Origin of the sequence: Moorena sp. SIO3B2 (genome assembly GCF_010692525.1) — a bacterium.
Taxonomy (GTDB): Bacteria; Cyanobacteriota; Cyanobacteriia; order Cyanobacteriales; family Coleofasciculaceae; genus Moorena; species Moorena producens.
Window position 1 is genome coordinate 22,883 of sequence record NZ_JAAHHE010000008.1, and the last position, 56,886, is coordinate 79,768.

General features: G+C 43.6%; 60 protein-coding genes and 2 pseudogenes (1 of these 62 running past the window's edge). 23 read left to right on the forward strand and 39 right to left on the reverse strand.

From position 1 onward, the window contains the following. On the forward strand, positions 1-327 hold a 327-nt coding region (locus F6K38_RS03465; RefSeq protein WP_502709563.1), incomplete at its 5' end, for a ClpB D2-like domain containing protein. A 103-nt stretch (positions 328-430) separates the two neighbouring features. Here the strand turns inward: F6K38_RS03465 and F6K38_RS03470 are convergent. The 3 genes from F6K38_RS03470 to F6K38_RS03480 all read right to left on the reverse strand — a co-directional run bounded on the left by F6K38_RS03470 (position 431) and on the right by F6K38_RS03480 (position 3,735). After that, positions 431-1,021, reverse strand: coding sequence for a hypothetical protein (locus F6K38_RS03470; RefSeq protein ID WP_008182065.1), 591 nt, complete (start codon positions 1,019-1,021; stop codon positions 431-433). A gap of 300 nt (positions 1,022-1,321) precedes the next feature. Then, positions 1,322-3,478, reverse strand: a complete 2,157-nt coding sequence (locus F6K38_RS03475) for an AAA family ATPase (protein ID WP_008182068.1) — start codon at positions 3,476-3,478, stop codon at positions 1,322-1,324. A 29-nt stretch (positions 3,479-3,507) separates the two neighbouring features. After that, on the reverse strand, positions 3,508-3,735 hold the full coding sequence (locus F6K38_RS03480) for a hypothetical protein (RefSeq protein WP_131826849.1): 228 nt from the start codon (positions 3,733-3,735) through the stop codon (positions 3,508-3,510). A gap of 19 nt (positions 3,736-3,754) precedes the next feature. Here F6K38_RS03480 and F6K38_RS03485 point away from each other — a divergent pair, with 19 nt between their 5' ends. After that, positions 3,755-3,877 carry a hypothetical protein gene (locus F6K38_RS03485; protein WP_267872010.1) on the forward strand — a complete coding sequence of 41 codons (123 nt, stop codon included), beginning with the start codon at positions 3,755-3,757 and terminating at the stop codon, positions 3,875-3,877. Between the two features lie 460 nt (positions 3,878-4,337). Here the strand turns inward: F6K38_RS03485 and F6K38_RS03490 are convergent, their stop codons facing one another. The 10 genes and pseudogenes from F6K38_RS03490 to F6K38_RS03540 form a co-directional block, all read right to left on the reverse strand. Next, a complete protein-coding gene (locus F6K38_RS03490; protein WP_008182073.1) occupies positions 4,338-4,535 on the reverse strand; it encodes a hypothetical protein in 198 nt (65 codons plus the stop codon). A gap of 173 nt (positions 4,536-4,708) precedes the next feature. After that, complete coding sequence (locus F6K38_RS03495) at positions 4,709-4,861, reverse strand: hypothetical protein (protein ID WP_008182075.1); 153 nt, start codon at positions 4,859-4,861, stop codon at positions 4,709-4,711. Positions 4,862-4,876: 15 nt separating this feature from the next. Then, on the reverse strand, positions 4,877-6,004 hold the full coding sequence (locus tag F6K38_RS03500; protein ID WP_008182078.1) for an RNA-guided endonuclease InsQ/TnpB family protein: 1,128 nt from the start codon (positions 6,002-6,004) through the stop codon (positions 4,877-4,879). Between the two features lie 88 nt (positions 6,005-6,092). After that, positions 6,093-6,269, reverse strand: a complete 177-nt coding sequence (locus F6K38_RS03505; protein WP_008182081.1) for a hypothetical protein — start codon at positions 6,267-6,269, stop codon at positions 6,093-6,095. 62 nt (positions 6,270-6,331) lie between these two features. Beyond that, complete coding sequence (locus F6K38_RS03510; protein ID WP_008182083.1) at positions 6,332-6,598, reverse strand: MerR family transcriptional regulator; 267 nt, start codon at positions 6,596-6,598, stop codon at positions 6,332-6,334. 103 nt (positions 6,599-6,701) lie between these two features. Beyond that, positions 6,702-7,499 (reverse strand): PD-(D/E)XK nuclease family protein, encoded by a 798-nt coding sequence (locus F6K38_RS03515; protein WP_008182085.1) that lies wholly within the window; start codon positions 7,497-7,499, stop codon positions 6,702-6,704. Positions 7,500-7,846: 347 nt separating this feature from the next. Further along, positions 7,847-8,542, reverse strand: a pseudogene (locus tag F6K38_RS44020) (peptidylprolyl isomerase). Positions 8,543-8,707: 165 nt separating this feature from the next. Further along, positions 8,708-9,118, reverse strand: a pseudogene (locus tag F6K38_RS44025) (beta-barrel domain-containing protein); the annotation flags it as partial. A gap of 11 nt (positions 9,119-9,129) precedes the next feature. Next, a complete protein-coding gene (locus F6K38_RS03535; protein ID WP_287356086.1) occupies positions 9,130-9,270 on the reverse strand; it encodes a hypothetical protein in 141 nt (46 codons plus the stop codon). 165 nt (positions 9,271-9,435) lie between these two features. Next, positions 9,436-9,783: a hypothetical protein gene (locus F6K38_RS03540; RefSeq protein WP_287356088.1), complete on the reverse strand. Its 348-nt coding sequence runs from the start codon at positions 9,781-9,783 to the stop codon at positions 9,436-9,438. Between the two features lie 182 nt (positions 9,784-9,965). Here F6K38_RS03540 and F6K38_RS03545 point away from each other — a divergent pair, with 182 nt between their 5' ends. After that, positions 9,966-10,178 (forward strand): hypothetical protein, encoded by a 213-nt coding sequence (locus F6K38_RS03545; RefSeq protein ID WP_287248059.1) that lies wholly within the window; start codon positions 9,966-9,968, stop codon positions 10,176-10,178. A 151-nt stretch (positions 10,179-10,329) separates the two neighbouring features. Here F6K38_RS03545 and F6K38_RS03550 read toward each other — a convergent pair whose 3' ends face one another. From F6K38_RS03550 to F6K38_RS03560, 3 genes are all read right to left on the reverse strand, one after another. Further along, positions 10,330-16,368: a translocation/assembly module TamB domain-containing protein gene (locus F6K38_RS03550; RefSeq protein ID WP_287356090.1), complete on the reverse strand. Its 6,039-nt coding sequence runs from the start codon at positions 16,366-16,368 to the stop codon at positions 10,330-10,332. 269 nt (positions 16,369-16,637) lie between these two features. Then, on the reverse strand, positions 16,638-18,572 hold the full coding sequence (locus tag F6K38_RS03555) for a glycosyltransferase family 39 protein (protein ID WP_287356091.1): 1,935 nt from the start codon (positions 18,570-18,572) through the stop codon (positions 16,638-16,640). Between the two features lie 241 nt (positions 18,573-18,813). Then, entirely contained in the window at positions 18,814-19,749 is a 936-nt protein-coding gene (locus F6K38_RS03560; RefSeq protein ID WP_008186820.1) for an ATP adenylyltransferase family protein, read from the reverse strand. A 360-nt stretch (positions 19,750-20,109) separates the two neighbouring features. Between F6K38_RS03560 and F6K38_RS03565 the strand changes: the two genes are divergently transcribed. The 3 genes from F6K38_RS03565 to F6K38_RS03575 all read left to right on the forward strand — a co-directional run bounded on the left by F6K38_RS03565 (position 20,110) and on the right by F6K38_RS03575 (position 22,133). Continuing rightward, positions 20,110-20,259 carry a hypothetical protein gene (locus F6K38_RS03565; protein WP_287267840.1) on the forward strand — a complete coding sequence of 50 codons (150 nt, stop codon included), beginning with the start codon at positions 20,110-20,112 and terminating at the stop codon, positions 20,257-20,259. 29 nt (positions 20,260-20,288) lie between these two features. Beyond that, complete coding sequence (locus F6K38_RS03570) at positions 20,289-20,942, forward strand: Uma2 family endonuclease (protein WP_287255167.1); 654 nt, start codon at positions 20,289-20,291, stop codon at positions 20,940-20,942. Between the two features lie 264 nt (positions 20,943-21,206). Further along, a complete protein-coding gene (locus F6K38_RS03575; protein ID WP_287356092.1) occupies positions 21,207-22,133 on the forward strand; it encodes a Uma2 family endonuclease in 927 nt (308 codons plus the stop codon). Positions 22,134-22,183: 50 nt separating this feature from the next. Here the strand turns inward: F6K38_RS03575 and F6K38_RS03580 are convergent, their stop codons facing one another. From F6K38_RS03580 to F6K38_RS03590, 3 genes are all read right to left on the reverse strand, one after another. Next, the gene (locus F6K38_RS03580; protein WP_008186829.1) at positions 22,184-22,915 is read right to left on the reverse strand and encodes an S-adenosylmethionine:tRNA ribosyltransferase-isomerase; all 732 of its coding nucleotides are present in this window, start codon (positions 22,913-22,915) and stop codon (positions 22,184-22,186) included. Between the two features lie 324 nt (positions 22,916-23,239). Then, positions 23,240-23,563 (reverse strand): divalent-cation tolerance protein CutA, encoded by a 324-nt coding sequence (gene cutA / locus F6K38_RS03585; RefSeq protein ID WP_008186832.1) that lies wholly within the window; start codon positions 23,561-23,563, stop codon positions 23,240-23,242. A gap of 251 nt (positions 23,564-23,814) precedes the next feature. Next, positions 23,815-23,937 carry a hypothetical protein gene (locus tag F6K38_RS03590; protein WP_267872061.1) on the reverse strand — a complete coding sequence of 41 codons (123 nt, stop codon included), beginning with the start codon at positions 23,935-23,937 and terminating at the stop codon, positions 23,815-23,817. 41 nt (positions 23,938-23,978) lie between these two features. Here F6K38_RS03590 and F6K38_RS03595 point away from each other — a divergent pair, with 41 nt between their 5' ends. Then, positions 23,979-24,938, forward strand: coding sequence for an aldo/keto reductase (locus F6K38_RS03595; protein ID WP_287267836.1), 960 nt, complete (start codon positions 23,979-23,981; stop codon positions 24,936-24,938). Between the two features lie 329 nt (positions 24,939-25,267). On the opposite strand, the gene F6K38_RS03600 is transcribed toward F6K38_RS03595, so the two are convergent. From F6K38_RS03600 to F6K38_RS03625, 6 genes are all read right to left on the reverse strand, one after another. Beyond that, positions 25,268-25,507 (reverse strand): hypothetical protein, encoded by a 240-nt coding sequence (locus F6K38_RS03600; protein WP_287294355.1) that lies wholly within the window; start codon positions 25,505-25,507, stop codon positions 25,268-25,270. Between the two features lie 219 nt (positions 25,508-25,726). Continuing rightward, positions 25,727-25,981, reverse strand: coding sequence for a hypothetical protein (locus F6K38_RS03605; RefSeq protein ID WP_499881595.1), 255 nt, complete (start codon positions 25,979-25,981; stop codon positions 25,727-25,729). 139 nt (positions 25,982-26,120) lie between these two features. Further along, on the reverse strand, positions 26,121-26,468 hold the full coding sequence (locus tag F6K38_RS03610) for a DUF433 domain-containing protein (RefSeq protein ID WP_008186846.1): 348 nt from the start codon (positions 26,466-26,468) through the stop codon (positions 26,121-26,123). A 47-nt stretch (positions 26,469-26,515) separates the two neighbouring features. Continuing rightward, positions 26,516-26,668: a hypothetical protein gene (locus F6K38_RS03615; protein ID WP_154659855.1), complete on the reverse strand. Its 153-nt coding sequence runs from the start codon at positions 26,666-26,668 to the stop codon at positions 26,516-26,518. Continuing rightward, positions 26,649-27,056, reverse strand: coding sequence for a hypothetical protein (locus F6K38_RS03620; protein WP_008186848.1), 408 nt, complete (start codon positions 27,054-27,056; stop codon positions 26,649-26,651). Before F6K38_RS03620 ends, F6K38_RS03615 begins: the two co-directional genes overlap by 20 nt. 383 nt (positions 27,057-27,439) lie before the next feature. Continuing rightward, a complete protein-coding gene (locus F6K38_RS03625; RefSeq protein WP_008186850.1) occupies positions 27,440-29,176 on the reverse strand; it encodes a hypothetical protein in 1,737 nt (578 codons plus the stop codon). A 474-nt stretch (positions 29,177-29,650) separates the two neighbouring features. Between F6K38_RS03625 and F6K38_RS03630 the strand changes: the two genes are divergently transcribed. From F6K38_RS03630 to F6K38_RS03640, 3 genes are all read left to right on the forward strand, one after another. Beyond that, positions 29,651-30,907 carry a CPBP family intramembrane glutamic endopeptidase gene (locus F6K38_RS03630; RefSeq protein ID WP_287262927.1) on the forward strand — a complete coding sequence of 419 codons (1,257 nt, stop codon included), beginning with the start codon at positions 29,651-29,653 and terminating at the stop codon, positions 30,905-30,907. 155 nt (positions 30,908-31,062) lie between these two features. Further along, on the forward strand, positions 31,063-31,257 hold the full coding sequence (locus F6K38_RS03635; protein WP_131827264.1) for a hypothetical protein: 195 nt from the start codon (positions 31,063-31,065) through the stop codon (positions 31,255-31,257). A gap of 2 nt (positions 31,258-31,259) precedes the next feature. Next, positions 31,260-31,397 (forward strand): hypothetical protein, encoded by a 138-nt coding sequence (locus tag F6K38_RS03640; RefSeq protein ID WP_287356093.1) that lies wholly within the window; start codon positions 31,260-31,262, stop codon positions 31,395-31,397. A 67-nt stretch (positions 31,398-31,464) separates the two neighbouring features. Here F6K38_RS03640 and F6K38_RS03645 read toward each other — a convergent pair whose 3' ends face one another. From F6K38_RS03645 to ctaD, 3 genes are all read right to left on the reverse strand, one after another. Beyond that, a complete protein-coding gene (locus F6K38_RS03645; protein WP_008186856.1) occupies positions 31,465-32,091 on the reverse strand; it encodes a cytochrome c oxidase subunit 3 in 627 nt (208 codons plus the stop codon). A gap of 146 nt (positions 32,092-32,237) precedes the next feature. Further along, positions 32,238-32,366: a hypothetical protein gene (locus F6K38_RS03650; RefSeq protein WP_267872063.1), complete on the reverse strand. Its 129-nt coding sequence runs from the start codon at positions 32,364-32,366 to the stop codon at positions 32,238-32,240. A gap of 9 nt (positions 32,367-32,375) precedes the next feature. Continuing rightward, on the reverse strand, positions 32,376-34,058 hold the full coding sequence (gene ctaD, locus F6K38_RS03655; protein WP_008186858.1) for a cytochrome c oxidase subunit I: 1,683 nt from the start codon (positions 34,056-34,058) through the stop codon (positions 32,376-32,378). A 576-nt stretch (positions 34,059-34,634) separates the two neighbouring features. Here ctaD and F6K38_RS03660 point away from each other — a divergent pair. Next, on the forward strand, positions 34,635-35,381 hold the full coding sequence (locus F6K38_RS03660) for a creatininase family protein (protein WP_287356095.1): 747 nt from the start codon (positions 34,635-34,637) through the stop codon (positions 35,379-35,381). Between the two features lie 16 nt (positions 35,382-35,397). Here F6K38_RS03660 and F6K38_RS03665 read toward each other — a convergent pair whose 3' ends face one another. Together F6K38_RS03665 and radA are read right to left on the reverse strand one after the other, a co-directional pair. Next, a complete protein-coding gene (locus F6K38_RS03665) occupies positions 35,398-35,556 on the reverse strand; it encodes a hypothetical protein (protein WP_154659846.1) in 159 nt (52 codons plus the stop codon). Positions 35,557-35,616: 60 nt separating this feature from the next. Further along, positions 35,617-37,215 carry a DNA repair protein RadA gene (radA, locus tag F6K38_RS03670; RefSeq protein ID WP_008186382.1) on the reverse strand — a complete coding sequence of 533 codons (1,599 nt, stop codon included), beginning with the start codon at positions 37,213-37,215 and terminating at the stop codon, positions 35,617-35,619. A gap of 204 nt (positions 37,216-37,419) precedes the next feature. On the opposite strand from radA, the gene rpaB reads away from it, so the two are divergent. From rpaB to F6K38_RS03685, 3 genes are all read left to right on the forward strand, one after another. After that, a complete protein-coding gene (gene rpaB, locus F6K38_RS03675) occupies positions 37,420-38,148 on the forward strand; it encodes a response regulator transcription factor RpaB (protein WP_008186378.1) in 729 nt (242 codons plus the stop codon). Between the two features lie 61 nt (positions 38,149-38,209). Further along, entirely contained in the window at positions 38,210-38,854 is a 645-nt protein-coding gene (locus F6K38_RS03680) for a cofactor assembly of complex C subunit B (protein WP_008186376.1), read from the forward strand. 28 nt (positions 38,855-38,882) lie between these two features. Continuing rightward, positions 38,883-39,422 carry a DUF456 domain-containing protein gene (locus tag F6K38_RS03685; RefSeq protein ID WP_008186373.1) on the forward strand — a complete coding sequence of 180 codons (540 nt, stop codon included), beginning with the start codon at positions 38,883-38,885 and terminating at the stop codon, positions 39,420-39,422. 68 nt (positions 39,423-39,490) lie between these two features. Here the strand turns inward: F6K38_RS03685 and F6K38_RS03690 are convergent, their stop codons facing one another. Continuing rightward, on the reverse strand, positions 39,491-40,741 hold the full coding sequence (locus tag F6K38_RS03690; RefSeq protein WP_287251088.1) for a competence/damage-inducible protein A: 1,251 nt from the start codon (positions 40,739-40,741) through the stop codon (positions 39,491-39,493). 1,171 nt (positions 40,742-41,912) lie between these two features. Between F6K38_RS03690 and F6K38_RS03695 the strand changes: the two genes are divergently transcribed. The 3 genes from F6K38_RS03695 to sodC all read left to right on the forward strand — a co-directional run bounded on the left by F6K38_RS03695 (position 41,913) and on the right by sodC (position 43,533). Next, positions 41,913-42,254 carry a hypothetical protein gene (locus tag F6K38_RS03695; protein ID WP_008186367.1) on the forward strand — a complete coding sequence of 114 codons (342 nt, stop codon included), beginning with the start codon at positions 41,913-41,915 and terminating at the stop codon, positions 42,252-42,254. A 115-nt stretch (positions 42,255-42,369) separates the two neighbouring features. Continuing rightward, positions 42,370-42,711, forward strand: coding sequence for a hypothetical protein (locus tag F6K38_RS03700; RefSeq protein ID WP_008186364.1), 342 nt, complete (start codon positions 42,370-42,372; stop codon positions 42,709-42,711). A 291-nt stretch (positions 42,712-43,002) separates the two neighbouring features. Next, positions 43,003-43,533: a superoxide dismutase [Cu-Zn] SodC gene (sodC, locus tag F6K38_RS03705; RefSeq protein ID WP_287251092.1), complete on the forward strand. Its 531-nt coding sequence runs from the start codon at positions 43,003-43,005 to the stop codon at positions 43,531-43,533. A gap of 60 nt (positions 43,534-43,593) precedes the next feature. Here sodC and F6K38_RS03710 read toward each other — a convergent pair whose 3' ends face one another. Next, positions 43,594-44,076, reverse strand: coding sequence for an NUDIX domain-containing protein (locus F6K38_RS03710; RefSeq protein ID WP_287251093.1), 483 nt, complete (start codon positions 44,074-44,076; stop codon positions 43,594-43,596). Between the two features lie 363 nt (positions 44,077-44,439). Beyond that, positions 44,440-45,138: a uracil-DNA glycosylase gene (locus F6K38_RS03715; protein WP_287251095.1), complete on the reverse strand. Its 699-nt coding sequence runs from the start codon at positions 45,136-45,138 to the stop codon at positions 44,440-44,442. A gap of 164 nt (positions 45,139-45,302) precedes the next feature. Between F6K38_RS03715 and F6K38_RS03720 the strand changes: the two genes are divergently transcribed. Both F6K38_RS03720 and F6K38_RS03725 read left to right on the forward strand, forming a co-directional pair. Continuing rightward, entirely contained in the window at positions 45,303-46,025 is a 723-nt protein-coding gene (locus F6K38_RS03720) for a phosphoribosyltransferase (protein ID WP_287251096.1), read from the forward strand. Positions 46,026-46,040: 15 nt separating this feature from the next. Beyond that, the gene (locus tag F6K38_RS03725) at positions 46,041-46,343 is read left to right on the forward strand and encodes a hypothetical protein (RefSeq protein WP_287251098.1); all 303 of its coding nucleotides are present in this window, start codon (positions 46,041-46,043) and stop codon (positions 46,341-46,343) included. On the opposite strand, the gene F6K38_RS03730 is transcribed toward F6K38_RS03725, so the two are convergent. Further along, positions 46,336-46,887, reverse strand: a complete 552-nt coding sequence (locus F6K38_RS03730) for an RNA 2'-phosphotransferase (RefSeq protein WP_287251099.1) — start codon at positions 46,885-46,887, stop codon at positions 46,336-46,338. The genes F6K38_RS03725 and F6K38_RS03730 overlap by 8 nt on opposite strands. A gap of 218 nt (positions 46,888-47,105) precedes the next feature. Here F6K38_RS03730 and F6K38_RS03735 point away from each other — a divergent pair, with 218 nt between their 5' ends. After that, positions 47,106-47,267, forward strand: a complete 162-nt coding sequence (locus tag F6K38_RS03735; RefSeq protein WP_287251100.1) for a hypothetical protein — start codon at positions 47,106-47,108, stop codon at positions 47,265-47,267. A gap of 6 nt (positions 47,268-47,273) precedes the next feature. Here F6K38_RS03735 and F6K38_RS03740 read toward each other — a convergent pair whose 3' ends face one another. The 4 genes from F6K38_RS03740 to F6K38_RS03755 form a co-directional block, all read right to left on the reverse strand. Beyond that, positions 47,274-47,834: a 3'-5' exonuclease gene (locus F6K38_RS03740; RefSeq protein WP_287251101.1), complete on the reverse strand. Its 561-nt coding sequence runs from the start codon at positions 47,832-47,834 to the stop codon at positions 47,274-47,276. A gap of 366 nt (positions 47,835-48,200) precedes the next feature. Further along, positions 48,201-48,329, reverse strand: coding sequence for a hypothetical protein (locus F6K38_RS03745; RefSeq protein WP_267872020.1), 129 nt, complete (start codon positions 48,327-48,329; stop codon positions 48,201-48,203). Positions 48,330-48,364: 35 nt separating this feature from the next. Next, on the reverse strand, positions 48,365-49,834 hold the full coding sequence (locus tag F6K38_RS03750; RefSeq protein WP_287251102.1) for a sodium/pantothenate symporter: 1,470 nt from the start codon (positions 49,832-49,834) through the stop codon (positions 48,365-48,367). 310 nt (positions 49,835-50,144) lie between these two features. Further along, a complete protein-coding gene (locus tag F6K38_RS03755; RefSeq protein WP_207554303.1) occupies positions 50,145-50,426 on the reverse strand; it encodes a hypothetical protein in 282 nt (93 codons plus the stop codon). Between the two features lie 274 nt (positions 50,427-50,700). Between F6K38_RS03755 and F6K38_RS03760 the strand changes: the two genes are divergently transcribed. Together F6K38_RS03760 and F6K38_RS03765 are read left to right on the forward strand one after the other, a co-directional pair. After that, positions 50,701-52,053 (forward strand): DNA cytosine methyltransferase, encoded by a 1,353-nt coding sequence (locus F6K38_RS03760; protein WP_008188218.1) that lies wholly within the window; start codon positions 50,701-50,703, stop codon positions 52,051-52,053. Between the two features lie 194 nt (positions 52,054-52,247). Next, complete coding sequence (locus F6K38_RS03765; protein WP_008188216.1) at positions 52,248-52,454, forward strand: hypothetical protein; 207 nt, start codon at positions 52,248-52,250, stop codon at positions 52,452-52,454. A 715-nt stretch (positions 52,455-53,169) separates the two neighbouring features. Here the strand turns inward: F6K38_RS03765 and F6K38_RS03770 are convergent. Then, the gene (locus tag F6K38_RS03770; RefSeq protein ID WP_287356097.1) at positions 53,170-56,757 is read right to left on the reverse strand and encodes a two-partner secretion domain-containing protein; all 3,588 of its coding nucleotides are present in this window, start codon (positions 56,755-56,757) and stop codon (positions 53,170-53,172) included. A 77-nt stretch (positions 56,758-56,834) separates the two neighbouring features. Between F6K38_RS03770 and F6K38_RS03775 the strand changes: the two genes are divergently transcribed. Then, positions 56,835-56,886, forward strand: the beginning of a protein-coding gene (locus F6K38_RS03775; protein WP_287356099.1) for a hypothetical protein. The gene runs 212 nt beyond the window's last position; only the first 52 of its 264 coding nucleotides appear in the window; its start codon is at positions 56,835-56,837; its stop codon lies beyond the right edge, outside the window.

Below are 56,886 nucleotides of genomic sequence, written 5' to 3' on the forward strand. Positions count from 1 at the left end.
ATTATTTTCCATACCTTGCAAAAACATCAGTTGCGCAATATTGTCCAGCTGCAAACCCTGCGCTTAGAGCAACGGTTAGCAGAGCGCAAGATGTCCCTAAAACTCTCCGATGCAGCTCTTGACTTTTTGGCAGATTTAGGGTACGATCCAGTTTTTGGAGCACGACCCCTAAAGCGAGCTATTCAGCGGGAGTTGGAAACTCCTCTTGCTAAAGGAATTCTCAGGAGTGAATTTAATGATGGGGACACTATCTTTGTGGATGTCAACAATGAACGGCTTTCCTTTCAGCGATTGCCTGCTCAGTTGTTGCTCAGTGAGTCCAATTGAAGGGTAGAAAGGTTGAAGGGTATTGTGTGCTATACCCCTAAGCATTCAGCCATTAGGGATCAGCGATCAGCTGAATGCTTAGAGCCAAAAATATACCCTAACCCTAAAACCTATGCTCTGCATGCAGCGCCATAACACTTCCTTTTGGCAATACTTTTTGTCTCTCCCTATCCAAATACTTATCCAAATCAGTGAGAACTTCCTCAGCTGGAATACTTGATACTATAGCGCCATAGTCATTGACAACCCTAGGGAATTCCTGATTCACCTGATCTTGCAGTTCTGGAATTGCCCTTACTGAGGTTTGTAGTCTCCCTACAGGATGATTACCTGCCTTAATTCCCTTGGCTTTAGCGATAATCCAATTTGACAATAACTCTAATCTCAAAACCGCAAAGATAGGTTCATATCCTTCTCTCGCTTTTTTATTCAAGCCATCCACATCCTTCTGTCCTAGTGTCACCGTATGCTTGGTGGTGGTCTTTACTTCAATGGAAAGATTAGGAAAGTAGGGGTGATTCCAACTATCGATATCTACACCTTGAGAGGAATAGTTTTCTACCTGAAAACCCAAGCGACAGAAGGTAATCGCTAGGAAAATCTGGCAAGTTTTGCCAAACCCATTATCTTTTCTAGAGCGACTATTTAGGTGTTGTTGAATGGTGGTTAAATGGTTGAATGTTGATGCATCCATATGCAGAATGAATAATTAAGAATGTAGAATGGTGAATTAAGAAGGCAGAATTAAAAATGTAGAATGGTGAATTAAGAAGGCAGAATTAAAAATGTAGAATGGTGAATTAAGAAGGCAGAATTAAGAATGTAGAATGAAGAATGAAGAAGGCAGAATGGTGAATTCTCAATTCTCAATTCTCAATTCTCAATTCTCAATTCTCAATTCTCAATTTTCAATTCTCAATTCTCAATTCTCAATTCTCAATTCTACATTCTCAATTCTCAATTCTCAATTCTACATTCTCAATTCTACATTCTATTACCCATTACCCTCGATAGTTGGTCCACGAGTTGGTGTCCACTGTCCCAATCGGTATAGTTTGTTGGGCTTAGTTAGCTTGAAACTCAGCTGCTCGACGAAATCATCTTCTGAAGTCGCAATAATCAATTGCTTTTTATCCAATACCTGATCCAACACCTGAGCCAATCGTTCTTTATGGACTGGGTCGAGATTTTGCGACGGGTCATCTAGCACCATGAAACCGATATTATGAGTCAATTGCTCTGAAGTTGCTAGGGCTAGAAATATACTCAAAGCAGCACAATTAATATCACCCTTGTTCAACAGTCGTAAGGCAACTTCTGACTCTCCATATCCCACCGCCATCACTTCATATTTTTCTGGGTCAATCTCAATATCTGGAAAGTCACTGCGATGGGCGAGCTGACGATAGATACTAGAAATTGCTGCTCTGGTAGCATCGATTTTTTCTTTAGCTGAGTTTCCTAGCACTTCCTGTACAGCTTCACCAATAGTCAACAATCGGTCACAGAAGGCTTCCAAGTCAGCTTTTGCTGCTTCAACTTCTTTATAGTCAGGGCAATCTTGAATGGAAAACAAATTATCTACCTCTTGGCGATAACGCAAGACAGTAATAATCCGTTTAATGTTTTCCAAGTCTTGATCAATGCTATCGATACGCTGATTACTTTGCTCAACTGCGGTGCGAATCCTGGCTAATTCTTGATCTACTTCAGTAATGGCTTGATTGAGCAGAGCAAGAGCGTTAACAGAGTCATTAATTTCTGTTTCTAAAGCTACTGCGATCGCATTTTTTGCTTGTTGTAATCCCTTATCCTTATCTAATCGTTCCCGTTGCAACCGCTCCAAGGTTTTAATCAGTCTCTGTAACTCCTCTACTGCTGTTTCTAATTCCCGAATCTCCTTCTGAATCGGTTTTAGCTGTAACTTCATGTCTTGCTGCCAGGATTCTAATTCCTGACGCAACTGAACTGGATTAATTGGTGTAGAGCAAACGGGACAATCTTGGGCTTGATCTTCTTGTACTGACTTCAGAAATTTTAGGGTTTGGATAATGATACCGGCACGATTGTTGATAGTATTTAGACTCCCTTGCTTAGCCGGTAACTCTTCTTGTTCAATTTGATTTTTTTTTGCCAAAATTTCTGGTAGCATGCCGTATTGAGCTTCCAGTTGGTGAATCTCGTTTTCTTTTTGGTTGAGTTCCATAACCTTGGTCTCAACATTAGCTTTCAAACGATTTAATTCACTTTGCTGATTCAGCAATTCTTTCTGCCGTTCCCAGTCGGGCTGAGCATTACGTAATTGCTTAATCGCCTCCTTACCACCATCTACAAATCCTTCCAAATCATCAGTAGTTTGGTATTTTGGTAAAGAGGGCACCAGCAATCCATAGTCTTTGGCAAAATTCTCAACTGCATTTTCAACCCCTTGGCAAATAGCTTTTGCTCCATTTAGGGATAATTGGCTGAGCGGAATATCATGAAAAATGGCTTCTTCTTCTGCTAGACCTAAGTCATTTTCCTTAATCGCTTTTGCCGTTTCAATTTTGCTGATAATCTGACCAAACTCTTGATCAATTTTCTTAAACTCTTCCTGGGCTTTAGCTCGCTTAATTCCATCCAAGAGATTGCGCCAATCCGTCAAACCCATGAGGCGATCCAGAGCATTTTTGCGCTCTTTTGGTTCCTGAATCAGTAGCGCACTGATAGTTTCTTGATGTAGGTAGACACAACTCATGTAGTCAGACAATTCTAGACCCAGTAGCACCCGCAAGTCAGTTTCATCTTCCTGATACGAGCCATTATTAATCTGATAGTAAAACTTGGGATTACCACGACGTTTGCGGTCACTCCGATATACCTTTAGTATTTCCTCATTCCCTTCAAAGATAACTTCTACACTAGTCTCCCTTGACGATTGGTTTTTAACTAACCAATTCTTGCGCTCTTCAATTTTAGTAGCACTTTTATTAGCGACATCTTTGCCAAATAGACACCACTCAATCGCATTCAGGGTACTACTTTTACCTCCCCCCTGAGCTCCTACAATTAATGTGCAGGCTTGATCAAAGCGAAATTCCCGTTCTCCCGCTTGTTCAGGAAAGCCTCTAAACCCCTTGATCTTGACTGATACCAGTCGATAGTTTTCCATAGACACTGTTCCTCATCAGACTCTCTTGCTCATAGACCAATGGTAGCCATCAGTTTTTTGTAGGCTTTTTTGTAAGCACTTCGATGTTTTTCCAACCGATAACGAGCCATATCAGTGACCCCTTGTGATGAACCGCTATCAAACTCTTTGAGCAATTCCTCACCAAGGGCTATCAAACCTTGCTCATGGTCTGAATCAATGGCTTGATCTTTCAGTTGCTCAAATAATTTATCATTGTCTTTCATTAGCGATCGCATTAATTAGTCATGTAACCATATGCCCTATGCCCATAGGCTGAGAGCTGAATGCTTAGGGTGTGACCCTCAGCCCTCAGCCGTCAGCCGTCAGCCGTCAGCCGTCAGCCGTCAGCCGTCAGCCGTCAGCCGTCAGCCGACGTAACAGAGATTAAACCAATGCTTACTTGTTGTCTTGATCCCAAGCGCGAGTGGGGGAAACCCCCGTGAGGCCACTGGATCGCTTATTCAAAAGCTGAGAGCTGATAGCTGATATATAGCAGAAGTCATTTGTCAGAAGTCAGAAGTCAGAAGTTAAACTCAAGCCAAACTGTAGTTTGAGACTTTTGTCATGTCCTAATTACCCTGGCGACTGCTATAGCACTACGCATTAAGGTGTTTGACATTTATAAAAGCAGCAAAAGCTATTATAATCAGCTATTGCTAGCATGCCTATTGCCTTGCGCGTAGCGCTATAGCACATTAAGTAGCACCATCTGTAGCGCATTAGCTGATAGCTGAGAGCTGATAGCTGAATGCTTACTAGACTATGAGCTGGTTACTGATAACTCAGCATTTAGCACTTACCATTCCGCATTCAGCACTGTTCAACCTATATCAGCCGATTAACTCTTCTTCTGCTTAGGGGATGAAGCAGCTTTATTTTCCTCTATCCATTCTTCGATCAACTCCAATAAGATATGATTCATGGTGACTCCTTTGAGAGCGCACATAGATTTGAATTTTGCCCGTAAGGATTCAGGCAAAAATAGTTTGTAGCTAACTTGTTTTTCTTCTGACACATCTTTTGACAACTTTGACATCCCAATTATCCTACTAAGGGTTAAACTATTCAATAGGTATTTTAAGTTTTTTGTGTTATTTAGAGATTTTGTGTTATTATAACCCTATGAAACCCAAAGAAGCCAGCGGCACTGAGTCTGGTAAAATTTTGTTCGACCAGACTTTGTAGCCTATGGGCTGGTTAGCGCACTAGCTACAGCAGAGGTTCCCCCGGGGATCTCTGCTTAACTGCATCATGAATCTTACACAAACCTAGACATTCGGTCTGAAGTTCAATTCCTGCTTCGTTTTCTTCTACGTGGGAAGTCGGCTTCTTCCACTCCACAGGCGTTTGATCGATTGCCATCGACAGTGAGAGCCCCTACCGAGCTTCCCAACGCTCTATGTTGATTGCCGCGTTGAGATCCCGGTCTTCAAGATTTCCACAACCTCCACAAATATACACCCTTTCCTTCAATGGCATATTCTGTTTATGTCCGCATTTGTGGCAAGTCTTTGATGATGGAAACCACCTATCTACTAGGGTCAGCTTGAATCCATGGAATTCTTGCTTGTAAGTCAGCAACTCTCTGAATCGGTAGAATCCCAACAAGGAGATGGCCTCCGCTAGTTTATGATTAGCCAACATTCCCAACACGTTCAAGTCTTCAATCAAAATTTCTTGATAAGTCTGAGCTAATCGAGTGGTTTCCTTTTGCAAAAAGTCCTCTCTAATGTTTGCAAGGTGCTTGTGTTGCTTTCTCAGTCTTCCATAGTAAGTCAGTGCGTTCTGACTTGGTTTTGTCTTTGTCTGACCGTTGCCTAACACCTTTTTGCGATTGCGCCACTGTAGCTTCGATAGCTTGGTTTTCGCTTTCTTTATCGATTCGGGCGTTTCAATCTGGGTGCGGTCAGACAATGTGGCAAAGCACTTGACTCCGAGGTCTATTCCGACTTTCTGCTGGGTGTGTTTGATCGCAGGAACGGGACAAGCATCGATTTTGAACGATATAAACCACTTCCCGACTTCTCTGGAAATCGTGAATGTTTGGGAAATACAGTTGTAAGGGATCCCCTCCTTTAATCTGAACCATCCCAAGGTAGGGATATTGATTTGTTTCCCGGCAAACAACAGTCGCTTACCGTTGCAGTCATCAACGGTGAAACTGCATTGATGACGCTTTGTCTTAAATTTTGGCATCTGAGCTTTAAGCTTAGGGTCGCGCCAACGACTCAAAGCTTTAGCTAAGTTCCGGAATGCATTTTGGTAAATACGACTTGGATACTTGTTACACCAAGCCAACTCAGTACTTTTCTTGGTGACATTAGTGAACACCTTCTTAATGGCATTCAACCGTTTAGAATCGGAAGCTTTGACATGATCAAACTCCCATGATGCTTTCATCATCCCTAGTCCGTAGTTGTAGACGAATCGGGAGAATCCTGCGCACTGAGCTAGCCAATTGGCTTGCTTGTGATTAACTTTGAGTTCTCGTTTGATAGCATACATGAGACGAAACCTTAGAATAAAGGAGCCTTAATTAATAAGTTTTAACCCTTTTACCCATGACCGACCAACTATAAAGGCTCCTTTATTCTTACGGTAACTTCAAGGGAATTTCGACCATTATTTGTACTTCCGATGCTAATTTAGCGCAATTTTCCGGATTGTCAAGGTTTTTGTCAATATTTTCTTGAATGGGTTGAATGTAACGCCTCAAACCATAGAGCCGACAAGAGAAACAGTGAATAATCGCCATCAGATCTTCGACCATCTCCTGTTGAAGACTCAGAGATTCATTATTGGTGATGACGATCTCACAGTCGGAGTACTCAGCTAATTGGAGGATAAGGTATCCATAGCTTTCACTTGGTTTTCCAGGTCGGGTCTTTGAGCCGGGGATGACACCCGACAATACACAACCACAGACCTTTTAATATCGTCATTGAGTAAGCCTTTGAGTTGATTAATGTGTTTTTGGGTGTAAACTCTATGGTTCCCTAAAGTCCGATCGGCTATTAACTTTCCCGATATATCCCACCGTTGTAAGGTTCGGACAGTCACACCAGCGATTTTGGCGAATTCGTGAGGTCTGTAATGCATAACTAGACAGGTCTGGGTCGGTTTGTTTAGTCTTGTCTAATATTTAACGACTAAGCGTCAACTCTTACTGGTGCTAGGAGCAAACCCAGTCAGGGGTGGTAGCTCAAAGGGAAACTTCTTGGATATCAGCTAAATCGGGTAGTAATTCTGTACTATCGTTGCTCAGCCTATTCCCGTAACGCTGACAACGCACGGCAAAGGTACAATCACCACATCGACCAAGGGATGCTGCTACTTGAGGAAAAGCTAAACCTTGATCTTGGTACCCTTGTAGCCACCCAGCCAACTGGGTCAACAACTGAGTCAAATCCTCCCTAGTTTTCTGGTGTTGTGCGCTATTGTAGGTAAATTTAAGACTCTGGGCACAGGGTTGGGATTTGACAAACCAGTAACTCATGGAAATTTGTTCTGGCCAATAATCGCTAGTTTCTGCTAGGACGTAGAGATACAGGCGTGTTTGCCAGTCTTGGGCTAACCAATCGCGATTTTTAGGTTGAGGATAGGTCTTCCAATCAAGAATTTGAGCCGAGTCTTCCCCTGCAATCAATAAGTCATAGATAACTGTAAGTAGATAACCTTGGAAATACAGGGTTCGGCAATGTTCCGCTTCCCGGAAGCTTTCAGGCTCTGGGTTGGAAAGTTCTGGTGCGGCATTGACTAAACCACTCAGCCAGTAGTCGAGTTGGGTATCCTCTTCTACTAAGGATGTAACTGGTAACCCAAGTTCCCGCTGTTGCATTAATAGGTGAAAGCGGCTTCCCCAAGTAAGACGCTCTTGTTGTTCGGGAGACACGGGTGTTCCCAGCTGGTCAAAGTAAATGTGTTGGAACTTACGGGGACAGGTTTGTAATACGTTCAGCTGTCCTTGGGATAGACGAGTTAGAGGGGCGGGAGGAGACACTGGTCAATGATCTAATCAAATCTTGGAGACATTGGGTTTGTTTGTGATCTATTAGCTAGTGTAGCGGAAGATATCGAATGCGATCGCATTTTCTTATAACAGTCGAAATCCCCCATCCTCCGTTTGAGGTGGGATGAAAGGCGCGTCAGAGAACTTAACTTAGAAATATAAATCATCAAAAATGCCCCCTGATCAGCATCAGAGGGCATTTAATTTCAAAAGCTTAAAGACCAAGATTAGAATTCTAAATTCTAAATTCTAAATTCTAAATTCTGCATGTATAAGTTTCCACTCAAGACCTAGGCAGCTTGGTAACCTAAGTCAAGGTTTTTGGTAACTTCAAATTGCTAAACCTGTTGCTTAGTCCATTCAGAAAATAAATTTAATAGGATTTGAGAGCGCAGCTTATCATCCAATTGGGGTTCAATAATCTCCTCCACCAAAATCAAGTGTACTCCCTTAGAGGTCACAATGGGTTTGAGAACCTCCGGTGGCTTAGCTGCAAAGACAGCAGCAGAAATCTCCGGCTTGATCTGCTCACGAGTTACTACTCCTTGATATCCCCCATAGCGACGTAATTCTTTATCCTGGATATACTGATGAGCAACATCATAGAAACTCATCTCCCCTTTCTGAATACCATAAAAGAGTTCCATGGCTAAATCTTGATCATCTATGATTACCTCATACATCACCACACCCGCATAATCTAGCTGATTTTCAAAGAAATAGGGTTCAACTTTATCGGCAAATAAATGCTTAGCTAACTTTCCATAAATAGCGCCATTATATACCATAGCTTCAAACTATTATAAGGTCATACCATGTTTTTCCAGCCATGCCCAAGTTTTCTCAGCACTCCCGAGTTGGCTAACTATCCTGAATTTATCTGCTGCGTCTTGAAGTTCTTCTGTCTCTACTTTGATACACGCCTCAGCGGCAGCAGCTGCGATTAACTTGCGGGTAGTAATTGCTTCGATAATCTCAGGAATCTTACCAGATAGCTTGATTTCTTCAAGAATATCGTCTTTGGTAATCGTGATAGCTGGTTACATCGTGTTTATCCTAGTAATTTAAACTGTGAAAGTTATAGTGCTGCATCGCTTTGCAAATTGAATTTTTCAACACTATTACACGCCGTGCTATAAAAAGCGATCGCACTAATTGATAATGCCCTGAATTGACTGATATGACATCCCGGAAATCACCTATAATTTCAAACCTCCTTGCTGCAACTTCTTAAAGGGATCGAGAATAAAATCAATAATCCGACGCTGACGTACAATCACCTCAGCGGTTGCTGTATCTCCAGGACGCAACCCAATACACTCCTTACCTGTGGGAAGACAATCCTGATTTAACGCAATTTCTATGTTATAGGCTGCTACCTCAGAGGTAGTTGGAGAAATTTCCACTAACTCTCCTGCTATCACTCCATACTATTGAAACGGATAGGCATCAAACTTCAGTTTGACTGGCATTCCTTTCTTTAAATAACCACTTTCAGTTGTTGCCATCTGGGCTCGAATAATTAATGATGAATCCTCTGGGGCAATTTCTGCTACCATAGTACCCTGCTGCACTACAGCACCAGGTCTTTGAATCGGTAACTGAAATATAGCACTACCCATTAAGGTGTTTGACATTGTCTTGATGCAATAGCGAGTGGGGGAAACCACGGCAATAGCGAGTGGGGGAAACCCCCAAGACCGCGCTGCCTCCCCAAGACCGTAATGGTGCGTTTTCCGCATCTAATTATTAAATTCGCCACGGGTCGCACCTCTGCATCGCTCCTAAACTCTGAAACGTAAGTCTAAGCTTACTTCTGACTTCTGACTTCTAACTTCTGACTTGCGCGTAGCGCTATACCATTCCACTTACCGGTGCGTCTAAGACTCGTTGCTTTAACTGAAGCTGCAACGAGTCAATCTGACGCTTACTCTGAGCAATTTCTGAATTTAGGGTATAGGTAATAGGTAATAGGTAATAGGTAATAGGTAATAGGTAATAGGTAATAGGTAATAGGTAATAGGTAATAGGTAATAGGTAATAGGTAATAGGTAATAGGTAATAGGTAATAGGTAATAGGTAATGGGTAATAGGTAATAGGTAATGGGTAATCTGTATTTCGGACCGGTCCGTTGACCCCGACCAGTCGGGGAATATGGGGAGATGGGTCAGTAATCGGTCCTCGTCTCGCTATCCATCCCAGAGACGAAACCGATAGATAGGGTCGCCAAAATCGGCAAAGTTTTAACCCTTTTACCCATAATCGACTAACCATAAAGGCGACCCTATCCTTACGGTAACTTCAACACCTTGAAAGAAGGTGGGGAATTCCGCGAGTTTTGTTAAAGCTGTTTGACCCGGTGGTGCGTTACGGGGCGGATGCTGCTGGCGAATTCGTGAAACCCTTATTCTGCCGTAATCTGCTCCCCTCTCCCAAGGTTGGGAGAGGGGCTGGGGGTGAGGGCTGAGGGGGCTTCTTGGTTTGTTAAGAAATATTTCACCAACAGCATCCGGGGCGGGCTGTCTCAACAAGGCGCGACCTTTATAGCAGAAGTCAGAAGTCAGAAGTCAGAAGTCAGAAGTCAGAAGTCAGAAGTCAGAAGTCAGAAGTCAGAAGTCAGAAGTCAAAAGCAAGCTAGGACTAGGTTTCGGAGTTTAGGAATGTCCTAACAGTAGCGCGTAGTGCTATATCACGCACCCTACGCCTCTTACCCCGATTCCCGATTCCCGATTCCCGATTCCCAATTCTAAATTCTAAATTCTAAATTCCCAATTCTAAATTCTAAATTCTAAATTCTAAATTCTAAATTCTAAATTCTAATTAAAATCGATTTTCATACTCTACAGTTATCTTGGTATCGTCTGAAAAATCCGTAGCACCGCGCAGCAGAATTTCTTCATTAACTCGATAGCGCAAGTTGTACTGAATTGGCTGATCAGTAGTCAACACTTTTAACAACGAAAATGATAAATTATTAGTAATATTAATCCCCGCTTCAGCACCTAGCTCTAACCTATCAGTGCGCCTATTATCATCTGTAACTGTAGTGGGGAACAGGCGAAACTCATCTAATCCTGCGGCATCACCAATCAGGTTGCTGACATTACTCAGTAGTGCTGACCCAGCTAAGTTGGCCAAACCCAAGGTACTATTGCCTCGACCCAAGGTATCCACAAAGCCACCCCCTAATAGGGCAACAATTTCCCCTTCACTACGTTTTGGCATACTATTGAGTTCCACTCGGTCAAAGAGCTGACTTGCTAGCCCTTTTACTTTTGCTTGAACCCGAATAGTTTCTGTAGTGCCAAAATTAGTTGGGCGATCGCTAATTTCATTAGCAAAGGTTTCACTGGTAATGGGTTGTTTCCTAGACTCAATTACTGATGCCACCATCTGCACATCTAACTCTGGGTCTCTGCCAAGAGTGGCTACAAATCGGGCGTTGTTGTTGTAATTTTTATCAAGGCGAAACTGGGTGGTAAACAGATTCACCTGACCGCGCAGCAGCTGAATGGTTCCTTCTGGTCTAATATCACTCATGTCCCCATTAATTAGAAGGGTACCGCTGGCGAGAAAATCTAATACTGGTAGCTGTCGAACTAGGATGTTTTTACCTAAGGTTAACTGTAAGTTATTGAACTCTATTAGTTCCTCACCTGCAGATCCGCTACTCCCGCTCGGGGCAGTTTGAGATTCAGAAATGGGTACTCGACCATCAAACAATTCGATGTAACCACCAATTCTAGGATTAAATAGAGTCCCAGTAATAATAGTCTTACCTTTAACACCACCACTGTAAATCCCTTTGAGATTGATGGCTAGTTGATTCAGGTCAACGGTGAGGGGATTCTCTAATGCTCTAGGTAGGTCTCGCAAGGGCAAATTCCCTACCGCTACTAATTTACCACCACCAAAATTCCCTTGTAAGCTGTCTACAATTTCCATGCGGTTGAAGTTAAACCGGATTTTGCCATTGACTTCTGTCAGGGGTTCTGGTAAAGCTTGGGCAGCAATAGTAGCGTCTTCTACATTAATGTTACCGACAACGGTAAGTTGCTCCAGTTGCTGTAGCCAATCTTGGTCTTGGTCAAAGGTACCAGAAATATCTAAATCTACTTGTCCTTTACCATCAACCCAAGCGATTTGTTGATTGGTAAGCATATTTAATCGGGCAAGTCCTTCGTTTTCAACCTTGAGTTGTACACTGACTTGCCGATTTTCTGGCTCTACTTCGGCAAAGGGTAACTTGTAGGGGATTTTGGCATTTACAGTTAGGGGTTCAGACTCTTTGGTCAGAAAACTTTGGGCAAAGACGTTCAACCGCGCATTCTTGTAACTAAAGCTGCCTTTGATGGATTCGAGGGGTGTTTGGTTTAAACTGGCATCCACGACCGATATTGCTCCCCTGGCTTGGGGATTGCTGAGACTTCCATAAAAGTCCGCTGTGGCATCAACAAATCCTCCATAACCAACAGAGCTAGGAAATCTGAACACTTCTCGAATCAAGGAAACCGGGACTTTCTTGAGCCTGAGCTGACCCGATGGACCAAGTTCACTGATACTACCGGACAAGGTGGCTAGGCTCTGACCCGATTGAATCCGCACAGGTAAAAGATTCAGTACCCCTTCTGCAAAATTTCCTTGGGCAATAATTGTCTCAGCTTTATAGGAACCCCATTGCCAGTTTTCCCCTTGGAAATTAAATTCAGCACGGATGCCATCTTTGACTGAACCGACCAGACTGATACTGCCAGTAAAAGCACCATTGAGCTCGGTAAGCTCTGGTAACAGAAAGCTCTCTTGACGCTGCTGCCGTTGTCTGTTTAGGAGCTTGACTATTTCTGACATCCGCCGCAGGGGTTTTTTGAGACCATTTTGTGAATTACCTACTCCACTAACGGCAAGATCAGCGGCTGTGCCGTAGACGGGGGTTTGGAAGCCTCGACCTAGGTCAGTGATCTCAAATAGTTGTAGGGTAGTTAGAACATCCTGGATTTCTCCGAGCTTAGCCTGGAGTTCCCCGTTAAATTCTGGTCCGTTGGGGGTTGGGGTGAGGTTGAGAGCAAATAAGTATTGACTATCACCTTTTTGAAACAAGCCATCGGTTAGAGTAATCTTTCCTTGCTGGTATTGGAAAAAGCCTTGTAACAGCTTACCTCTGAGGTTGTCAAAGATGGGATTTGCGATCTCAATTTCACCGGATGACCCAAAAGTCTTGAGGTTCAGAGCCATGTTCCCACAGATGTCTCCCGCCAAGGGTTTGCTTAACCATGGTTCGAGGTTTTGACCGTCTACCATACCACTACTCAAAGCCAGACTCTTAATGGTATTGATCGGAAGATTCTCCACGGTCATTTGTAGCTCATCCCCTGACCGAATCCCACTAGCGGTCTTGTCCTGATACTGCACCAAAAAGGATACGGGTTGGTAATTGGGGTCTAGCACAACCTCCAGTTTTTCTTGATTCCCTGCTAGCTGGAGATTTACCCCTGACTTTGGTGCTATACTTACTCGACCTGTCAGTAGGGATTCAAACTCCAGAGGACCAGCAAAAAAGTACCGCAGTCTTAAGTCACCGTTAATTGTCGGAGCTTGAGGAGTACCGGCAATCCGACCGTTAAAACCGACTAAGCCTCCTAAATTTAACGCATAAGGCAGGTCAGCCGGTAATCGTTGCAAATTCAAATTCTCTGCTTGTACCTGGAAATCAAAGGTCTTAATTGCTTGTAAACCCTGACTGCCTGGGTTTAGATTGACAAAACCATTAGCATTGAATCCCTCGGCTGTGGCTTCTTTAATCTCTAGCCTTTGACCATTCCAGTCAAAGGATGTGGCTAGGGAACGCTCAAGTACAGAAATGCCTTTACTAAAATTAAGCTTACCCTTAGCTTGGATTGCTGATAGAGCTTTATCTGGTGTCAATAGCAACGGAGCAGAAATATTGACACTGCCATTGAGACGTCCTCGTAAATCGGGATTAATCTCCCACAACTGGAGATTAGTAGGCTGGAAAACCCCCTGAAATTTACCATTGCTAAACTCAGCTGTTCCTAGTAATTGACCACCAGCAACATTCAGTTGTCCAGACCCTTTGCCCTGAATGGCGTCAATGGTTAAATTATTTAGATTACCAGAGACAGTGACATTCCCGGAAACAGGGCCATTGAATTGGGGCGGGACCGGAGCAAGAGCACCCAAGTCGAGGTTAGAGGTTTGTACCTTGGCCTGGAAGTTACCATTGGCAATATCGATTTGAGAAGCCTGAATTCTACCCCCTTCCACATCTAAAGTACCAGACCCACTAGCAGTAATGGTGCTAGGACTTACCGAATCTAGATTCCCTGAGATGGTAAACTCCCCGGACGCTGGACCGTCGAATTGGGATGGTATTGGTCCGAGACGACCTAACTTGACATTGGATGCTACGACTTGAGCTTTGAAGTTACCTTTAGCGATATCTACTGCATCAGCTTTAATGGTTCCTCCTGCTACATCTAAACTACCAGACCCACTAGCGGTAATGGTGCTAGGACTTACCGAATCCACATTCCCTGAGATGGTAAACTCCCCGGAGGCTGGACCGTTGAATTGCGGAGGTATTGGTCCGAGACGACCTAACTGGAGATTGGATGCTACTACTTGAGCTTGGAAGTTGCCATTAGCGATATCGACAGCATCAGCTTTAATGGTTCCTCCTGCTACATCTAAACTACCAGACCCACTAGCGGTAATCGTACTAGGACTGACCGAATCCACATTTCCTGAGATGGTAAACTCCCCGGAAGCTGGACCGTTGAATTGGGGGGGTATGGGGGCGAGACGACCTAACTTGAGATTGGATGCGACTACTTGAGCTTGGAACTTGCCTTTAGCGATCGCGATCGCATCGGCTTTAATAGTCCCTGCTGCTAGGTCTAAACTACCAGACCCATTAGCGGTAATCGTGCTAGGACTCAAAGACAAAACATTCCCTGAGATAGTCAACTCCCCTGAGATGGGACCTTTAAATTCAGAAGGTACTGGTGCTAAGGCTTCTAGAGGAATATCAGAGGCTTGGACTAGGGTAGAAAAACCACCATTGATCAGTTTTACCTTGGTAGCACGCAAGGTACCAGCATCAACCGTTACGCTGCCGTAACCGCTAGCACGGAGGGTTTCTGGTTGGAAAGAATCAAGACGACCGGATAAATTAAATTGACCATTGAACGGTCCAGAGAATTGTGGCGGTAGAGATGGTGCAGGCAAAGTTTTGATGATTGGTGCCACGGAAATATTCTTAGCTTCTACTAACCCCTGCCAGCGCCCACCCCCCACTTGAACATTAGTAGCTCTGAGAACACCATCACCCATGGGCAGATTAGCATAACCAGTGGCACGAAAATTCTCGGGCTTGTCAAGGGGAGAAAAGATCTGGGTTCTGCCATAAACTCGACCCAGAGGAATGGGTAGATTAAATCCATACTGTTTTGCGATCGCATTCGCAGGCACATTCACAGCTTTAAGATCAAATACTGCCCCCCCCTGATCCATAAATTTGATATCCCCCTTGCCTGTGACTAAGCCACCCACTGTTGGTTTTGCCTGCAAGTTTCTAATGGCCAGCTCAGTATTAATAACGCTAAAGTCAGCAGTAATAGAGCTGAATTTCACCTGGTCAAGGGTGGCGGGAGTGGTGGTAAACGCCTCTCCAATCACAATCGGGTTGTCGATAGCTCCAGTGACCTGAAACGTAGCCTGTGCTTTACCTAAAGTTTTTACTGGTAGCTCTTTGATCCCAAACGTCTGTGCATACTGCTGTATCTCAACCGGTTCGCTTTTTACTCTGAGCTTGTAGCCTGACTCAATATCCAGCATTCCCCCAATTTGGGCAGGTACTTGACCGAATCTGGTAGTTATGTTATTGAGCCAAATCTGACTTCCTCGAAAGCTCAGCTTACCGTTGCTTTCAGTGAACAGTTGGGGCAAGGGTTCTAAGCGGGCGATGGTGTCGGAAAAGTTGATCGTACCCCAATACTGCCAAGGCTGTTCAGCATTATTCCGTTGTATTCTCAGGTTGCCACCCAGTTTACCCCCTTGAAGCTTCAGGGGAATCAGAAGTACTTTACTAACCTCTGCCGCACTCACGTTATCGACATCAAGGTGCAAGTCAGTTTCTTCTTGAGAGAGGCGGTAATCTCCCTTAACCTTTAAATTTCCCCCACTTAACGGCTGACTATTTACATCAAAGCGAATCAGCTCACCTCCGTCGATAAATTTACTTTTCCCCCTAACCTCAGTAAATCTCATCGGTGGTTGTTTGATTCCCACTTCAGATCTTGGCACCACCACCACATCCGCATCCCGCCACCGCACCACCTTTGGGTCTACCTTAAACGCAGAATCTTGGGCAGTTTGTGTAAATGCTGTAGACACCCAGTTTAAATCTTTGTCCTGTTCAACATATATATTAGGTTCAACTAGGGTTACATCCAGTTCTAGAGTTCTGGTAAACAGCAGTTTAACGGGGTTATAGCTTACCTTCACTGCCTCGGTAAAAAGATGATCGGGATCCGTAGGGGTAGCTGGTATTTGCGAAGAACCAAACCTTACACCATTTAGGGAAAAGCCCTCCACTGGTCCGACATTGACTTTCCGGTTAAGAAAGCTAGATAAATTTTTCTCTACCGTTGGTGCTAATTGCTTCTGGATGAAATACCAAGCAAAAAGGCTTCCGCCCCCTATCCCAGAAACTAGAATCATGACCATAAGCATGAAGACCGGACGTAGCAGCCTCTGCCAAAACCCTCTACTTACCGTAGGTTCTGGAGTATTTTCCGGAGTAGGCTCTGGTAGATTACCAGGATTGGGAGAGTTACTCATCTTGATTGGTTTGCACCTTACAACTGGAGTTCCGAGGGAATATGGGGGCATCGTCATCTTAATTTATCAGGGAAATACAGGGAGTAGGGGTATCAGTTATAGGTGCCTAATACCAAGTGCGTTTCAAGAGGATATCACCATTCCCAATCATGATTAGGAAGAAGGGGCAAAGGGGGAGGAGATGGAAGAAGGTGCTATGTCTCAATGGTGTGAATGCAACTCGGGATCAGGCAGATAAGACTACTACTTTTTTTCTCTGACGAAGCTCCCTATCTTGATAGTTTCCAGAGCCAAGATTGATCCGTAGGTTTAACCCTATAGTTATGGGTGGTTTCAATTCCCTGACGCAATTCCTCTGACGGTCGATAAAGTAAAACATTTTTGAAACCCTCCGGAATCTCCGGTATGTTGGTAGAGCTATTGGATTTATCCAATAACATCAGCTGTACATCCGGACGAAGTAGATGACACAGAGATAGAACCCTACCGGGAATTTCATTACTGATCAAGAGTGGTTGTGGGATTTGATTAATCCAAGCGGCTACGGGGGGATTATTGCGACTCTTTGCATAGCTCTTGTGCCACCAAACTGGCAGTTGAGAGCTGACGATACAGGAGAGTATGCCGCTAAATGCCAGAGCAATTGCTATAGACTTCCAAGTTTTAGGATTTTTTCGGGTTTTTTCCATGGGCACCATGTCATGGTCACCCCTTACTTGCCCATCTTGTCTATCTTCGGTATTTGCTAAATTTCCATTCATCATGCCCATGGTGGGCAATCCCTTTTTTCCCTTATCTTTGGTAAGTTTTCCTGAGTTTTTAGCTTGGGTTGTCAGGAAATAAGCAATAGCTAACTGAATGCCTAGATAACAGGGAATAGCATAGCGAGTAATGCTAGAACGGCGACCACCTAAGAGCACATCTGGACCGATTAGAGCAATTCCTGTCACTCCAATTAAGGTAATAATAAATACCCAAGCATGCTGAGGAGCGTTACGACAAAGATAGTAGAGGGCGTATCCTGCTAAAAATAAACTGAGATAGTGGAGGGGACTCAAAGGATGGATGCCTTGGTTAACATCAAAGAAAATCCGACTGAGGTTTAAGGTCCAAAATAGAGGTAAGAAGCCTGAACGACTATGATTAACTGAGTCAGTATTAGCGATAAATTTGGAGAAATTAGTGATAACAATGATTAGCCAAGGTGAGAATAGTACTATTCCTCCTAAGGAGGCTAGTAAATAGCTAGTTACTCCCTTAGTCCAGCGACCACCTTCGGTAATTAATACATACAAGCCCTGTCCAATTAAGATCAAGGCAGAGAAAGGGTGAGTATAAAGTGCTAAGGCAACAGTAAAGCTATAGATAATCCATCGATAAGGTTTTTTAATAAATTGCTTTATTCTAGAATAATTCATTGCCCATAATAGGACTGCACTAGAAAGCAAAATAGTAACGGTCCATAAACTATATTCTCGGGCTTCTTGGGCATACAAAACATGAAAGGGAGAAATAGCAATTATGGCAACAGCTACCCACCCGATTAATTTTGAACCAAATAGTTCTAAACACAGCCAGTAAGCACAGGGCAATGCTAATAAGCTAATTATTACTGATAGCAGTCTAATAGTTACTACGGAATTGCCAAAGGTTTGTAACCATAACCTCGCCATTAGGTAGTAAAGGGGCGAATGTTCTGGATTACCTGCTAGGGAATTAATGGTGTCATTGATATCTTTTTTATGATTAGGAAATTGGTAGTATTTTAACAAATTTTCTACGCTGATAATCTGACCATCGAAAATTGTTTCTACTAGTTCGGTTCGAGTGTGACCAGAAATTCGAAGGGAGGTCATAGTCTCGTCGTACCAGTAAACTTTACGGTCTAGGTTGTAAAATCTAAAGACTACTCCCAGTACGATTACGATGATCAGTAAATTTCTAAACCAGATAGAATCAAGAGTAATTTTCTTGATCATGCTAACTACGATAATTAGGGGATAATTGAAACTATAGCAAAGGGAACAGGGAATAGGGAACAGGGAGTAGGGAGTAGGGAGTAGGTAGTAGGGAGTAGGGAGTAGGTAGTAGGGAGTAGGGAGTAGGGAGTAGGGAGTAGGGAGTAGGGAGTAGGGAGTAGGGACTTCGGAGCAGGGAGAAATAGGAAAGAGATCCAAAGAGTTTTTGATGTTATGATCAATCATCAAGATTGTTAATGAGCTATTTATAAATGCTATAGTAAAGATGGTTTTAAGGGAATTAGCATCAAAGAATACTGTACCTCATAACTCCGATAAACGCTAATCTAAAATATAAAAAGGATACTTGAAAAGAAATACCTTAAAATTGGCAATTATAGCTTTTTTTATCCTAATGAGGTACATTCAAGTTTCTTACCCCGACTCCCTACTCCCTACTCCCAGATCCGCTGTTCCCTTTCCTTAATTACCAAGTAACAGCAACGTTTCTCAAAATTGTCATTGGACCTTGGTCTTTCAGACGTTTCATTTGCTCTTGGTTTCGGACTAGGAGAGCTCCGGCAAATCCGAGGGAATTGACCCCAATTGACTGGAAATCTGGTTGAGAACGGGGTAAAAGCAACATCCATTGCCTTGTGGCGAGGAGATTGTAGGCACCAGATTGCTTGTTACCATTGGCATTATTCCATGGCAACCCCACTGCACTCAGTAATCTATGGTACAAATCAAGGGTGGCTTGAGCGGCATCCCACGGAGAGTTTACCCAACTAGGGTCAAGCTCAGCAATAGCATGGATGAAGGGCAGGGTTGGGATGGTGCCAACAGAGTCCTGAAAGTTAGCTGATGCGATCGCATTTTCGATCGGGATGTTAACTCCTTCAGGAGCTAGGGGCAGAGGAACTAGTTGCAAGTGCTTGTGTCGTTGACTCGCACCACCAATCTTTCCAGCATTATAGAAAGCCAAGCCATCAATTTCCCCAAGACATGCCCACATAGCTGCAAAATCCTGCAAGGTCAGCCAAGTATCTTGCTCCTCGAAGGCACGGGTGATGATCAGCAGGTGATGGTCAACTACGTTGTATTTGTTCAACAGACACAGGTGGGTGTCGGAAAGGTCTGCTACAAATAAATCTTGTTCGTAGGGAAGAAAAGGGTTGAAATCCTTCGATGAAGTAGCTGTTTTTTCGTCTTGCTTCTTCTTGGCTTTGTCTTTCCATACCAGATTAGACAAAATCCGCACCAGGAAGCGAATACCCTCCTGTTCTACGAATTCGTATTCTGTCGCTATGGAGTGGAGTGCTTTACATTCAAGAGCGTGTTGGGTTTGTGCTTTCAGTTTCGGCCACAATGTACCTGGTTCTAGTACTAGTGTTCTTTCGGTAATTGGTTGTTCTTCAATCATAGCGATCGCATTTCCTTCAGCTTCTATGGCAATCTTAAATCATTTGTCAAAAAGCAAGCATTCAGCGGTCAGCCGTGAGCTAAAAGCTCACGCTACTTGAGGTGCTTAAAATAAACCTCGAATAGGGACTTCGGAGCAGGGACTGAGGCCGTAGGCCACGCTACGCGTTCGGAGCAGGGGGAAGAAAGTTGACTGTACCTGATCAGAATAATAAACGCTCTACTCTTATAGAGTAACATTCAAAAAGTAACCCTATCAATTAAAAATAAAGTAACTATTTTAAAATATAAACTACTATAGTTATTTTTAGTAATATGTATTAAAATTGATTTAGAATAACTCAAAAAAACTCTGATACCTTTGCTACTACTCCCGATTCCCGACTCCCTCGGTGCGCTTTCCGTGATGGCGAGCAATCCCTCGCCATCACGGGTCGCACCGCTCCCGACTCCCGACTCCCTAAAGACCAGTACAAAAGTTACTCAACCAATTGAGCACTGCTATCAATAAAAGTAATCCTAAAGAGGTAATCCTATACCATGATCACAGGAAATTATGAACTGGCTGAACACCGGGTAATTTGCAAAAATGTCAGTTGGCAGATATTTGAACAATTACTCACAGAATTAGGAGAAGACCGCTCCACTCGCTTGGCTTACGATGACGGAACATTAGAAATTATGACTCCCTTAGGCCCCCATGAAAATAATAACCGCTTTATTGAACGCTTGATTGGTGCGATCGCTGATGAGTTAAATCTAACTATCAAAACCTTTGGCTCCTTGACTCTTAAGCGAGAAACACGATTAAAAGGGGCAGAACCTGACTCCTGTTACTATCTCCAAAATGAGCCATTGGTAAGACATAAGCAAACTATTAATTTAGATCATGACCCACCGCCTGATTTAGTATTAGAAATCGATATAACCAGTGGTTCTTTAGATAAGCGTCCTATTTATGCAGCGCTTGGTGTCCCTGAATTGTGGCGTTATAATGGACAAAACTTAGAAGTTTTTGTGCTACAACAACCGATTTTAATTTATAATCAAGTAAATCAGAGTCCAACCTTCCCTTGGATGCCTTTGAATGCTATACCTAGGTTTATTAACCAAAGTTTAGTTGATGGCGAAACAGCAACATTACGGGCGTTTAGGGCTTGGGTTAGAAAACAACATATAGGAGATATCAATTAGGTAAGGAGCAAAGTCTTGGGTTTTAGGGAGCAGGGACCAGGGAGCAGGGAGCAGGGGTAATAAAATTGAATGTACCTGATCATAATAATAAACGCTATAATATTAGCCATTAAAAAAAACTCAAAAAAAACAATGTATTTCAATTGAATTATAATAACCAAAATAATCTGTATTTCCTACTATTACCGATTCCCGATTTCCTGTTCCCGATTCCCGATTCCCGATTCCCGATTCCCGATTCCCGATTCCCGATTCCCTAAAAAAATGACTAAAAACTGGATTCCCCAAAGTGAAGCTCCTGCTTCTCCTAAAGAAACCCTACCTACCATGTATGATCTGCCGAGTGAGAATCCGGAGGAACCTGGTTTGCCAGACGAATTTCACGATTTACAACCCGAATTATTAAGTCGCACCTTTCGTTGTCAGTATTACCCTTCTGAGGAAGTATTTATTGGTACAGATTTAAATCTTTACTATGATGTGCGCCATCCTCAATGGTATAAACGTCCAGATTGGTTTTTAGTAGTGGGAGTTCCCCGTTTATACGAGGGCACTGATATTAGATCTAGCTATGTAATTTGGCAAGAAGGAGTTAATCCCTTTGTAATTGTAGAATTGCTGTCACCCACAACTGCAAAAGATGATTTAGGGGATAATCTAGAGCAAGAATCTGAAGCATCTAGAAGAGTTGCTGGAAATAGTGATAAGATTCAACTACACGATAGTAATAAAACTAGTAATAGTAGCAGTGAGCCTACCCATCAAACTATTCCTTCAAAGTGGGAAGTCTATCAGCAACGATTACGGGTACCTTATTATCTCGTGTTTAGTCGCTATACCAACCAAATTCGGTTTTTCAAATTAATCGGAGCTGGTTACCAAGAGCAAGGGATTTTAGCTGATCCACCCCAGATTTGGATTCCAGAACTAGACATAGGTGTGGGATTGTGGTGGGGAGAGTATGCGGGGATAACTCGTAATTGGTTGCGCTGGTGTGATGGTTCCGGAAATTGGCTTCTGACGGATACAGAACAGGAACGGGAAGCAAAAGAACAAGCCCAGCAACAAGTGAAACAAATTGTAGTCAATCTGTTGAAATCAGGGATGGATATTGAACAAGTTGCTAATATCACTGGACTTGATCGGGAGGAAATTAGAGAGTTAGCAGGAGAATCAGATGGGAGCAGGTGAAAAGTAAGCACTCAGCGGTCAGTGCTCAGTGCTCAGCCCTGAAGGGTGGCTCAGATAGTAATCAACATTCCATCACCGTAGCTTAAAAACCGAAAACGGTGTTGAAGAGCATATTGATACACTTCTTCAAGTCGCTTTCGTCCAAGGAATGCTTCAACAAGCAGCAGATGAGTCGTCTGTGGTTCGTGAAAATTGGTAATGACACCCCCAACGAGCTCAAACCGGAAACCGGGGGTAATAAAAAGATTTGTTTGGCCACTCATACCACGAACAGCGCTTTCAAGAGCCCGAACAACCGTTGTTCCAACAGCAATGACACGCCCACCCGCCTCTTTCCATCTATGTAAACGGTTTAACGTTTCTTGGGAGACCTCGAACTGTTCAGAGGAAGGTTTTTGCCTAGATTCAATGCAAAGAGAGCTGGAACTCCCGACCTGTAGCGTCACAAACTCCACCTGCTTCCCACTAGCACGTAGTTGACTAATAAGTTCGGGTGTAAAGTGCAAACTTGCCGTCGGCACTGCAACAGAACCAGCTTTATTTGCAAAGATTGTCTGATCATCGATCTTGTCTTGGTAGTCCCCCGATCCCTGTCGAATGTTGGGAGCCGTATCGTTAAACACCAAGAGATCACGAGAGCCAAGATGTTGAGGGAGAGAAGCGAAGGTTGTTTCCTCTATCTCTGCATCTGGAGAGGTAATCAGAAGCTTTGCCGCTTCAGGCGGTTGAATCGGACGTTGGGCGATAAACTCTGTTGGGAGTTCATAGGTAAATATTTCCATGGTTGGTATTACCAGTCTGTGTTTGCTTGGAGTATGTGGGGTCTGCTTGTATAATTCAAATTGAGGCGTTGCTTATTGTGGCTATGATTGAGCTCCCATAGCCATGCCCAATTTTGCCCCCACAATTGATAGCCCTGGCGAAACATTAGACCTTTTGCAAAAGTCTTTCGCGGTCTAATGGGTTATTGGCAATTTTTGATTTAGCGTACGCTTAAAACTAACAAACTTGCTTTGTGCTCTCTTTGTATATAAACCTAGTACACAATCAAGCTAATTTGTCCCAAAACTCTGATTCAGTACCATCTCCTGCTCAACTATCGCCAGTTATGCTTGAGTAGCGACATTATTAATCACCCAAGCTGCATACTGTTCGTTGACATGCTGTGTACTTAGTACCACAAATTCAGGGGTATCGTAGGGATGATAATTAGTTACAGTCTGCTCTGCTTTAGAGATCAGCTCCGTAGTTGTTTTGATGAGTAGCAGCACTTCAGAATCAGACTCAACCTCACCCTCCCACCAATAAACTGAAGATATCCCGGGAATAATGTTCACACATGCTGCCTCTCTACGCTCCAGAAGCTGATGAGACAGATTATGGGCAACAGCATTATCAGGACAGGTGACAAGTATTAAAACTATGTTCATGCTTTTGCTTAATTTTTTTTTGACCCGGGAATATATTAAACCAGATTCCTGACTTTACAATGTTTTATAAAGAAAACGGTTAAATCCGGATGGGAGCCACCTATTCAGGAATGGCTGGAAAACTCGATCAAGGATATTGCTATTTTGGAGAATGAGCAGTTTGGCAGTATTGAAAGTCAATCCGGAAACAGCTAAAAGTCTCCTTGCTGAATTTTTGAATGAATAAGAGTGGGGTAGGCATCCTGCCTGCCCTAAGCAGGAAACAGGCAAGATGCCTGTTCCACGCCTGATGCCCATTCCACAGCAAGATGCCCATTCCACGCCTGATGCCCATTCCACGCCTGATGCCCATTCCAGAAAACTCTTAAAATCATTCCATTATTAAGTAAGGCCGAAAAAGTTAGAGGAGTTAAGGATGGAAACCAAAGCCTTAGGCACTTCGGAGGTAAAAATTACCCCGATTATCATGGGCACTTGGCAGGCCGGTAAATCTAGGTGGGTAGGCATTGAAGATGCTGAGACCATAAAAGGGCTGCGAGCAGGATTTGAGGCGGGGATAACTACGGTTGATACTGCAGAAATTTACGGGCAGGGTCACTCGGAACAAATTGTTGGTCAGGCTCTAGCAGAAGTACGAGACCAAGTGGTATATGCTACCAAAGTGTTTCCAAATCATCTTAAATATGACCAGGTGATCGAGGCTTGTGAGGGTTCCTTAAAAAACCTGAAGACAGATTATATCGACCTCTACCAGATTCACTGGCCTTCTGGCACCTTTCAAAGTGAGGTAGTGCCAATTGAGGAAACCATGAGCGCTCTCAATAGGTTGAAAGAGCAAGGCAAAATTCGGGCAATTGGAGTCTCCAATTTTTCCCGCAGCCAGTTAGCAGAAGCTTCTCAGTACGGACGAATTGATAGCTTGCAGCCTCCCTACTCTCTGTTTTGGCGTCAGGTGGAGCAAGATGCTATGCCTTATTGTGTAGAGCACAATATCTCGATTATTGCCTATTCTTCCTTAGCTCAGGGATTATTAACTGGCAAGTTTGGTCCAGAGCACAAGTTTCAGGAAGGGGATCATCGCAGCAAAAATAAGTTGTTCAACGGTGATAACTATCAACGAGCACAGCAAGCATTAGCTCAGCTACGACCAATTGCAGAGCGTCATCAGTGTACCCTGGCTCAGTTGTCTCTGGCATGGTTGATGTCTCAGCCACAAACGAATGCGATCGCAGGATTCCGAAATAGTGACCAAGTTATTCAAAATGCTCAAGCTGTTGAGGTTAAGCTATCTGCTGATGAGCTACAAGACATTGATCAGATTGGACGGTTGGTTACCGATCATATAGATGATAATCCAGTGATGTGGGATCTTTAAGGGACTGCTTAAACCTGACTTCTTGACGTCAGCGGTCAGCCGTCAGGGGTCAGGGGTCAGGGGTCAGCGGTCAGCGGTCAGCCGTCAGCTTATTTTATTCAAAAGTACTTCAAGTAGTATGGCCTACGGCCAATGACTGATTGCTGATAACTGATAACTGATAGCTGATTGCTGATAACTGATAGCTGAAAGCTGATTGCTGATTGCTGATTGCTGATTGCTTACTGTCAGTAACCAAAACCATTTCCCAGATAGTTGTTTAGACTATTTGGGGATTAAAGGGAATTAACAATGGTAATCCAAGTTGATCAATTTAGGCTATCGAGTGGTCAATCCTCCTTTGCTTCTTTAACTAACTTAGTTATCGCTTCGATAATTGTTTTAGAGTACACGGTTAAGGCAATGACTGCCGCCACCGCTGTTCCACCTTGGATCAGGGGGATAGGTAGTCCGCTAGGAGTTATATCGGTAGTTGGTGGAGCTGTTGATGTACCAACTACCTGGCTAACATTAACATCCAAATGCTCAGTTTTGGAGGTTTCTTCTAAGGTATACTGTAGTTGAACCATTAAAAAGTTTCGGCTTATTTCAAGCCGAGATAAGGTGTACGCTCGCGGAATGCCTAGAAGGTGTACGTCAGCGTGACGGATGCCTAGGCTAAGCCGAGTTGCCGCTCACACTCTAGCCTGGGCTTTTTTGCTAGTAACTAGGCCACAGTAAGACATTATATCAGAATTGTGGCAATTATCGTTTACATGTTTATCACTACCAACTCTCCGAGTGCTCTCTTACTTAGATCCTTGTGATAGCAACCCCTGCAGCTCAAAAGCTGGCACATTAGCCAGTTCCTTCGGTTCTAATTTATACATGCCTCCACCATAAACTCTACCTTCAGCAACCATAGCTTTCCCAGTAATCTGGTTAAGAGCTTCTATCAGCAATTTGTCCAAGTTGGGATTTTGGTTTATGGCGTTTTCCAAATCTGGCTTGGGGTAGAGAATAAGATATGAATTGGTAACAATTGCTTTTGATTGGTTGAGAATAAATCTAAAGGGCTTTTTCCCTTGTTTATCTGAACGTTGTAATCAACTTGCTGATAGCTGTTCGCGTAGCGCATTAGCTAATAGCTGATGACTAAATGTTTACGGATAGAGAGAATTAACATTTTCATCAATTAGATAGTTAAGACTCATTCCCTTGTTGCCTAGCTTTTATTATTGCTCTTAATTGGCGCAGTTTCTCGGAAACAGGAGGCGGATTGAGTCGTTGCTGCTCCCTCATGGTATGACAATGAAAGAGCCAGTTTTTCATATATTCGCTGACAGCGTTTTGATTTTGCAGGTAATAGAGGATAGTAGCGTAGACTTGTTCTAGGGTTAATGATGTATAAGCTTGAGCAATTTCTTCTGGGGTTTTATGACAGTCTAGATAGTCATATAATATGGTTTCAATACCAATTCTTGTTCCTTTGAGGCGAATATCAGTAGGAGCAAGAAAGTTGAAATAATCTGTTAAAGCTTGATTTGACATGATCATTAGGTAAATAAACTAGTAAGTTTTATTGTAAACAGAAGTCTTTAGGTTATTGATGTGTAAACCCCGACAGTTACGTAGGGTGCGTTAGGGAAGGGCGAGCCCTCATTTTCTCGATAGCCAGGGTTAGGTTGCTGCCCGTAACGCACCACGGTGTCTACCTGTTTACCACTATCCCTAGGGCGAATAACCTTCAAGATTATTTCCACATAATCGCTCCAACAACTCCCTGGGAATAGCATCGAAATTTTCTAACAAAAAGTCCATCAGAGCAAGATGTCGTAAAACCTCAGCAGCAGGAGCCTTATAGCGCTTAGTTCCAGCAAACCAGCTGTTAACTGTACTGATGGAGCGGGAGCAGATTAATGCTATGTCTTCTCGACTGACCTCCCATTTCGAGATGAACTCCTTTGGTGTCATGGCCAGTTGCCAGTGACTGTACATTTGGATCAGGATACGGTCTAGGTCAGTTAGGGGACGAGGATAGGATTTTGGGCGGGTGGGTTTATTGCCTGCTAGTTGTGCCAGGCGGTCTAGGTATCGCTGATAGTAGATAGCATGATCAGTTGAGCGTTTTTTTGGCATGATGGAATTATCTCCAATGTCCTTGGGGAATAAGCCGCGCTGTTGGAATGATCGTCTCAAGAAGCGCGGCTTTTTGTCCGATAATCATCTCGAAATACCAGACATTTTTATTATTACTAATAAATCATAATGTGTCAAGATTATTTCTGGTATTTTTAACAGTTTTTAACAAACCAAAAATTTACTTTTGGCAATTTTAACGATTAGCTATTAGTGAAATTTATGGAGCAGTAATTTAATCAAGTAATATAGATTTTTTTAAAATAGGTAAGGTAAGCATATGCGCTACGCGCACGCTGCTTGAGGTGCCGTCAGCTTTCAGCCGTCAGCCATTCGCGAGCTGATAGCTGATAGCTGATAGCTGATAGCTGATAGCTGATAGCTTAGCTATCAACAATACATTTCGCCTCCAAAACCACCAATCCCTTAGTTTCAAACACCGAACAGGATGCCATCACTTGTTCCAAAGCAGGTTTTATCCCTTGTTCAAGTTGTTCAATAGCATGATTAGCGGCTGGCTGATACTGATTCAACCACTTTCGATCTTGAATAGCATCAGCCCTTAACTCGATTGGGTTTAGTACCCAAAAATCAATATCATAGGTTTTAATAAACTCCTTAACAACTGATAGATTAGCACTATATTGGGCATCAATTAAATCTAGAGTTCGTTGTCGAAATTTCTGATAATATCCGACGTGGTAAGGAATAGCATATTCACTGGCTACCAACACAGAACGCTGAGCAAAGGTGGGGATATTATTCATCTCTGGAGACAGAGAAGCAATTAAGCTATCTTTCGGTTGTTGTTGAAAATATTTATACAACGATGGAGTATCCCCGACTTTATACGCAGTAATGGGAAAATCATCCACAAAACTAGGATATAATAGTAATGCTGCTGCAATTATCGTAGTAGTTGCTATCGCCAAAACGTTAGGTATAGAAAAAATTCCAGAAAAACCGCTTTGGCTAGGCTGGCTTGCCCATTTAACTACGCTATCAATCAGAATGATAAAAACTATACCAGCACTTAGCACCATGATCACTCTCAGACTATGTTGAGTATAGCGACTAGGAAGATGCAATTTAAATAGCAAAACATGAGCAGCAACAAACATCCCAAGAGAGGCTATGACCATCTGGAGCAAAAGGATAATTTCTTTACTGATCTGCTTCACTAACGGAAATTTATTGGGAAATAAGGGCAAGAGCAGCAGTAAAAATCCCGCGCCATTAGTAGCTGGAGTAAGAATCGAAGTCAGACGAAGTCCGCTTCTACCTTTTAACCAAAACTTAGCGGGATCATCATCATAAAAAAAACGCGATCGCCCCCCTGGAAAAAACTCTGGTAACTGTCTCGCTTCAGCTACAGAAATCACTGGACCAAACTCATTGGTTTTCAGGGCATAGGGCAGCATCACCAAAAAGGCTACTATCAATCCCGCCAGACACAACCAACGTCGCTCTTGGGATAAGCCTAACTTACCATTGCGCCATTCAAATAGTCGTAAAACTAAGGTACCGGAAGAAATAAATACTAACTGGGGATAGAATAGACCTTGGAGTGCGATCGCACCCAAACAAAACCACAATGACCCCCGCACTAGGTAATACATAAACCCCAACAACAGGGGATAGACAAACGCCTTCGGTGTTCCAGACACCACCGTATCAGTCATGCCCAAGGCTTGAGACAGCAACAAGGTAGCACTAAAGGCTGCTGCTGGTACTGGCAACAATTCCAGACATACCCAAAAGCAATAGCTAGCGCTAACCAGATTCAACACTACCGGTAAGAGTTTGTTAAATAGCAATGGATTAACACCCAATGCTGCTATGATTCGATAGACTGTAGTGTACCCAGCTGGAGCAACCGTTTGAAAGTAATCAGCAATTAAGTCTTTAGGAAACAGCTCTGGATCAAGAAATCGCATCATCCAAAATATATGTTGTCGTGCATCATCTTGGACAATATACTCACCGCTGAACGCTTCCCTTAGTGCTAGCAAGCTATACACTACGGTAAAGGTTAGGCTGAGGCTAAACCAAAAGATAACTTGAGGAGTAAATCGTTTGTTACAAGGAGTTGTGAGTAATCTCTCAATAGGGGCAATCATTTAGTCAAGGGAATAGGGAGTCGGGAATCGGGAATCGGGAGTCGGGAGTCGGGAGTCGGGAATCGGGAATAGGGAGTAGGGAGTAGCGAAAAAATCTAGTGTATCTGATTACTATGAGAAACGCTATATAAGTGGTTTCTGCTTTTAAGCTTGCCCACTCCCTCTGTTTTTGTCAATCCTCTCTATGTCATTGGGATGAAATGCTTTGAGAAGCAGCAAATTACAAAACTAGTTGTAGTATTCATATCGGAGTAATTAGATTACAGTAATACTAATATTTTTGCCAATAGTGCTGAAAAAATTAGCAAAAATCTCTACCTCACGGAAAATGCGTGTGATCTCCTCTCACTATACAATTCTCGTCATAGGTGGCTGAAATCTAATTGCTTCACAGCTAGTCGAGGGTCTTTCTTTCAGTTTTGTATAGTTCGTCGAATTCACGTTAACAATAACAGTCTATTATCTATTTATGCAATGACAATCAATAATACCAATTCCAAAAATGAATCTTTCGATCTCATTATTTGTGGATTAGCTTTCCAGTTTCTTCCGTTATTAATTTGTGTATTAGTTTTATTAATTTGTGAAGGTTTTTCATTACCATTTCCTAGATTTTTAATTTCTTTAAGTATATCAGCAATAGCATATGGATATATACCTCTTCTCAAAGGATGCCGTCTATATAGTTACGACAAGGGATATGCAAGTAAGTGGGGATGGTTCGGATTATTAAGTATTTTGGGATTATCATTCCTATTACTTTTTCCGGAAAAGAGAACAAATTTTTATTCAGAAGGGTCATTGGGTAATGACTCAATAAAGTTCCCCTTTAATAAGCTTAATATTCCTGAATTTTTATTATATTACTCGATAGCTTTCCCAATTTTAATTTTAACAATATTTATAATTATATTGTTAATTATTGGATTATTTTCCTTGGTAAAGGGCAGTGATTTTATTGATTTATTTTCAAATGCTACCTGGGATATATTACCTGAATTATATGTCACCATTACATACTTATTTATAGGATTATTTTTATTTAGATATATCCGAATACTAGGATTCGATGTTGAAAAATTTGGGATTTTGAATTTTGGTAGTTTAAAGCCAATAATTAATTGGAAATTAATTATTTTAATAGTTTTTTTAAACTATGCTTTTGCTTGGGGCTTTAATTCCTTAATTTCATATTATATTTCATTTATTTACCCAGATTTTATTGAAAACTCGATTAATGAATTAGAATTTACAAATGTTATAGGGCTAATATCTTGGAGCTTTTCGGCGATTGTTTTTGCTCCGTTGTTGGAAGAGCTTATTTGTCGTGGAATAATCTTGCAGAAGTGGGCAATGAAATGGGGGATAAAAGCCGGAATAGTTACCTCATCTTTATTATTTGCGATTTGCCATTTGCGATTCGATATTGTATCCTTATTCATTGCCGGAACTATATTGTCTGTTCTATACTTTAAGACTGGCAACTTAATAGTACCAATCCTTTGTCATAGTCTTTACAATACTATTGTTACAATTTTTATGATTGGACGGTACTATAGTAGCTCAAACGTTGACTTCGTTTCGGTAAACGATTATCGAGTTTCCATGGAACCATTATTAGGTCAAAAAGCAATTGTAGCAGCTATATCCTTTGCCGTTATCATGTTTTTTTTATATAGAAATTTTCCTAAACAAGATGACATCCTTCCCTACTATAGAAATTCTAAGTGATTGATTAAAATTGTAAGGAATCCAAGGGGTTAAATTCACCTGTCCTGTTGGGATTAGCGCTACCACCATCCATAAACAGGCATCTTGGTGGAACGGGCATCTTGCCCGTTTCATTTCCGGACGGACTATCCCAACTAGGCGCGACCAGGCGAAAAATGAGTGGGAGCCCAAAGCTGGTGCGTTACGGGGCGGACTATCCCAACCCTGGCCACGAGGCGAAAAATAAGGGCAAGTCCGCCCCTAACACACCCTACTTCTTAACCCTCAAACCTTCAACCTTCAACCTTCAACCTTCAACCTTAAACCTTCAACCTTGGCCAAAAGGCCACGCTACGCGAACAACCAAATAACCTTGGCCAAAAGGCCACGCGATCGCGTTCAACCTTCAACCTTCAACCTTCAACCTTCAACCTTCAACCTTCAACCTTCAACCTTCAACCTTCAAACTTCAACCTTCAAACTTCAAACCTTCAAACCTTCAACCGCTTAACCTCCAAAAAAAAACCCCCAATCGGGGGTAGTGCATCAAAACTTTGTTAACCAAACTGTGGCGGAAACTAATTAATCAAATACACGATTACAAACAGAACAATCCACACCACATCAACGAAGTGCCAGTAGAGTTCTGCGGCTTCTACACCAAAATGCTCTTCACTGGAGTAGTGCTTTGAATTTAGCGATCTCAATAATACTAACACAATTAACCCGAGTCCGCAAGTAACATGAAGACCATGGAAACCAGTTAAGGCAAAGAAAGAACTGGTAAATAAGTTAGTAGTCAGACCAAAGTCTACATGGGTGTACTCATAGACTTGTCCTCCTAAGAACATCGCACCCATCAGAGCAGTGATTCCAAACCAGAGTCGCAAACCAGAGACATCATTCTTCTTAATAGCACTCTGGCCCCGGTGCATGACGAAACTACTAGTAATCAGGATGATGGTGTTAATTGTTGGCACCAATAACTCTAATTCTGTACCCTCTGGAGGCCAAGCTGGCATGGTCGCTTTATAAATTAAAAAAGCGGCAAACATCCCCAAGAAGGTCATACTATCAGCAGCCAGAAACACCACCAAACCAAACATCCGAAAATCCGGATGCTCCTCGTGATGTACCTCTGCCGCCTCAACCTCATGATGATAGTTGAGGCTAGTTTTAGACGGATCTATCGTTGAGCCTTGCATAAATTCCTTTGAATTAATCTTGAGCTGACATTTGTGCCTGTTGAGCTTCGATTAGGGTAGGTTAGGAGGTTAAATTAAGAATTAAGAATTAAGAATTAAGAATTAAGAATGTAGAATGTAGAATTCTACATTCTTAATTCTACATTCTACATTCTACATTCTACATTCTGACAGACAACCTTGGCCAAAGGCCACGCTACGCGAACAACCTTGGCCAAAGGCCACGCTACGCGAACAACCTTGGCCAAAGGCCACGCTACGCGAACAACCTTCAACCTGCTAACCTACCCAACATCTCCTTTAACTTCAACCAGCAACTCCTCGACCTGTTTATCGGTGTCAACACTATAACTGTCGATACCGTATTCGTAAGGACCGGACCACAAAATTGGTTCCTCGTCAAAGTTCTCAATGGCAGGAGGAGAGGTAGTTTGCCACTCTAATGTCAGAGCTCTCCAAGGATTGCGACCAGCAATCTTACCACGGTTCAAACTCCAGATGATATTAATCACAAAGGGTATGGTAGAAACGGCAAGAAGATAGGAGCCAATAGTGCAGATCATGTTGAGGCTTTGAAACTGGGGGTCATACATAGCAACCCTACGGTTCATACCCAATAGACCAAGCTCATGCATCGGCAAGAAGGTCATGTTTAGACCAATGAAGGTCAACACAAAGTGAATGCGTCCTAAGGTTTCGTTGACCATTCGCCCGGTCATTTTGGGGAACCAGTGATAAACCGCGCCAAATAACCCTAGCACACTACCACCAAACAGAACGTAGTGGAAGTGAGCCACAATGAAATAAGTGTCATGGACATGGACATCAAAGGGAACGGAAGCGAGCATGACACCGCTAAGACCCCCAATCAAAAATGCCGAGATAAAGCCCATACCAAAGAGCATGGCACTATTTAAGTTGATTTTTCCGCCCCAAATCGTTGCCACCCAGCTAAACACCTTAATCCCTGTGGGCACAGCAATCAGCATGGTGGCAGCCATAAAGAACATCCGCAACCAACCAGGAGTGCCACTAGTGAACATATGGTGCGCCCAGACAATTAGTCCTAGGAAACAAATCAACATACTGGAGTATGCGATCGCACGATAGCCAAAAACCGGCTTACGGGCATGTACCGGTAGGATTTCCGAGATTACCCCAAAGAACGGTAGCACCATGATGTACACCGCCGGGTGGGAGTAAAACCAAAACATGTGCTGGTAAACAATTGGGTCTCCTCCCCCAGCCGGGTTAAAGAAATTGGTGCCAGCAATTAAATCAAAGGACAGGAAAATTAACGCTGCTGCTAGGACTGGAGTACCAATCAAAACTAGGATTGAGGTTCCTAACATTGCCCAGCAAAACAGAGGCATATCATGAATAGTCATGCTAGGTGTGCGCATCTTCACAATAGTAGTGAAGAAGTTAAGCGCCCCTAGCACTGAGGAAGTCCCGATCACCAGGATGCTCAAAATCCAAATTTCTTCACCCACCTGAGAACTAATTAAGCTCAAAGGGGGGTAAGAGGTCCAACCGGCTTCGGGAGCACCTACGAAAAAACTACTCATTAACAGCAAACCCCCCACAGCATTCATCCAGAATGCCACTGCATTCAGCTTGGGGAATGCCATATCCTTTGCCCCAATCATCAAGGGAATCAGATAGTTAGCAAAAGCAGCACCAGCCGGGATAATCCATAGGAACAACATAATTGTTCCGTGCATGGTGAACACTCGGTTGTAGGTTAAAGGGCTCAATAAATCCGGGTCTGGTGTGGCCAACTCAGTGCGAATTAATCCAGCTAATGCGCCACCGATGAAATAGAACACAAATGAAGTGACCAGGTATTGAATCCCAATCACTTTATGGTCGGTATTGAACGTGAAGTAATCTTGCCAACGCCGCTCATGTTCTTCAACATGACCAGCATCCTTTACCGATTCCGGTTTTTCTAATTGCGTCGTCATGGGATAGTGGAGGTGTGATGGACTAAAAGGATAGGCAACAGCCAAAATTAAGAATGTAGAATTTAGAATTTAGAATTTAGAATGTAGAATTTAGAATTTAGAATTTAGAATTTAGAATTTAGAATTTAGAATTTAGAATTTAGAATTTAGAATTTAGAATTTAGAATTTAGAATTTAGAATTTAGAAGGTCGAATCAATAATTAAGAAGGTCTAAGGTCTAAGGTCTAAGGTCTAAGGTCTAAGGTCTAATGAATAATTAAGACTGTAGACTGTAGACTGTAGACTGAACTAATTCTTCATTCTTCATTCTTCATTCTTCATTCTTCATTCTTCATTCTTCATTCTTCATTCTTCATTCTTCATTCTTCATTCTTCATTCTTCATTCTTCATTCTTCATTCTTCATTCTTCATTCTTCATTCTAGACAAGATGGGTGGTAGGCTTGACTCCAATTGCTGTTTGACCACCCCTCACTCAAGCAACAATAAATTGCACCTTGACCCGTGGTACCGGGTTTACCCCGATTAATCACGGTTTAAGAGTATCCCACAACAACTAACCCTCTAAAATTAACCATGCTGTTACACTTGAGTACTTGGAAAGAAATTGAAGCTTACCTAAAGCAATCACCAGGGATTATTCTGCCCATTGGTTCAACGGAACAACATGGACCAACGGGGTTGATTGGCACCGACGCAATATGTGCAGAAGCGATCGCAAAAGGTGTGTCTGAAGCAACCAATGCCCTAGTTGCTCCCACCATTAATGTCGGGATGGCCTTACACCACACGGCTTTTCCCGGTAGCATCAGTTTGAAACCGAGTACATTAATTCAGGTGATCAAAGATTATCTGACTTGCTTGACTAGAGCTGGGTTCACCAAGTTTTTCTTTATCAATGGTCATGGGGGTAATATCGCTACCCTTAAGGCAGCGTTTTCTGAAAGTTACGCCCACTTGAGCGATTTACAGATTCCTAATGGGGAAAGGGTTCAGTGTCGGGTAGCTAATTGGTTTATGTGCCGTTCTGTCTATAAATTAGCTAAGGAGTTGTATGGGAATCAAGAAGGTTCCCATGCTACTCCTTCTGAGGTAGCACTTACCCAATATCTCTATCCCGAAGCCATTAAACGAGCACCCCTGTCAGAAACCGTTGCGTCTGGACACCCAATTTATGGAGCCGCAGATTTTCGTCGCCGTTATCCCGATGGTCGTATGGGGTCTAATCCAGCCTTAGCAACACCGCAACATGGTAAGCAGTTTTATGAGTTGGCAGTCAAGGAGTTGAGCGGTAGTTATTTGGAGTTTCTGGCCGCAGATTGAATCGGGAAGTTAGAATTTAGAATTTAGAATCGGGAATCGGGAATCGGGAATCGGGAATCGGGAATCGGGAATCGGGAATTGGGAATCGGGAATCGGGAACATTATCAAAGAGATAGGATATGATATACCGATAATTACCCTTAATAAAAATCTCCCCATCTCCCCATCTCCCCATCTCCCCATCTCCCCACCCTCCTGGTTATGATGGGTATTCAACCGAACTTGATCTTAGATCTTAGATCTGATCCTCGATATCTTCAGGGAAGTCCTGGCGTAATCCCCCAGGCAAGGCAGCAATAATGGCATCTAGTACTCTCGATACTTGAATAATTTCAATACCGAGATCAGGTAAGGTTTGACCTTTGGGTACAATGGCTCGCTTGAACCCTAACTTGGCAGCTTCTTTGAGTCGGAGTTCCATCTGAGAGACTAGTCGCACTTGCCCCCCTAAGCTGATTTCACCAATCATAACCGTGCGAGGATCGACAACGCGATCGCGAAAACTGGCTACTACCGCAATAGCCATTCCTAAATCAGCTGCCGGTTCTTCTACTCCTAGCCCCCCTGCTGTTGCTACATAAGCATCTAATTTCGATAGAGGAATCCCGACTCGCTTTTCCAAGACTGCCAGGATTTGTTGTAAGCGGTTGTAATCCACTCCAGTGGTTGAGCGGCGTGGTGCCCCATAACTAGCAGGACTTACCAGGGCTTGCAACTCTACCAGAATCGGACGAGTACCTTCACAAGCCACTACAGTAGCAGTACCAGGACTCATTTCATCTCGGTTACCCAAAAACAGATCAGAAGGATTCAAGACTTCCTGCAAACCGTTGCTGACCATTTCAAAAATACCGATTTCATGAGTAGCCCCAAAGCGGTTTTTAACAGAACGCAGTAGCCGGTGGGAAGCAAAGCGATCGCCTTCAAAGTACAATACAGTATCGACTAAGTGTTCCAGTACCCTTGGTCCTGCGATCGCGCCTTCTTTGGTCACATGACCCACAATTAACAGAGTAATGTTTGACCGCTTTGCTACCTGCATCAGGGCAGAGGTACATTCCCGCACTTGAGCAACAGAACCAGGAGCAGAGGTCAAGGCCGGAAAATAAAGAGTCTGAATACTGTCAATCACTGCTACCTGAGGTTTGAGGGACTCCAACTCTCGCAGAATTTCCTCTAAATCAGTTTCTGGTAGAATATACAGCTCAGCGTCTTTAGAGTCAGACTCTTGAGAGTCAGACTCTTGAGCGGCTATAGGGGTTTTAGAAGACTTAGACTTAGAAGACTTAGACTTAGAAGACTTAGACTTAGAAGACTTAGGGTCGTTTTTGACCCTACTGTTATTAGATTCGAGATCAGAGGTTTCTGCTGATACCACACCCAGGCGAGATGCTCGCAGTTTTACCTGCTGTCCTGATTCTTCTGCACAAACGTATAGAATGCGATGTAACTTGGCAAGTTGATTGGCAACTTGGAGCATTAAGGTTGATTTGCCAATGCCTGGATCGCCACCAATTAATACTAAAGACCCAGGCACAACGCCACCTCCGAGCACTCGGTCGAGTTCCCCATAGCCTGAGGGGAAGCGGATCTCGACAGTATCAACAATTTCTGAGAAGGTAAGGGATGATCTGGGTTGAGCCGGTCCAGTGTTAGGCTCGTGGTTATCCGAATAAGTATTGGATTGCCAACCCCCGCGACTGATTTTGACCGGAGTTGGGGGAGCTACCTCATCCAAGGAATTGTAAGTACCACAGGCAGGACATTTGCCGAACCATTGGGAGGACTCAGCACCACAGGCATTACACACATAGAGCGTTTTAGGCTTCGGCATCCTACTTGAAAAGTCTTAAAAACTCTTAAAAAAACTCAATAATTAAATTAACATTAATGAAAGTCAAGGAAGACTTCACCAGCAAGGAAAATATAATTCTCAACGATAAAACCAACTTTGTAAAGGGTTACATTTTAGAGATAAACTACTGATAAATTAATAAATCATTAATCTTACTTCACCATTTCAGGAGTATAACGTCCATTGGAAACTCATAAAGAAAAAATTCTTGTTGTTGATGACGAGGCCAGTATCCGTCGAATATTAGAAACTAGGTTATCCATGATTGGCTACGAAGTAGTCACAGCCGCTGATGGAGAAGAAGCCCTAAACACATTTCGTGATACAGAGCCTGACCTAGTGGTGTTAGATGTGATGATGCCAAAGCTAGACGGCTATGGTGTCTGTCAAGAATTACGCAAGGAATCAGACATTCCCATTATTATGCTAACTGCTTTAGGGGATGTAGCTGACCGGATTACCGGTCTAGAGTTAGGAGCAGATGACTATGTGGTCAAGCCCTTTTCTCCAAAAGAATTGGAAGCCCGTATTCGTTCCGTACTGCGCAGGTTTGATAAAGTGGGGGCTGCTGGTATTCCTAGTTCTGGGGTGATTCATGTCGGGAGTATCAAAATCGACACCAATAAGCGACAAGTCTACAAAGGGGATGAGCGGATTCGCCTGACTGGGATGGAGTTCAGTCTTCTAGAGTTATTAGTCAGACGTTCCGGAGAACCATTCTCCCGTTCTGAAATTTTGCAGGAAGTGTGGGGCTATACCCCTGAACGCCATGTGGATACCCGTGTAGTAGATGTCCACATCTCCCGGTTACGAGCCAAGTTAGAGGATGATCCTAGTAATCCTGAGCTAATTCTCACCGCACGAGGTACAGGTTATTTGTTCCAACGGATCATTGAACCAGATGACAAATAATAACACCTTGATGTTTCGTTTCAGCTGCGTAAGTCCTGAACTAATAACCAACAGGTGAGTGATGGCTAAACCCGACCAAAATGATGTACTGCGGCTGCTGCCATTTGCGGTTGGAGGATTGGCAGGGGGTCTGTTGCTGATCAATCGTTTATTAACCTCCCAGCTCACCAATTCTCAAGCTCGTTCTGATGCTGTAGGGGTAATTGTTTGTGCTGTATTGATTTTGACAGGTTTACTGTGGCAGCAGGTACAGCCCAAACCTCCTGATGCCGTTAAACTGATTGGCGAAGAGGGTTTCGACCTCGCTCCAGAGCTGCCAGATCAGGTCAAAACTGAATTAGCCTGGGCATCCCATCTATTACTGACTAATACAGTAACGCGATCGCTTGTGGTGGTATACCAAGGCAAAGTCCTGCTCCGGCGGGGGATCTTGGGCAAAAATCCCCAAGTCGAGCCTGGAGCCATTCTCAAGCGGGTTCTAGAAACTCAAAAAGCCGTGTATCTGGTTAACCTGAAGCTCTATCCAGGGCGACTTGAATTTGACTACTTGCCTGATAACACACAAGGTGTCATATGTCAACCGATTGGCAACCAAGGAGCGCTAATTTTGGCAGCCAATGCTCCCCGAAGTTACACTAAACAAGATGAAAAGTGGATTGAGGGGATTGCTGATAAAGTCGCCAATACTCTCTCTGGTCATTTATAAGATGTGGGTACCGCTTCGAATTTAAATAATGTGGTTAATCATTTTGTACTGGTTCCTGATTCTGCTGATGCTAGTAGGCATTATTGGTTCGGTTGTTCCTGGCATTCCCGGTGCCATGTTGATTTTAGCTGCCACCATAATTTGGGGTATTGCTGAGGGCTTTAGTAGCGTCACCTGGGCATTGGGCGTAGCTATCTTTGTGTTGCTACTGGGTATGGGGGTCGATTTTTTAGCCGCTTACTGGGGAGCCAAAAAAGCTGGTGCTAGTAATTGGGGACAAATTGGTTCCATAATCGGCTTGTTCATGGGGGTGTTTGGTCTTTTACCCGCCTTGCCCTTCGGCGGACCGTTACTAGGGATTTTGCTTGGACCGTTGTTAGGGGCGTTTGTAGGTGAGTTTCTCTATCAACGGAAGTTAAAGTTACAGGATAGAATTAAGCAATCCTTTAAAGCTGGCTTGGGGATTGTAGTCGGTTCATTGGTAGGAAATTTGATTCAGGCAATGCTTGCGATCGCTACTGTGGTGGTGTTTATTTTCACCACTTGGCCCCCAGGTGCAGGGATTTAGCTTGAAATTTAGATTGAACAGGGTGATGGGGTGCACTACTGCCTGCTAAATAACGCTAACTAACAAGTTCACCGACTCAGCAATTTGCACCGTAGGCGATCAAGGGCATAGCAGGCGCTGATGTGACGTAGGTCAGACCGACTCCGATGTTGACCCAAGGTGTACTTGTAGCATTCTAAAATGCCATCTGGTCCGGCTAGACCAATGTAAACTAGACCCACAGGCTTGGTATCGGTATTGCCTCCAGGTCCAGCTATGCCTGTAATACTAAGTGACCAGGTTGAAGAAAGAAGCGATCGCACTCCTGTTGCCATTTGCTCTGCTACAACCTTACTTACCGCCCCCATCGCCTTCAAATCTGAGGAATTCACTCCCAGTACACCAGTTTTCACAGCGTTATCATAAGCAATGATACCTCCGAGAAAATAATTAGAACTCCCCGGGACACTGGTTATCATACTGCCAATACCGCCGCCAGTACAGGATTCTGCTACGCTCAAAGTTTCTGAGGCAGCCGTTAATAGCTCACCCACTACAGAGGCTAGGGTATCGGTGTCAGTACCGAAATAGTTAATTCCCCCAATCTCCTGTAATTTTTGGGCTACTGGTTCAATTAGCTGTTGCGCTTCACTTTCTGAAGCCGCACGGGCAGAAACTCTTAACCTAACTTGTCCCTTACTAGCATAGGGAGCAACGGTGGGGTTGGTAAGGTCAAAAAAGGGAGCAACTTTCTCAGCCAAAGCCGATTCTCCAATTCCCCAAAACCGCAACATCCGGCTATAAACGATTTCTTTACCCCAGCCTTGGCTTTTGAGATAGGGAACAGCCGTGTCTCGCCACATCTGATGCATTTCCCTAGGAACACCAGGAAACGTGAGAATGCTTAAATCAGCACGGGGTTTCCAGATGATACCAGGAGCTGTTCCATTCAAGTTGGGTAATACTTGTGCCCCTTCCGGGATTAGGGCTTGCTTGCGGTTATTGGTAGTTAATTGACGTCCCCGCCGGGCAAACTTCTGAGTGATGTCCTCTATAACATCTGGTTCTTCAATCAGAGGAGCCCCAAAAAATTTAGCGATCGCTTCCGTGGTCAAGTCATCGGGCGTCGGACCAAGACCACCAGTAAATATTAGGATAGTGGAGCGCTCACTAGCAATTGCCAATACTTGCTGTAAACGCCCGATATTATCTCCCACTACTGTCTGATAGTAGTGAGGAATCCCCAATGCGGCTAGCTCCTGGGCTAAAAACTGAGAATTGCTGTTGAGAATATCCCCCAGCAGTAGTTCGGTACCTACACAAATAATTTCTGCACTCATCGATTATGCCTCAGGGGCAAGATAACATTCATTTCTTTCGGCTCTTATCTTATAATCCCACACTGACAGCAATTTTAAAACTATAGCGTTTTCACATGATATGTGAAACTAGGATTGATCTAAAAAGGTAACAGGTAATAGGTAATAGGTAATAGGGAGTAGGTAATATAGCCTTAAAAATTATCCTAATTTATTTATTATACCTATAAATATAGCAGAAGTCAGAAGTCAGAAGTCAGAAGTCAGAAGTCAGAAGTCAAACTCTTGCGCTTACAAAGGGTGTGAGACTTTTGTCATGTCCTAACTGCTCTGGCGACTGCTATACTATAATTTTATTTTTCATGAAAAATAAAATTATGTTAGGTAAATTAAGAGCAGCATAAAATATATACCAGTATTTTTTTGTGTTATGCTAAATCATCAACATTGGGGTTGATTATCTATTTTTAAATGCTATATTTAGTAGTGTTTGATAGGGTTTATCATAGTTATGATGTACACAGGTTTTTTTTCCGATTCCCTGTGGGTGCATCTCACTGTCTTGATGATTTTTAACGACAAATTAAGTACATTTTCTTATCCCCCACACCCGGTCACCCCACACCCGGTCACCCCACACCTGAGGTCTTTGTAAAAAACCTACCCTTATGAGGGAGGGTGGGGAGGGTGGGGAGGGTGGGGAGGGTGGGAAGTGTGGGGAGGGTGGGAAGTGTGGGGAGATGGGGGAAATTTTTATTAAGGGTAATTATCCTGACATGATATTACGGCAAACCAGTAGGTCAAGGCGAGGGTAGTGATAAACATGATGTCAAAGCCTCCGAGGGAAAATGCCTGGAGACTGATTCGTCGGGTTCGTTTCACATAGGTGCGCTCTTACCATTAAGAATTAAATTCGCCACGGGTCGCACCTGAGTTGCTCATGATCCTGACCCGGTGATGGCCTCACGAAAACAACATGATAAACGACGGTATCGACTGGAATTCAAAATACTTTCGTACCAGTACGTGGTTGATTAGTTTTGTCAGTCAACCAGGGTTAATTCAGTTTCCTTAGCAACACCTTATCAAATTCTCAGTTAACGGTCACTTCCTCCTCAGTTAAGACCTGCATTCTAGTAATTAAAGATAAGCAGTTAACCAATTAAGCGAATCAACCTTAGGAGGAACAAACATGAAACGTCTCGTACTTGGCAGTTTAGGCACTTTGTTGATTGCCACCGCTACCACTCCCGTCTTAGCATCGGAAATCGCTGCCAACTCCACCACCAGCCGTAACAATATTGTCGAAGTTCAACCGTTTAACCTGGTCTATCTCGGTTATCAAGGCTACTTTGCTGACCAAGGTATTCCCAGTAATGCTGCTTTCATCAGCGCTGTAAAAACCAAGAGAATTACCGCCAAAGACCTCGTAGCCAGTGCTATTGAAAGAGGAAGATTATCCCCAGAAACTATCAATGATTCTAGCTATCTGGCTCATGTAAACACTCAACTATCCAACCTGGATCGGGATTAATACTTATGTAAACATTAACTGATAGCTGAATGCTTACATAAGTTAAGACCTACATTCTAGTAATTAAAGATAAGCAGTTAACCAATTAAGCGAATCAACCCTAGGAGGAACAAAAATGAAACGTCTCGTACTTGGCAGTTTAGGCACTTTGTTGATTGCCACCGCTACCACTCCCGTCTTAGCATCGGAAATCGCTGCCAACTCCACCACCAGCCGTAACAATATTGTCGAAGTTCAACCGTTTAACCTGGTCTATCTCGGTTATCAAGGCTACTTTGCTGACCAAGGTATTCCCAGTAATGCTGCTTTCATCAGCGCTATAAAAAGCAAGAGAATTACCGCCAAAGACCTCGTAGCCAGTGCTATTGCAAGAGGAAGATTATCCCCAGAAACCATCCATGATTCTAGCTATCTGGCTCATGTGAACACTCAACTATCCAACCTGGATCGGGATTAATACTTAGGTAGCGCATATGCGCTACCTCCCAGCGTCGAAGCCTGTGCCACGCAAGCTACGCGGTCAGCTGACCGCTGTCAGCTGATTTTCTCTAGAATCAGCGCGTCACTGTTGTATACTCCAGTTGAGAGCCCTGAGCTCGATAGTGATCATCATCCTACTTTGTCTGACCGTAGAAGGATGGAAAACTCAGCTCAAGCTCAAAAAAGTTACGGTAGGGAATAGCGAAACGGAAATCCAAAAGGTTCTCAAACCCTTGGAGACCTATCTGTAAGTGGGGTGTAGTTGAGTATGAAAATTATCAGCCTATTAGCTGCGATCGCAATATTTATAATCTCGGCTTGTTCCAATCAATCCGTGTCAACACCACTAACCGTCACCATGCATTTGACTGATACCAAAGGCATTGGTGAAGAGATTGGCATTGTCAAAGCAACCCAAACCGAGAAGGGTCTGCAGCTAACTTCGAATCTGTCTGGATTAACTCCTGGAGAACATGGCTTCCATGTCCATGCAAAGCCCAACTGTGGTCCAGGCCAGAAGGAAGGTAAAGTAGTTTCTGGCTTAGCTGCTGGTGGTCATTATGATCCAGAAAATACCGGCAAACATGAAGGACCATTCGGTAATGGTCATTTAGGTGATTTGCCAAGGCTAGTGGTTAATAAACAGGGTGTTGCTAAGACTCCAGTAGTAGCCCCACGGTTAAAGGTTGCTGACCTTAAGGGTCACTCTCTGATCATTCACGCTCAAGGTGACAATTATTCAGATATTCCCAAACCCTTGGGAGGGGGTGGTGCTCGAGTGGCTTGTGGTGTGATTTAGCAATAGTGTTGTGCTTTTTAGTTAACAGTAACTGATGGGGAATTTGATATTCCCCATTTCTTATTCAATCCCTAAAGACTTTTGGATCAGCTTATTATTGGTTTGAATCAGTTCTTGTTGTTCTGGCCAGAATAATGTTGGTAATTCATCTATCGGAAACCACCGCAGCTGGTAACTGAGATTTGGATCAGTAGGAGTGCCGTCAATTTGGTCAGTAATGAACAGAAAATAGTAAGTTTTTTTCCAACACTGTTTGGCAAAGTCTAATCGTTCCTTAACTCCCAGTTCAGCAATAAATTTCAGGTCATTTAAGCCCGCTTCTTCCGCAATTTCGCGCTCTGCCGCCTCTAAAATGGTTTCTCCTGGTTCTACATGACCTTTGGGTAAGACGTATTCAAGTCTATTGCCTTCTTGAACAAGAGCAATGTATATCTGCTGCTCCCAACGGCGGGCAACAATACCACCAGCGGAGGTAGCGTCAGAAACTCCAGGTGGTCGTTGGTACCAAGTTTCATCAATAATCATTTTTACAGCAGTTTTCAATTGGGTCAGCTACAAATTATTAGGTTTTAGGGAGTAGGGAGTAGGGAGCGGTGCGACCCGTGGCGAATTTAATTACGGGTCAAGCGCACCGAGGGAGTAGGGGGAATAAAATTGACTGTACGTCATTACTATTAAAAATTATATAATTAGGTTGTATCCTATCCGGTTGACTACTTATCATTCTTGGTTGTTCGTCAATTTAAAATTGGAATAAAAAGTTTTAATTTACCATTGAAAGTTGTCAATTAACAATTAGCATTTAACACTTAACACTTAACTAATCTCTACTCCCTCTTATCTCTTCCCTCTTATCTCTTCCCTGTTCCCTACTCCCTACTCCCTATTCCCTAATATCTATTGCATCTAAGATCGAATCTCGTCTAACTTAGCACGCACTTTCTGGATATCTTGCCACATCAGCCACTTTGGACTACCTGGATCTCGTTTCGGATTCCGGAGTAGGTAAGCAGGATGGAGAATGGGCATACACCACTTATGCCCTTCCCATTCCATCCAGGTGCCGCGAATCTTTGTAATGCCCTTCTTGTTACCAGTTAAGCCTTTTACCGCTGTCGCACCAGTGAACAGAATAATTTGGGGGTCTACTAGGCGGATTTGTTCCAACAAGTAAGGTTTGCACGCCTCAATTTCATCAGGAGTAGGGGTGCGGTTACCAGGAGGTCGGCACTTGACCATATTACAAATATATACATCTTGTTCACTATCGATTTTCACAGATGCCAAAATTTTCTCCAACAGTTTCCCTGCTCTGCCTACAAAGGGCTTACCGGTCTCATCTTCTTGTTTACCCGGTCCTTCTCCAATAATCATAATTAGGGCCTTAGGGTTGCCACGTCCAATAACAGCTTGAGTGCGGGTAGCTCCTAATTCGCAGCGTTGGCAAGATTGACAGTGTTGTGTCAATGATTCCATGGTTTCGTAAGTGCCAGCAGGAATAGGGATTTTGGCATCAGTGGGGATTAGCTCCCTTTGGACATTGTTGGGCGGTGATGGGGTTAACTCTGACTCGTCAAAAAGACTAAGTTGTTCTCCGTTGGACATGAGGACTCACAGAAATTTTTGCAGGCATAAGGCACCTTACTACTAATAGTAGATTCAGGAGATTGTGAGCAACTAATTATTACAATTCTTTCTTTTGATACAGTAATCTTGACAAAAATCGGTAATTATAATATAAGTCAGGCAACTTCATACCGGAGGAAGCCATGCACACTGTCCCGCTGTTTAGCGATCGCGCTGATGCCGGTGAGCAACTCGCTCAAGCACTTATCCCCCTGGTGAGCAGGCTGCACGCTACAGGTATTGATGCAAAGCCTATTGTATACGCACTACCTCGGGGGGGTATCCCAGTAGCAGCACCAGTAGCTCGGGCACTGGATTGTCCCCTAGATATTATAGTCGCCAAAAAAATTACCACGGCTCGCAACCCAGAATTAGCAATCGGTGCAGTGACTTCGTCGGGAGTTGTACTGTGGTCTGGGCAAAGGCGATGGCGAAACAAAAATCCTCAATGGCGAGAAATAGTATTAGCTCAAGCTCAAGAAAAAGCCCAAGCTCAGCTAGCTCAACTGCAACCGGGTTGTCCGAAAACCAATCCTACTGGTGCCCTAGCCTTGCTGGTTGATGATGGCATTGCTACTGGGATGACCATAGCAGCAGCAACCGAAGCAGTAAAAGCCCACAATCCAGCACAGGTTTGGATTTGCACACCAGTGGCACCAAGAGGATTAATACGCTGGTTATCACAGTGGTGCGATCGCATGGTTATCTTACAAACACCGGAACCCTTTCTAAGTGTTAGCCGCTTCTACCTGAACTTTCCTCAAGTTAAAACTCAAGAAGCTCTAAGCTATTTACAGCAGCATAACTATAAGCATAACTATATTACAATATCAGAGTCTTCAGTCAACGCTAGCCTAGAGCATTAACTATCTGCTTTAATTATGAGACTTTGGCAGTTTTGGTGGCGAACATTAGTGCTTTCAACCCAGTACAATCCACCAGAGTTCGTTGAATTAATGATGACCTCATTGGCAATGGCTTTACTAGCCACCTGGGGATATACCAGTGACTGGCCCTATCTGGTACTCAGTTCTAGCTTTGCCATGGGAGCAGCCGTATCCATGTGGGTAAGGGGTACAACCATGCCTTCCTCTAATTCCCGTATGGTGCAGGTAATGGCTATCCTGTTGATCATCTACAGCTTTTATGCTTTTTCTCACCTTGTCGATGACATTTTTACTTAATTTTAAACTGTAAATACTCTGGTGAGACCCAATCCACTAACCAGATTCCATTATCGGAACAATAGAAGCTGTGACCAGCTTTGTGCATAGCTGCAGCATCAATGGCAAAAACCACAGGGCGACCATGCCTTGCTCCAACTTTTTTTGCAATTGCCATATCCGTCGATAGATGGACATGGTGTCGCGACATTTTACACAAACCCTGGCGCAGAATTGACTCAACTGCGCGGTGACCCGTACCGTGATAAAGCACATCTGGTGGAACCACAACTTCTAGTTGCAAATCGACTTGAACCGTATGACCTTGATTGGCACGAATTCGGGTACCTGTGGAGTCGAAAGAAAAGCGCTTCTTGTCATTTTTGGCAACTACTTCATTTAAATCAGCACGGCTGATCCGAAAGGAATGCTTTTTAGACGCCGCCAGTAGTTCCTCAACACCAACCCAGCCACCAGGAGCGAGTGTGATTCCAATTCTCTGAGGCTGGTGCCGAAGATGCTGACTCAAATATTTACTAATTTTTACTAATCGAGACGGATTCATATTGATACAGCAGTTTTCAATTGGGTGAGGTACAAATTCTTAAGTTTTAGGGAGCAGGGAGTAGGGAGCAGGGAGCAGGTAATAGGTAATAGGTAATAGGTAATAGGTAATAGGTAATAGGTAATAGGTAATAGGTAATAGGTAATAGGTAATAGGTAATAGTAAAAAAATCCTGTGTACCTGATAGCTATGAAAAACCCTGTAAGTTTAAAATAGTGGTGATAAACATTATTAAAGACCGCGATACATTTTTTTTTATACTGTTTTCATCAATTATTATCCCTATTCCCTATTCCCTGTTCACTATTCCCGATTCCCGATTCCCGATTCCCGATTCCCGATTCCCGATTCCCGATTCCCGACTTCTGGAAAAAGTCTAGTCGAGATCATGGTCTAGTTCTTAATTGCAAAAGTAAGGTTGAGAATATCCGAGCAATATTCCAAGCATCATCTCCTCCCCGGTGGTGAGTACCTTCCAGCGGTAGATTGAGTAAATCCAAAGCTTGTGCCATACCAACTTCATGGGGCAAAGCTTGACTAATCGCAAACAAGGTTTTGATGTTGATATGTCTCGGACCGAAGGGATATCTCAAAAAACGAGATGTACACTGTTTTTGAAATTGATTTCGATCATAATCTCCATAGCTTGCCCACACTCGACGAGCAGATAAATACTTATCCTGTAGCATTGAACAAGCTTCAACAAAAGAAATTCCCTGGTCAACTTGCTCCTGGGTTAATGTAGTCAGTTTGGTACAGAATTCACTGACCCTTGAGCGTTCTGGTTTTACCAAAATACTATCTTTTTCCAGGGGCTTCCCAGAAACAACATCCAATACACAAATCCCAATTTCAATGATTTCGTTTTCTTGTCCTGGGGGTGGCTTCCCTTGCCAACAGGTGGCTTCAACATCCACAACAAGAATTTGGTCGAGTTTTTTGGACATATTAGCCTCCGGCTAGTTGACGTTTGTTGAAGGTTGAAGGTTAAAGGTTGAAGGTTGACGGTTGACGGTTGAAGGTTGGCAGGTTGAAGGTTGGCAAGTTGAAGCTTAAAGGTTGAAGGTTGAAGGTTGAAGGTTTAAGGTTGAAGGTTTAAGGTTGAAGGTTGGTTGACGGTTGTTCACCCTTGGCATCCCTTGTAGTCTCTTTACTGGTGGGAAGGGGGAGGTATTTGGACAGACTTACTAGGGTGTCAGCCTACATTGATTGCCCAAATGCTTCCCCCCTACAAGGTTTTCAAGACGCTTTTAACTAAGTCATATACTTGTATTATAATATAATACAAGTTCTCAAGCACGTCTACTCAAGACTCAGCACTGACCACATTTATCATAGTAATGAGGTACACAAGATTTTTTCCTTGTTCCCTGCTCCCTACTCCCTGCTCCCTGCTCCCGACTCCCTCGGTGCGCTTTCCGTTGGCGAATTAAATTCGCCACGGGTCGCACCGCTCCCGACTCCCGACTCCCTTATATCAATCAAGTCTCCGGATCGGCTTGATTGATCCCACAACAATAATTAATGCTGAAAGAGCAACAATAGGGACAACTGGCAGAAAACCGAAGGTAAGACTTTTGGGAATAATCCCCAACTGAAAGCCAATCACTGCGGCTTCACCCACAAGAATCGATACAATGCAGGTTAGAGGATGAATAGTTTTGCTATACAATACTGCAATTACCGTCGGAAACAGTACTGCTAATCCGGTAAAGGCTTGGGTTGCGATCGCAGTAATCGTACCTGGGGGATTTTTGGCGATAATTAAACCAATAATTGCCAATAAAACAATCAGTACTCTACCAACAAAGGTTTGTTCTTTGAGGGAAGCGGTTTTACGGAAATAAGCAAAATAAATATCTCTGGTTAGCATGGAACTGAGGGCCAAAAGCTGGGAGTCTAAGGTTGACATCATTGCAGCTAATGCTCCCACCATCACTAAGGAGGCTAGCCAGATTGGTGTATGTTCTGTTAGCATCATCGGAAACACTTGATCAGATGCTTTTCCTGTCAGGTCAGAAAAGGAAATATGTCCCCACATTCCGATTAGCACCGGACAAATAAACATGGTAGCGCTTACCAGGGGATACATCACTACCGAAACTTTTAGAGAATTACTAGTTTTTGAAGCATAAAAGCGCATGAACATCTGGGGAAACATAGGGACACTAAGCATCCAGAGAATCATAAAGCTAAACCACTTACGATGTGTAAAAAAATTATCTATACCCTGTCGAGAAAACAATTCTGGTTTGAGGGTGTAGACAGTACGGTTAGCTTCAGCAATCCCTCCTAAACTAGAAGCAATTGCTGCCAATGCCGCTAACATTAAGGTAAACATTAAAACCCCTTGGATAACATCGGTTAGGGCAACGCTTCTCATCCCCCCCATGAACACATATAGCACGATCACAACTGTCAAAAAGGTAGCCCCTGTAAAATAGGGAATTTGTCCATTGGTTAACGTTTCAATAATATAGCCAGCTCCAATCGGTTGCAGGGTTAAGTAGGGAATGGTGAAAATTACCATAACCGCCAGAAAAATTAATTTGAGGGTATTGCTAATCCCAGGGGATACACCTGTCCTACGGAAACGGGCTTCAATCAATTCAGAAGGCGTGATTAAGCCGTGTTTGTTGCCTAAAAGCCAGACTCGATAACCGATAAAATAAAAGGTTAGTGCGATTAAGCCAGTTCCAAACCCCATCATTCCGTAATAACTCAGACCAATGCGATACCCTGATCCTGAAAATCCTAGAAAAGCGAAGGCGCTGAAATTGGTAGCAATTAGGGTAAAAAATAGGAGAATTGCTCCCATGTTACGGTCAGCTAAAAAATAATCATCAGGAGTGTTTTTTTGTTGGCGATAACCAACTAGACCTACCACAAGGGTTACTAATAAATACCCTGCCAGCACAACATAGGGAATAATCGAGTCTAGTGTCATATTTTTAACGGTCTTCCTTAGACGAAGTGTAAGCTATCAGCTATCACACCAATTAAAGTAGGGTGGGCAAAGTAATATAATCTAGAATACTCAAAAGAAGCAAACTGTTTTTGCCCACCCTACTATCAACTATCAGCTATCACACCAATTAAAGTAGGGTGGGCAAAGTAATATAATCTAGAATACTCAAAAGAAGCAAACTGTTTTTGCCCACCCTACTAATTAAAGTAGGGTGGGCAAAGTAATATAATCTAGAATACTCAAAAGAAGCAAACTGTTTTTGCCCACCCTACAAGCTAGTGTCATATTTTTAACGGTCTTCCTTAGACGAAGTTTCCCAGAAATTTACCACAAATAGTAACAACGCGACTGCGAGGAGAATTTGTAAGGCAATAAAATAGAATACCCAGGGGGGAAGATGGAGCAAGGAGAAGGAAATGTCTTGCTGCCAAGACCAGAAATCTTGGGATAGCAGGAAAATTACCGTAAAGCAGAAAAACCAGAAAAATGAGGATTTTAAAATTGGCATCAGCACTTTAGCAAAGGGAGTAGGGAGTAGGGAGTAGGGAGTAGGGAGTAGGGAATATGGCATCAAAATTATCACAATTCCTACACGGATTGCTATTACTACTCGCGACTTCTGTGAGAGCTAGATTAATGTGAATGGTAAAAGAGAGTACTAACTAAGGTATGGTAAACAATAGTGTTTCCTACTGATCAACAATTATAGGTAAGCTAGTGTCCATTTAATTTGCCTATTTTCGTGAGCAGCGCTATGTGACAAGGTTTGTCATTACCTGTTCCCTGTTCCCTGTTCCCTGTTCCGAAGCGTGCAGCGCAATAAACATTAGACTACCATAAACGGCATGGCAAATTTCCCTCATCGACCGTTAGCCGTTGATTTATTTGCTGGTGCTGGTGGTTTCTCCCTAGGGATTGAGCAGGCGGGCTTTGATGTTGCCCTCGCCGTTGAACAAGACCCAATTCATGGGGCAGTGTATGCCTTCAATTCCCCTCAAACCAAGGTTTTATGTACCGACATTGCTACCCTGTCTGGTCAAGAAATTCAGAAAGCCCTGAGGGAGTGGGGGACTGAAAGGGAGCAAAACCAACACTGTACAGAGGTTTCATCGCAGGTTTCTACCATTGATCTAGTCATTGATCTGGTCATTGGTGGACCCCCTTGTCAGGGATTCTCGTTGATCGGTAAGCGTCAAGTAGATGATGTACGCAATAATTTAGTGTTTGAGTTCTGCCGTTTGGTCAAAGAACTCCAACCACGCTACTTTGTGATGGAGAATGTTCCAGGCTTAGCTCAGAACAAATACCAACACCTGTTCGAGCAGCTAATCAGTGAGTTTAAAGCAGCTGGGTACACTATAACTGAACCAGTACAGGTCTTGAATGCAGCAGATTTTGGTGTGCCACAAAAACGGCGGCGGTTGTTTTTACTCGGTTCTAGGCTTGGGGAAGCACCAGTGGCTTATCCTTCCTCAGAACTATCCTCTCACCAATGGGTAACTGTTAAGGATGCGATCGCAGACTTGCCTAACTTAGATGATTTTCCTGAACTCCAGAAAAGCGATTGTGTTGAACTAACACCAGAACAGCTAGACCTGCTCCAAGCTTTAGCCATGCCCTATGTAGAAAAGTTACGGGATTTGATCACCGATCCTGGTAACTTTGCCTATCCCCGCCAGTGGCATCCTCAACTATTGACCAGTTCCCTGCAAACCCACCACACCGAAGGCTCGATTGAGCGGTTTAGAAACACACCCATGGGCGAGGTAGAAACTACCAGTCGCTTACGACGCTTACACTGGGATAAACCTTGCCATACCCTCAGAGCAGGTACTGGTTATAAAAACGGTCGCTACACCTCTCCTCGCCCCATTCATCCTGATTACCCACGGGTGATCTCCGTGCGAGAGGCCGCTAGACTGCACTCATTTCCAGATTGGTTTCGCTTCCACGGGACCAAATGGCATGGATTTCGACAGGTGGGGAATGCTGTACCACCACGATTAGGACGGGTTTTGGGTAAACAAATTATGACAGCGTTGGCGGTTCAACCATCAGTGCCAACCACAACTATAAAGCTCTCAGATGCCAAACTATTAACCTTTAAACAGTTACAGGCATCTAAGTATTGGAATATAGTAGTATTTATTCCTTTTCTAATCTGCTGCTTCCCTTCTCCTGTCGTTCTCTTCTCATAGAAAAGATGCTGTATATAACGACCGTCAACCCTGATCGGCTACTAGTCTGCCATCGTTGTAACTCAGATCACAGCTTAAGCCCTATCCTATCACAACAAATCTTGATCTCGAATCACTACTAGGTAGGACTTTCTCTCACAGAAGATCTCTTCAAAATTGTCGATAGTTAAAATTACAGAGATTATGTGGAGCCCATGAAATCCTTTCAAGTCATCTTCCCCAAATTCCCGGTTAAGCAAATAGCTAAGCGTATTATTCATATGCGCCAAATTACCCGCATTGACCAACAGCTCTTTATGTCAGCTTTACTAGCCAAGGCATCACTTTCACTAGAAGAGCAAACCCTAGTCCAAGAGATTTATGACGGTTTGAACCGTGGATTGATTCGAGTAGTGGAATAAACTATATCACTTCTGATCATGAGCGTCAAACCAATCAATTCTAGGGGCGCTTCCCTTGCGCCCGAACCCTGTGCGCTCTTAAACCTGTGGTTGGCAGCAAGTGATATAATTTCCCGTTGAATACTTACACTTTGGGGAAAGCAAGGCAGAGGGCATAAGGCAGAGGGCAGAAGGCAGAAGTAAAGGAGTAAGGTTTAATCTCAGAAAGTTTTTTATCACTAATTATCCGGACATGATATCAAACAACCCCCAACCTTAAATTATATCATCTGAGGATAATTAGCCTTAATACAAATTTTTCCCATCAGCTGAGCAACCGAGCAACCGAGCACCCCATCTGCTAGTAAAGAGATTCAGTTGCTAGTGGTGCGTTAGGGGAGCGCTCATTTTCCGCCTCGTAGCCAGGGTTAGGTTGCTGCCCGTAACGCACCACTAGCTCAAACAGCTTACCTAGATCCAAAAGAGATCAGTGTTGATCTCAGTTTTTGTTATGATTAAAATTTGTGAGTTGATAGTTGCATTGAACTCTGGCTGATCGTTTCTTGTCAGCCAGGTGCAACTTTTCTTAAACCCTCTGGTAACTATTGGGTATAAATCCCTAAAAATATGTATCCAAATATACAATAATTTCCCCGATAATTCTCCTCATCTCCCGACTCCCGGTAAGCATATGCGCTACGCGCACGCTACTTGAGGTGCCGTCAGCTGTCAGCTGTCAGCCATTGGCCTTTGGCTGATAGCTGATAGCTGATGGCTGATGGCTGACGACTCCCGATTCCCTCCTCCCGATTCCCTCCTCCCGATTCCCTCCTCCCGAATGGCAATCAAGATGGGGCAATATCTGCTCAACAGGAGTCCCCCTAAACGGTTGCGCAGTCAGAATAATTGTGCCATCCTTTGCTCTGACCCAGCCTTGGGCTTCGATAATCACTTTTTTTTCTTCGGGAGGTTGAGGCTGTATCACTGAAGGTTGCTGCTGTAATTGCTGTAATGATTGTTTCCTGCTGCTGCTGGGTAAGCCAGGACGAGTTCGCCACCTCACTGTTCTGTGGGCATTAATCACCGGATCTTCTGCACTAGCTGGTAAACCGCCTTTTCCGGTAATGATAAAGGAACTCCCGCCAGCAATCCGATTATTTTCAAAGCCACAAAGGTCATTGGCCAGGATCGCTTCTGCATCTACGGGGCTTGCTGGTAATTCCGTTAAGCCTGAGGTGGGGTCTACCTGGGAGATGTTGAGGATTACATCACCGTTGAAGGATGAGCCAAGGGTGGAGGTGGCGGTGATGTCATTGTCTGGAGTTAGACGGTCTCGAAACTCTAAACCAAAGATGCCTTGGGCATTAATCTCAACACTACCTCCTGGGCCAAATTCAGCATTGGCGGTGATGTCGCTATTTCCCAGACCGACTAAGGTTTCAGTATCAATGGTGATATTGCCCCCAGTTACATTCTGGGCGTCAGTTCTAATCTTGCTTTCGTTGAGGAGTCGGATGTTACGGGAAAATAGAGTAATATTGCCTTTGTCTCCTCCTGCTGTTTCTGCTGCGATGATTCCATTGTTGTTAAGGAAGATAGAGTTGGCATTAATCTTTACCTCCCCTGCTGAATTCTCCTGTTCAAAGCTTCTAGCACTAACCGGTCCATCAGAGACAATTAACTGCCCAGTGGTAATTTCCAACAAATTTCCTGCATCTGGTGTGATTCCCCGATTAAACCGACCATCGGCTGAGGTAAAATTACCAATGGGTTGAACAGTAGAGGAGGTATTGAAACTCAAGTTCCCCGCGTTCCCAAGACCAAAAGTGCTAGCTGAAACTCTTGCTCCATCAGAGACAATTAACTTCCCAGTAGTAATCTTCAAATCTCCCGCATTTCCTGTTGCTCCGGGATTACCTTGAGTAGACAAGCCGCTGACAAACCCACCCGAGGCTGAGGTACCAATCACTTGAACCGTAGAGGAAGCATCCACTGTCAAATTTCCCCCGTTCCCAAGACCAAAAGTGCTAGCTGAAACAGCTGCGCCATCAGAAACAATTAACTCCCCAGTGGTAATCTTCACATCTCTGGCTTTTCCTGTCCCTTCAGTTTGAGTAAACAAGCCGCTGACAATCCGACCCGAGGCTGAGGTGCCAATCACTTGAACTGTAGAGGAGGTATCCACAATCAACTCTCCCCCTTCCCCTTCACCAAAAGTGCCAGCTGCAACTTGTGCTCCATCAGAGACCATTAACTCCCCAGTGGTAATCTTCAAATTTCCCGCTTTTCCTGTGCCTGGAGTTTGAGTAGACAAGGCGCTAGGAAACCGACCCGAGGCTGAGGTACCAATCACTTGAACCTTTTCGGAGGCATCCACTGTCAAATTTCCCCCGTCCCCTTCACCGATTGGGCTAGCTAAAACTTGTGCTCCATCAGAGACGATTAACTCCCCAGTGGTAATACTGACATCTCCCCCATTTCCTGTCTCAGAAGTTTGAGCAAGCAAGCCGCTGACAATCCGACCCGAGGCTGAGGTACCCATCACTTGAACCTTTTCGGAGGCATCCACAGTCAAATTTCCCCCATCCCCTTCACCAAAAGTCCTAGCTGAAACTATTGCTCCATCAGAGACCATTAACTCCCCAGTGGTAATACTCAACTCTCCTGCATTTCCTGTCCCAATAGTTTGAGAAAACAAGCCGCTGGCAAACACACCATCGGCTGAGGTACCAATAAGTTGAATCTTTTCGGAGGCATCCACAGTCAAATTTCCGCCGTCCCCTTCACCAAAAGTGCCAGCTGCAACTTGTGCTCCATCAGAGACCATTAACTCCCCAGTGGTAATCTTCAACTCTCCTGCATTTCCTGTTCCTTGAGCTTGAGTAAACAAGCCGCTGGGTAACCGACCATCGGCATCAGTACCAATCACTTGAACCTTTTCGGAGGCATTCACTATCAAGCTTCCCCCGTCCCCTTCACCCAAAGTGCCAGCTGCAACTTGTGCTCCATCAGAGACCATTAACTCCCCAGTGGTAATATTCAACTTTCCGGCATTTCCTCTTGAGCCTCGATTAGCTTGAACAAACAAGCCGCTGGAAAACAAACCATCGGCTGAAGTTCCAATGATTTCAATAGTAGAGGAGGCATCTACACTCAAGCTTCCCCCGTCCCCTTCACCAAAAGTGCCAGCTGCAACTTGTGCTCCATCAGAGACCATTAACTGCCCAGTGGTAATCTTCAACTCTCCGGCATTTCCTGTTGCTCCTGGAAAAACTCGGGCTCCCAAAGTGCTGGAAATACCATCAGCCGATACACCAATTACTCGAACAGATTCAGTGGCATTCACTATCAAATCTCCCCCCTGTCCTGAGCCCAATACATCTGTAGTTATCCTAGAACCACCCTCAAGACTCAACTGAGAAGCCTCAACCACTATCCCACCGCCACTTCCACTCCCTTCGGTATCCGTAAACACAAAAGAGCGATCGCGTAAAGTCACATTAGCCCCTTGCACCTGGATACTCCCACCACCTTCCCCACTGGTAATGACTATAGCCCTCTCAGACAAACTAATATCCTGAAACTCTTGAACTCCTGAATAATCCAACACAAAACTAGTATCTTTTGGGGTCAAGTTCACTACACTATTAGAACCAACACTCCCCAGCTCAATGCGTCCATCGGTTGCTGTTAAATTACCACCAGGAATAGTAACCTCACCACCAATTAGCCCTAAGGTTTGACCATCGGGCACTTGAAGAAGACTAGACTGATTAGTAATACTTCCGGGATTGGAGCCATATTGCAACCCAGAGGGAATATTAATAGTTAATAACGGTTTATCATTAGGATTTTTTGCACTGAATACTGTACCATATTCAAACAACACACTATCAGCAGTACTCCCAAAAAATGAACCTCCAATATCCAGTATGCTATTGGGACCAAAGACAATACCGTTGGGATTGATCAAAAATAAATTAGCATTGCCCAACACTCCTAGAGTCCCCAAAATATTGGAAACATTACCTCCCGTTACCCGACTGAGGATGTTCTCAATTCCTGCTGGATTCGCAAAATAAACTCGTCCAAACTCGGCCACATTAAAATCTTGAAAGCTGTGGAATAGATTGCTTTCTCTAATCGCCCCACCTTCAATTAAATCTGCTAGGTTCCCGTTAACATCAACATTGGGCGTTACTACAGACCGTTCATTACCGACGGTATTATCTGGGGTGATTTGCCCTAATGCCGTAGTTGCAGCTAATAGAGAACACAGAACAAAGGGACTTGCTGCCACAAGTCGGTCAATCCGAGGTTTCATGTTTATCAATCAAAATGCTCCCGATTTCTCGGATTATTTCATAAAGTTGGAGTTAAGGTTTACTGATTTAAAATGAAGTGTTTCGGAAAGAACTTAAAACCTTTGACATCGGTAAAGATTTAATAGAGA

What these genes read in the sequence shown, in the direction of transcription:
- F6K38_RS03665 (WP_154659846.1), bottom strand. Translation starts at nt 35,556, where the DNA reads ATGGGGAGATGGGGAGATGGGGAGATTTTTATTAAGGGTAATTATCGG.
- F6K38_RS03645 (WP_008186856.1), bottom strand. Translation starts at nt 32,091, where the DNA reads ATGCAAGGCTCAACGATAGATCCGTCTAAAACTAGCCTCAACTATCAT.
- F6K38_RS03635 (WP_131827264.1), top strand. Translation starts at nt 31,063, where the DNA reads ATGAGTGGGAGCCCAAAGCTGGTGCGTTACGGGGCGGACTATCCCAAC.
- F6K38_RS03485 (WP_267872010.1), top strand. Translation starts at nt 3,755, where the DNA reads ATGCCCTATGCCCATAGGCTGAGAGCTGAATGCTTAGGGTGTGACCCT.
- F6K38_RS03740 (WP_287251101.1), bottom strand. Translation starts at nt 47,834, where the DNA reads ATGTCCAAAAAACTCGACCAAATTCTTGTTGTGGATGTTGAAGCCACC.
- F6K38_RS03625 (WP_008186850.1), bottom strand. Translation starts at nt 29,176, where the DNA reads ATGATTGCCCCTATTGAGAGATTACTCACAACTCCTTGTAACAAACGA.
- radA (WP_008186382.1), bottom strand. Translation starts at nt 37,215, where the DNA reads ATGCCGAAGCCTAAAACGCTCTATGTGTGTAATGCCTGTGGTGCTGAG.
- sodC (WP_287251092.1), top strand. Translation starts at nt 43,003, where the DNA reads ATGAAAATTATCAGCCTATTAGCTGCGATCGCAATATTTATAATCTCG.
- F6K38_RS03725 (WP_287251098.1), top strand. Translation starts at nt 46,041, where the DNA reads ATGAGACTTTGGCAGTTTTGGTGGCGAACATTAGTGCTTTCAACCCAG.
- F6K38_RS03475 (WP_008182068.1), bottom strand. Translation starts at nt 3,478, where the DNA reads ATGGAAAACTATCGACTGGTATCAGTCAAGATCAAGGGGTTTAGAGGC.
- F6K38_RS03620 (WP_008186848.1), bottom strand. Translation starts at nt 27,056, where the DNA reads ATGCCAAAAAAACGCTCAACTGATCATGCTATCTACTATCAGCGATAC.
- F6K38_RS03470 (WP_008182065.1), bottom strand. Translation starts at nt 1,021, where the DNA reads ATGGATGCATCAACATTCAACCATTTAACCACCATTCAACAACACCTA.
- F6K38_RS03495 (WP_008182075.1), bottom strand. Translation starts at nt 4,861, where the DNA reads ATGGCAATCGATCAAACGCCTGTGGAGTGGAAGAAGCCGACTTCCCAC.
- F6K38_RS03680 (WP_008186376.1), top strand. Translation starts at nt 38,210, where the DNA reads ATGGCTAAACCCGACCAAAATGATGTACTGCGGCTGCTGCCATTTGCG.
- F6K38_RS03580 (WP_008186829.1), bottom strand. Translation starts at nt 22,915, where the DNA reads ATGGAAATATTTACCTATGAACTCCCAACAGAGTTTATCGCCCAACGT.
- F6K38_RS03750 (WP_287251102.1), bottom strand. Translation starts at nt 49,834, where the DNA reads ATGACACTAGACTCGATTATTCCCTATGTTGTGCTGGCAGGGTATTTA.
- F6K38_RS03600 (WP_287294355.1), bottom strand. Translation starts at nt 25,507, where the DNA reads ATGGTTCAACTACAGTATACCTTAGAAGAAACCTCCAAAACTGAGCAT.
- F6K38_RS03700 (WP_008186364.1), top strand. Translation starts at nt 42,370, where the DNA reads ATGAAACGTCTCGTACTTGGCAGTTTAGGCACTTTGTTGATTGCCACC.
- F6K38_RS03595 (WP_287267836.1), top strand. Translation starts at nt 23,979, where the DNA reads ATGGAAACCAAAGCCTTAGGCACTTCGGAGGTAAAAATTACCCCGATT.
- F6K38_RS03610 (WP_008186846.1), bottom strand. Translation starts at nt 26,468, where the DNA reads ATGTCAAATCAAGCTTTAACAGATTATTTCAACTTTCTTGCTCCTACT.
- F6K38_RS03480 (WP_131826849.1), bottom strand. Translation starts at nt 3,735, where the DNA reads ATGCGATCGCTAATGAAAGACAATGATAAATTATTTGAGCAACTGAAA.
- F6K38_RS03490 (WP_008182073.1), bottom strand. Translation starts at nt 4,535, where the DNA reads ATGTCAAAGTTGTCAAAAGATGTGTCAGAAGAAAAACAAGTTAGCTAC.
- F6K38_RS03660 (WP_287356095.1), top strand. Translation starts at nt 34,635, where the DNA reads ATGCTGTTACACTTGAGTACTTGGAAAGAAATTGAAGCTTACCTAAAG.
- F6K38_RS03560 (WP_008186820.1), bottom strand. Translation starts at nt 19,749, where the DNA reads ATGATTGAAGAACAACCAATTACCGAAAGAACACTAGTACTAGAACCA.
- F6K38_RS03500 (WP_008182078.1), bottom strand. Translation starts at nt 6,004, where the DNA reads ATGTATGCTATCAAACGAGAACTCAAAGTTAATCACAAGCAAGCCAAT.
- ctaD (WP_008186858.1), bottom strand. Translation starts at nt 34,058, where the DNA reads ATGACGACGCAATTAGAAAAACCGGAATCGGTAAAGGATGCTGGTCAT.
- F6K38_RS03770 (WP_287356097.1), bottom strand. Translation starts at nt 56,757, where the DNA reads ATGAAACCTCGGATTGACCGACTTGTGGCAGCAAGTCCCTTTGTTCTG.
- F6K38_RS03505 (WP_008182081.1), bottom strand. Translation starts at nt 6,269, where the DNA reads ATGGTCGAAGATCTGATGGCGATTATTCACTGTTTCTCTTGTCGGCTC.
- F6K38_RS03755 (WP_207554303.1), bottom strand. Translation starts at nt 50,426, where the DNA reads ATGCCATATTCCCTACTCCCTACTCCCTACTCCCTACTCCCTACTCCC.
- F6K38_RS03695 (WP_008186367.1), top strand. Translation starts at nt 41,913, where the DNA reads ATGAAACGTCTCGTACTTGGCAGTTTAGGCACTTTGTTGATTGCCACC.
- F6K38_RS03690 (WP_287251088.1), bottom strand. Translation starts at nt 40,741, where the DNA reads ATGAGTGCAGAAATTATTTGTGTAGGTACCGAACTACTGCTGGGGGAT.
- F6K38_RS03590 (WP_267872061.1), bottom strand. Translation starts at nt 23,937, where the DNA reads ATGATTTTAAGAGTTTTCTGGAATGGGCATCAGGCGTGGAATGGGCAT.
- F6K38_RS03550 (WP_287356090.1), bottom strand. Translation starts at nt 16,368, where the DNA reads ATGAGTAACTCTCCCAATCCTGGTAATCTACCAGAGCCTACTCCGGAA.
- F6K38_RS03685 (WP_008186373.1), top strand. Translation starts at nt 38,883, where the DNA reads ATGTGGTTAATCATTTTGTACTGGTTCCTGATTCTGCTGATGCTAGTA.
- F6K38_RS03720 (WP_287251096.1), top strand. Translation starts at nt 45,303, where the DNA reads ATGCACACTGTCCCGCTGTTTAGCGATCGCGCTGATGCCGGTGAGCAA.
- F6K38_RS03555 (WP_287356091.1), bottom strand. Translation starts at nt 18,572, where the DNA reads ATGATTGATCATAACATCAAAAACTCTTTGGATCTCTTTCCTATTTCT.
- F6K38_RS03510 (WP_008182083.1), bottom strand. Translation starts at nt 6,598, where the DNA reads ATGCATTACAGACCTCACGAATTCGCCAAAATCGCTGGTGTGACTGTC.
- F6K38_RS03715 (WP_287251095.1), bottom strand. Translation starts at nt 45,138, where the DNA reads ATGTCCAACGGAGAACAACTTAGTCTTTTTGACGAGTCAGAGTTAACC.
- F6K38_RS03630 (WP_287262927.1), top strand. Translation starts at nt 29,651, where the DNA reads ATGACAATCAATAATACCAATTCCAAAAATGAATCTTTCGATCTCATT.
- F6K38_RS03760 (WP_008188218.1), top strand. Translation starts at nt 50,701, where the DNA reads ATGGCAAATTTCCCTCATCGACCGTTAGCCGTTGATTTATTTGCTGGT.
- cutA (WP_008186832.1), bottom strand. Translation starts at nt 23,563, where the DNA reads ATGAACATAGTTTTAATACTTGTCACCTGTCCTGATAATGCTGTTGCC.
- F6K38_RS03540 (WP_287356088.1), bottom strand. Translation starts at nt 9,783, where the DNA reads ATGGTTAGTCGATTATGGGTAAAAGGGTTAAAACTTTGCCGATTTTGG.
- F6K38_RS03575 (WP_287356092.1), top strand. Translation starts at nt 21,207, where the DNA reads ATGACTAAAAACTGGATTCCCCAAAGTGAAGCTCCTGCTTCTCCTAAA.
- F6K38_RS03730 (WP_287251099.1), bottom strand. Translation starts at nt 46,887, where the DNA reads ATGAATCCGTCTCGATTAGTAAAAATTAGTAAATATTTGAGTCAGCAT.
- F6K38_RS03570 (WP_287255167.1), top strand. Translation starts at nt 20,289, where the DNA reads ATGATCACAGGAAATTATGAACTGGCTGAACACCGGGTAATTTGCAAA.
- F6K38_RS03765 (WP_008188216.1), top strand. Translation starts at nt 52,248, where the DNA reads ATGAAATCCTTTCAAGTCATCTTCCCCAAATTCCCGGTTAAGCAAATA.